The sequence below is a fragment of the Mycobacterium sp. FW102-FHT13B02 genome (assembly GCF_058790275.1).
Genome location: NZ_JBYTCM010000002.1, coordinates 56738 through 112258, shown reverse-complemented (window position 1 = coordinate 112258; position 55521 = coordinate 56738). Strand labels below are relative to the sequence as shown.

Genomic DNA, 55521 nt, shown 5'->3' with positions numbered 1-55521 from the left:
CCAGAACCGGTGCCGTCTCGCCGATGATGCGGGCGATCGAGAGCAACACGCCGGTGATGATGCCGGGCAGGGCCGTCGGCACCACGATACGAGAGATGGTCTTCCACTTCGGAATTCCCAAGGCGTAGCTGGCTTCACGTAGATCGTTGGGCACCAGTTTGAGCATCTCTTCGGTGGATCGGACCACCACTGGCAGCATCAACAGCACCAGGGCCAAGGAGACGGCGAACGCGCTCTGGGTGAAGCCCAGCGTGGTGATCCACAAGCTGAAGATGAACAGTGCGGCCACGATCGAGGGCACGCCGGCGAGCACATCCACCATGAAGGTCGCGGTGCGGGCCAGCCGGCCACCGCCATACTCGACGAGGAAGACCGCGGCCATCACCCCGAGCGGGATCGCCAGTACCGCAGCGATACTCGCTTGCACGACAGTGCCGTACAGCGCGTGGTACACACCACCGGCGAACTCTTCGGGAAGCACGCCCTGCAGCGACCGGGTCCACCAGGTGGAGCTGATGATCGCGCGCCAGCCGCGTTCGATGACGATATAGAGGACCCAGGCCAGCGGAATCAGCGCGATCCCGAACGCGGTGACCACCAGCGTCGTGGCCACCGAGTTCTTGATGCGCCGGCTCAGCGCCGTCGGGTGGAACGTGGGGCTCTTGATCGGCTCGTCCAGTGTGACGACATTCATCTCAGTTGATCCTCGATCCGGCGATGGCGCGTGCCGTCGCATTGACCGCGAAGGTCAGCGCGAACAGGACGAAGCCTGCGGCAATGTAGGCGCCGGTGGGCAGCGGGGAGCTGAATTCGGCTGCGGCCGAGGCGATTTTGGACGCAAAGGTGTATCCGCCGTCGAACAGCGACCAGTGGCCCGCCTTGGCTGCCGAGCGAAGGATGATCAGTACCGCGACGGTTTCACCGAGCGCACGCCCCAGGCCCAGCATGGCCGCGGCGATCGCTCCGCTACGACCGAACGGCAGCACGGTCATGCGCACCACTTCCCACTTGGTCGCGCCGAGCGCTTGAGCGGCTTCGATGTGCGGAATCGGCGTCTGGCGGAACACTTCCCGGCTGACCGAGGTGATGATCGGCAGGATCATCACCGCCAGAACGATGCCGGCGGTGAAGATCGTGCCGCCACCGACCAGCGACACGTTGCCCTCTTTGAAGAGAAACAACCAGCCCAGGTTCCGGTTGAGGAACTCAGCCACCGGCGAGATCTGCGGCGCCAGCACAAAGATGCCCCACAAACCGAAGACAATCGAAGGGACCGCGGCCAGCAGGTCCACCGCGATGCCGAACGTCCGTGACAGCCGGGCTGGGGCGTATTGCGTCAGAAACAGAGCGATACCGATGGCCACCGGCACCGCCAACGTGAGCGCAAACCCGGCGCTGAGCACGGTGACCATGAACAGGTCGGCGATACCGAACGCGAGGTGGTCGCCGTCGGAGGTGAGGAACCGGCTGCTCGTGAAGAAATTGTCGTGGTTGGCCATGAGGGATGGCACGGCCTGCACAAGCAGGAACACCGCAATCAGCGCGATGGCGATGACGATCGTGGCCCCCGCGGCGACCGCGATCGCCTTGAAAATCCGGTCGCCGAGCGCGCCGTTGCTGGTCCGTATCGGGGTGGCCGTCGGAGGGGACGAAGTCGGATCAGACATCCTTGGATTGTCCCCCTGTGCGGGTGCCGCCGTCGACGACGGCACCCGCGGGGTTCCCGAAACATCGGGTTGTAACGCCATGAGAACTCAAATCAGGAGATCGCGTTGACGGCGGTCGTCAACTTCGACTGGAACTCGGCCGGGATCGGGATGTATCCGTTGCTGTCCAGTCCCTTCTGGCCACCGGTGATGGTGGACTGCAGGAACGCCTTGACGGCCTTACCCGTGTCGGCGTCGGCGTACTTCGAGCACACGATCTCGTAGGTGGCCAACACGATCGGGTAGGAACCGGCCTGCGTCGGCTTGTAGAACGTGGCGGTGTCGAGCACCAGGTCGTTGCCCTGGCCCTTCACCTTGGCGCCGGCGATGGTCTTACCCACGGTGTCGTTGGTGATGTCGACCGCGTCCGGGCCCGCCGAGGTGATGATCTTGGCGCTGTTCAGGCCCTGGGTCTTGGCGAAGGACCACTCGTTGTACGTGATCGAGCCGGGCGTGTTCTTGATGGCCGCGGAGGTGCCCTCGTTGCCCTTGGCTCCTTCACCGACGCCGCCGGCGAACGACTTGCCGGCGCCCTTGCCCCAGGCGCCGTCGGAGGCCGCATCCAGGTACTTCTGGAAGTTGTCGGTGGTGCCCGACTCGTCGCTGCGGAAGACCACGTGGATCGGGTCTGCGGGCAGGTTCACGCCGTTGTTCAGGGCGGCGATGGCCGGGTCGTTCCAGGTCTTGATCGCGCCGTTGAAGATCTTGGCGGCGGTCGGGCCGTCGAGGGCCAGCGAAGTCACGCCGGGCACGTTGTAGGTGACGGCGATCGGGCCGAATACGACCGGCAGGTTCCAGGCGTCCGAGCCGCAGCGCGCCTTGGCCTTGTCGTACTCACCCTTCTTGGCGTTCAGCGGGGAGTCCGAACCACCGAAATCGGTCTGATTGCCGACGAATTCGCTGACGCCGGCACCCGAACCGTTGGAGGTGTAGTTCAGGGTGTAGCCCGAGCAGGCCTGCTCGTAAGCGTTGACGAACCGCGTCATGGCGTTGGCCTGTGCGGACGAACCGCTGGCCTTGAGCGACTTCTTGCCACCGCACGCGATGTTGGACGAACCGCCGTTGGCGCTCGAGCCGCCCGACGACGAGTTGTTGTCGCTGCCACAGGCCGACAGCGCCAGGGCGCCGGCGGCCACCAAGCTCACGGAGACACCAAATCGGTTGAGCTTCACAGAACTCCCTCACAGAGTCAGAGTGGCGACCGCATCGTTTGCGCCACCACGGTCAAAGAGCACGGAAGCAACGTTCCGTCGGCCGGATCAGTCACCGCCCGGGACCAGAACCTAAGCGCACACCGTGAACGTCCGGCCCCGCCACTATGAACGGAAGATGAACCATCCTGGGAACGCCACTCGTCTCGGTATTGCACCCATCGCGACGAAACGAGCTAATCGAAAAGCGTTCGAGCCCTTGCCCGCTCCCCGAAAGCGAGCGGAGGCCGTCAGGCCTGTAGGTACGCGACGTCGGCGTTGTACAGCTCGAACCCGAGACGTCGGTATGTCTTCACCGCCGCGGTGTTGTCTGCCTCGACATACAGCAGTACGGTCCCGTCGGATCCCAGCCGCTCGGCCAGGTAGTGCAGACCGGCCAGTGTCAGCAACGCACCGAGCCCGCGGCCCTGGGCGTCGGGCCCCACCCCCACGACGTACACCTCGCCGATGCCGGAGGCGTCAGAAGACTCAGTGTCCGGAGTCCGATGAACTTTCGTCCAGTGGAAGCCGAGGAGGTGGTCCTCGGCCGCGTCCGCAGCAGCGTCATACGCCAAGAAGAGCCCCGCCGGGTCGAACCACGACTCACCCCGGCGCTCGTCCACTTCCGCGTGCGTCCAGCCACTCTGCTCGGGGTGCCAATGGAACGCGGCGTTGTTGACGCGCAGCAGCTCGGCGTCGACCTCGGGCCCTGGATAGGTGGTCAACCGCACACCGGGCGCTGCGGGCAGCGGCGGCAGCGCGGACAGCGAACGGCGCATCTGCCACAGCTCGCGCACCGCGGTCAGGCCCAGCGCCGCAGCAGTGGCACGAGCGCCGTCGAGGTTGCCGTGTGCCCAGATTCGGGTGGCCGGGCCGCCGGTGGCCAAGCCGGTGCGGATCAGTTCGCTGCCGATCCCGCGGCGCCGCGCCGGGGCGGCGACGACCGCCTCGGCCATGTCCGGCGCGAGGTTCAGATATCCGACCAACTCACCAGCGTCATGGGCCAGCAGATGCCGGGTGCGCTCCAGGGACAACTCCCGGAGCACCTGGTCCCCCACCGGGGCCACCCCGTCGGCGGCGGTCGTCGCCGACACGAGTGCGCGGATGGCCGTCTGATCGGCGGCGCTCAGCGCGGTGTGCCAGGTCAGGTCCGTCACTGGGCGGATTGGGTCTGGCGAGCGCCGTTCTCGGCGTCACCGGAGTCGCCGTCGACCTCGTCATCGACATCGTCGACCGACTCGGCGGCACCGTTGGTGCGGCCACGCGCCGGCCGGACGGCCTTGTAACCGACGTTGCGGACGGTGCCGATCAGCGATTCGTAGTCGGGGCCCAACTTGGCGCGCAGGCGCCGGACGTGCACGTCGACGGTCCGGGTGCCGCCGAAGAAGTCGTAGCCCCACACTTCCTGGAGCAGCTGAGCCCGGGTGAACACCCGGCCGGCATGCTGTGCCAGGTACTTCAGCAGCTCGAATTCCTTGTAGGTCAGATCAAGTGGCTTGCCACGCAGCCTGGCTGTGTAGGTGCCCTCGTCGATGACGAGTTCACCCAGCGTGATCTTCCCGGCGCTCTGCTGGTCGGCTACGCCGTTGCGGCGTCCCACCAGCAGTCGCAGCCGGGCGTCGATCTCGGCCGGCCCGGTGCCGGGCAGCAGGATTTCGTCGATACCCCATTCGACGTTGACGGCCACCAGGCCGCCTTCGTTGACCACCGCCACGACCGGCACGGACGCGCCGGTGCTGCCCAGTAGACGACAGAGTCCGCGGGCGGCCGCGAGATCGGTGCGCGCGTCGACGATCGCCACATCGGCGTTGCCGGCTTCCAGCAACGACGACACCTCAGTGGGTGCCGGCCGCACGCTGTGCGGCAGCAGCGCCAGCGCCGGGAGCACAGACTCCGGGTGCGGGTCGACGGTCAGTAGCAGAAGATCCAACGGGTCCTCCAGTGCGTCCGGAGCCGCACCGGACACGCCCCCGGCGACGGCGCTGTCGCGGTTCGGTCCAATTCAACTCCGGAGAATCATGGCTGACACGTGGCCGTAACCGGCCAACGATCAACTAACGATAGCTTGCCACCTGCGATTTAGCGGCGTGGAACGGCCTGCCTCGGCACTGCGCGGCGGGGCGTACGCCAGAATGTCCGGATGCGTAAGGTGCTGACACGGCTGCTGATCCCCGCAGCCGTACTGATCCTCGTGGTCATCGGCACCGATTTCGGGTTCGCGATCTTCGCCGAATACCGGATGGCCCGCAGCGTCCGCACGGCCGCCCACCTGCACTTCGATCCGTGGGTCGCGATCCTGGGATTCCCGTTCGGCACCCAGGCCGCGCGTGGCCGCTATCAGCAGGTCGAGGTCAAGGCCGCGGGCGTGGCGCACCCCGTCGTGGGGAAGGCCTCGCTCGAAGCCACGCTGTACGACATGGTCGCATCGCCCAAGTCCTGGCTGATCGGCCCCGACGCCAAGCTCACGTCGGCCAGGCTGGAGAGCCGCATCATCATCGACTCCACCCACGTGGGCCGCTTCATGAACATCAAGGACCTGCTCGTCGAGGCCCCGCCGAACGAGAGCGACAATGCGGCCGGCGGCACCACCGAATCCGGCATCTCCGACAATCACGGTCTCGTGTTCACCGGGACCCCGACCGCCGCCGGCCTCGACAAGCGCGTCAGCGTCTCGGTGGACCTGTCCATCACCGGCGCCGACCACACCGATCTGGTGTTCGCCGCCACCGAGGTGCTGACCGGTCCGGGCACCGCCGAAGAGCCGGTGCCCGACGACAAGAAGGCCGCGGTGTTTCGCGCCTTCTCCACCACGATGCCGGGCATGAAGCTGCCGTTCGGGCTGGCCCCGACCAGCGAAGGCGCCCGTGGCTCCGACGTCATCATCGAAGGCATCGCCTCGGGAGTAACCGTGCCGCTGGATGGGTTCAGACAGTCATGAACTCCACAGTTCTGGTACTGACGGTCCTTGTCGCCGCCCTCGGGATCGCGTACATCATCGGCCGGCTGCTGACCCTGCGCGCCGGCTTGATGAAGGAAGTCCCGCCGGCCGAGCCGGCCGGCGAAGCCGACAACTCCGATCTCGGTCTGTCCGCCACCGGCCCGACCGTCGTGCATTTCAGCGCCACGTGGTGCGGACCGTGCGCGGCCGTGCGACGCGTGGTCGACCAGGTATGTGACGACCTCGGCGTCGCGCATGTCGAACTCGACCTGGACGCCAATCCCGTTGCGGCCCGACGACTGTCGGTGCTGTCGTTGCCGACGACGTTCATCTTCGACGCTTCCGGGCAGCAGCGGTACCGCACCGCGGGCGTCCCGAAATCCGCTGATCTGCGCGAGGCCCTGCTACCGCTGTTGGCTTGAGACCCCGGATGTTGGGTAAGCTGTCTGCCGTGCTATCCCCCCGCGAGCTCCTGCTCACCAAGCGCCGCGCAGTAGATCTGTGCCGCGTTGCGGGTTGTTGCTGTTGTTGTTGTAGCTGCTGAGTAGCCGCGCCGCCTTTTCGTGCTGCGCTCCGAGCAGTTTTCCGCGGCGGGCCGCGAATCAGACTCTGCGGTCGCCTCCCCGTTACCAACAACAGGAGCTTTCCCATGCCAGACAATTCCATCGAAACCCCGCAGGTCGACGTGCGCGGACCCCGCTTCGCGGCCTGGGTCACCACCGGCGTGCTGATCGCAGCGCTGCTGGCCTCGGCGACGAGCCCGCTCGTGGCCGCCGTGATTCTCGGCGTGCAGGCCGTGGTGTTCGCGATCGGTGCGGCCGGCGGACCGCGCAAGCACCCGTACGGCCGCATCTTCGCCACCTTCATCGCGCCGCGACTGGCGCCGGTGACCGAGAAGGAACCGGTCGCACCGCTGAAGTTCGCACAGCTCGTCGGGCTGCTGTTCGCGGTCGCCGGAACCGTCGGCTTCGCCGCGGGCGTCACCGCGCTGGGCCTCGGCGCAACGGCCTTCGCGCTGGTCGCCGCCTTCCTCAACGCCGCCTTCGGCATCTGCCTGGGCTGCCAGATCTATCCCCTGGTGTCGCGCCTGCGCCGCACGGGCATCCCCGCCACCACGTGACCTGCTAGAGCTCGAAAGCAACCGAAAGGAATTCGTACATGGCACGTTCCGACGTCCTGGTCTCGACCGAATGGGCCGAGAACAACCTCGACACCGCCGGCGTGGTGTTCGTCGAGGTCGACGAGAACACCAGCGCCTACGACGACGAAGGGCACATCCCCGGCGCCGTCAAGCTGGACTGGCGCGATGATCTGCAGGACTCGGTCAAGCGTGACTTCGTGGACCAGCAGCAGTTCTCGAAGCTGTTGTCCGACAAGGGCATCAGCAACGACGACACCGTCATCCTGTACGGCGGCAACAACAACTGGTTCGCGGCCTACGCCTACTGGTACTTCAAGCTGTACGGCCATAACGACGTCAAGCTGCTCGACGGCGGCCGCAAGCGCTGGGAGCTCGACGACCGCCCACTGGTCAAGGACGCCACGGTTCGGCCTGCTACGACATACGTGGCCCAGCCGATCGACAACAGCATCCGCGCGTTCCGCGACGAGGTGATCGCCGCGATCAACACCAAGAATCTGGTCGACGTGCGTTCGCCCGACGAGTTCTCCGGCAAGATTCTGGCTCCCGCGCACCTGCCGCAGGAGCAGAGCCAGCGCCCCGGCCACGTGCCCAGCGCCATCAACGTGCCGTGGAGCCGGGCCGCCAACGACGACGGCACCTTCAAGTCCGACGAGGAGCTGGCCAAGATTTACGCCGACGCCGGCCTCGACGGCGAGAAGGAGACCATCGCGTACTGCCGCATCGGTGAGCGCTCGTCGCACACCTGGTTCGTGCTGCAGGAATTGCTGGGTCACCGGAATGTAAAGAACTACGACGGCAGTTGGACCGAATACGGCTCCCTGGTGGGCGCCCCGATCGAGTTGGGAAATTGATATGTGCTCAGCACCCAAGCAAGGCCTGACGCTGCCGGCCAGCGTTGACCTGGAGAAGGAAACCGTCATCACCGGCCGCGTCGTCGACGGCGCGGGTCAGCCGGTCGGTGGCGCGTTCGTGCGGCTGCTGGACAGCACCGACGAATTCACCGCCGAGGTCGTGGCGTCGGCCACCGGTGACTTCCGGTTCTTCGCCGCCCCGGGCACCTGGACGCTGCGTGCGCTGTCCAAGGTCGGCAACGGCGACGCCGTGGTGGCGCCGACCGGTGCCGGCATCCATGAGGTCGACGTCAAGGTCGCCTAGTTTCATTCGGCCCCGAGCGGCCGTGTTTGTACCCCGGCACTCCGTGTCCGGACGTCCAGATGCGGCCGCTCGTCGCGTCTGAGGGACCGGTGCGGCGCACGTCACACCCGCGGCGCGAGTAATCTGTCTCTCCGTGGTTCTTTTCTTCGAGATCATGCTGGTCGCGGCCTCGCTGGCCATCACCTGGTTCGCGCTCTACGCGCTCTACCGGCTGATCACCGACGAGTCGTGACGTCCGCTCAGGACCCTCGGGGCCCCAGCGACGAGAGCGCTGAGCTCGGCCTGCTGGCCAGTTCCGGCGACCGCGCCATCGCGGCGGCCGCCGATCGCGCCAAGGCCACGGCCGCCCGCAACGTGCCCGGGTTCGACGACCTGCCATTGCCCGCGGATACCGCCAACCTGCGCGAAGGCGCACATTTCAACGACGCCTTGCTGGCCCTGCTGCCACTGGTCGGCGTCTGGCGCGGTGAGGGTGAAGGCCGTGACTCTGCCGGCGACTACCGGTTCGGACAACAGATCATCGTGTCGCACAACGGCGGCGACTACCTCAACTGGGACGCCCGCTCGTGGCGGCTCGACGAGAACGGCGACTACGCCGGTCCGGGGCTGCGTGAGACCGGCTACTGGCGGTTCGTGAACGACCCCGACGATCCCCACGGACAGGACGAGTCCCAGGCCATCGAGCTGTTGCTGGCGCATTCGGCCGGCTACGTCGAACTGTTCTACGGTTCCCCGCTGAACCAGGCTTCCTGGGAGCTGGCGACCGACGCCCTGGCCCGCAGCAAGTCCGGCGTCCTGGTCGGCGGCGCGAAGCGGCTGTACGGGATCATCGAGAACGGCGACCTGGCCTACGTCGAGGAGCGCGTCGACGCCGACGGCGGCCTGACCCCGCACCTCTCCGCCCGTCTGTCCCGCTTCGTCGGCTGACGGGTTCTTTTTTCCGTCCAGATGGACGAAAGGGCTGCGATACCCCTCGGATCGCGACCGTTTCGCCGCCTTCTGCTCCACGCACGCAAACGTGCGAGCCGCCCCAGACATGGGGCGGCCCCCGAGCCAAGGTTCCTGGTTGGACAGACCGGAAGGCTCGGGGGCCGGGTGACTGCGGGAATTCGCGAGTGCGCTCGGACGAATTACCCGGCGCTACTAGCGGGCAGCCACCTCACATGTCCACAAAGCAATCAATTTGTCGGACCACCTCCTTCCCTGTGTACGTGCGACCGTACTCCCAGCCCGGAGCCCCGACAACCGATTTTTCGCGGGCTCAGAACTGCCCGTCGATCAGCTCGGCCATCAACCTCTCGAAGGACGATGGCGCCAACGCCCGACCGTCCACGGTGTGCACCCGCGCCGCCAGGGTGATTGCCGACAATAGCCAAACCCCCTGCGCAGCAAGCAAATCCGAAACACTCACGGGGCGGTACGCACACTCGACACCTCGCGCCTCGGCGGCCGCGAACAGCGCGCGCTGGGTAGTCGACGGCAGGATCGACGACGCATCGGGCGTCACCAGAACCGGGTTGCCATCGGTTCCGGAGACCGCCAGGACGACAGCGGACCGCGGTCCTTCGAGCACCGCGCCGGCGGCATCGACGAACACGGCGTCGCCGGCGCCGGCCCGTTCGGCGTGACGCAGTGCGGCCACGTTCGCCGCGTACGACAGTGATTTGGCGGCGGCCAGGGGCCAGTGCGGGCGCACCAGCGTCACGACCGCGACGCCGTCCCGCCGGGCGGCGGCGACGCGCTCCGGTACCGCCGAGACCATCGCGAAGGCCACGACGCCGTCGACCCCGCGGCCGAGCACGAGCCGCAGCACGGCCTCGCCCTCAGACCACCGGGCGACCGCCGCCGCTGCCGCTGCCCGCCATCGGTCGGAATCGGGGCATGGCAGCCCGGTCAGTGCAGCCGAACCCGCCAAGCGCGTCAGGTGCGCATCGAGCAGGACCACCACACCGTCCCGCACCAACGCGGTCTCGAAGACGCCGTCGCCCCGGCAGAACACGGGATCGTCGGCGCGAATCGACGCCTGGCAGCCGTCGACGGCGACGACGGCTGGCGGCGGGGCAGTCATGGGCAGAAGGCTAGCCGGGAGGCGAACTAGGCTTGAAGTATGAGCGCTGTTCCTGCCCCCGAATCCGGACCCGACGCCGGCGCTGTCTGGCACTACGGCGACCCGCTCGGGGAGCAGCGGAGCGCAGCCGTCGAAGCCATCGTTGTGGACCGCGGTCACCGCGCCACCATCCAGCTCACGGGCGATGACCGCCAGAGCTGGCTGCACACCATCTCCAGCCAGCACGTCAGCTCGCTGCCGGACGGGTCCGTCGCAGCGAACCTCAGCCTGGACGGGCAGGGCCGCGTCGAGGACCACTGGCTGCAGACCGAACTCGGCGGCGTCACCACGCTGGACACCGAGTCGTGGCGCGGTCAGCCGCTCACCGACTTCCTGCGCAAGATGGTGTTCTGGTCCAAGGTCGAGGTGAACCCCGCCGATCTCGCGGTGCTGTCGTTGCTCGGCCCTGCCGTCAACCAGCTGGGTCTCCCGATCCCGGACAGCGAATGGGCCGCGGCCCTGCTGCCCGAAGGCGGTTTCGTGCGCCGTGTCGGCCCGCAGGAGGTCGATCTGGTGGTTCCCCGTGCCGATGTGCCGATGTGGCGCCGGCGGCTGAGCGACGCCGGCGTCCGGCCCGCCGGGCTCTGGGCCTACGAAGCCCTTCGGGTGGCGGGACTGCGGCCGCGCCTCGGCGTCGACACCGACGAACGGACCATCCCGCATGAGGTCGGCTGGATCGGCGGCCCGGGCGTCGGCGCCGTGCATCTGGACAAGGGCTGCTACCGCGGCCAGGAGACCGTCGCGCGCGTCCACAATCTGGGCAAGCCGCCCCGCATGTTGGCCCTGCTGCATCTGGACGGCGGTGACGACCGTCCCGCGACGGGTGATTCGCTGCTGGCCGGCGGCCGCGCGATCGGCCGTGTCGGTACTGTCGCCGAGCACGTGGATCTGGGCCCCATCGCGCTGGCGCTCATCAAGCGCGGCGTGCCCGCGGACACCGAGCTGACGACCGGTGGCGAATCCCAGGTGCCCGCCGTGATCGACGCCGACTCGCTGCCGGAGGCCGACAGGTCCGCAGGTGCGGGCCGGGCCGCGGTGGACCGGCTGCGCGGGGGCGCCCGGTAGGCCTACCGGCGAGGTCCGGCCCCGATTCGCCCTCGGGACGCCCGGGTGAGGGTGGCCTGCCAGCATGAGACCGTCGGGCACGGTAAGCTAACGGCAGGACAATAAACACACTCAGATCGGAGCCGCCTGCACATCGGGCCGCTCCGTTATTGCGCGAGGGGGTCCCTTATGGGCCGCGGCCGGGCAAAGGCAAAGCAGACCAAGGTTGCTCGAGATCTCAAGTACAGCTCACCGCAGACCGATTTCACTCGGTTACAGCGAGAGCTCTCGAACGACTCCGTTGGTTACAGCACCAGTGCCATCGATAACGACCTGGACGACGACGACTCGGACGACGAGCCCGCCGGCCACTGGGCCGTACCCGAAGACGACTGGCGTCACTAAAGCCCAAAGGTGGCCCTGATACCCAACCGGTATCGCAGGCCACCGGCCCAGCCCTCGCGCGACCTCAAGGTCAGAAGCGCGGGTGCTGGCCCACCAACTCGGCGCGAACGCTGCTCTTGCCACCCTTGTTGACGGTGCCCAGAGTCCAGCAGTCCAAGTGCCGGGCCGTCAGAATCGCCAACGCGCGGTCGGTGTCCTCCGGCGCGACGACGGCGACCATGCCGACACCCATGTTGAACGTCTTCTCCATTTCGGCACGCTCCACACGGCCGCGCTGCGCGATCATCTGGAACACCGGTGCCGGCGTCCAGGTACCGCGGTCCATCTCGGCGGTCAGGCCGTGCGGGATGACGCGTTCGAGGTTCCCGGCCAGTCCCCCGCCGGTGACGTGGCAGAAGGTGCGCACCTGGGTCTCCGCGGCCAGCGCCAGGCAGTCCTTGGCGTAGATCCGGGTCGGTTCCAGCAGCTCTTCACCGAGCGTGCGGCCGAATTCCTCGACGTGCCCGGACAGGCTCATGCGGTCGATCTCGAGCAGCACCTTGCGGGCCAGCGAGTAGCCGTTGGAGTGCAGGCCGGTGGCGGCCATGGCGATGATCACATCGCCGGGACGGACGTTCTCGGGGCCCAGCAGATCGTCGGCTTCGACGACGCCGACGCCGGTGGCGGAGATGTCGTAGTGGTCGGGTTCCATCAGTCCCGGGTGCTCGGCGGTCTCACCGCCCAGCAGCGCACAGCCGGCCTGCACACAGCCTTCGGCGATGCCGGAGACGATCTCGGCCACCCGCTCGGGCACGGTGCGGCCCACGGCGATGTAGTCCTGCAGGAACAGAGGTTCAGCGCCGCACACCACGAGGTCATCGACAACCATCGCGACAAGGTCGATGCCGACGGTGTCGTGCTTGTCCATGGCCTGCGCCACGGCGAGTTTGGTGCCCACACCGTCGGTCGACGAGGCCAGCAGTGGCTCGCGGTATCCGGCTTTCAGGCCGAACAGCCCGGCAAAACCTCCGAGGCCGCCCCGGACCTCGGGGCGGGTGGCCTTCTTCGCGTAGGGCTTGAACAATTCGACGGCGCGATCGCCTGCCTCGATGTCAACCCCCGCCGAAGCGTACGAGGCGCCAACCGATTCAGCTCGCTCATCCTGGCTAGTCATCGGGCCCAAGGCTACCGGGCGCACCCTGACGGACGCACCTCGCGCCTGTTGACGGCCGTCAGGTCAGGGGCGACGCAGGGCTGAGGCGTTGTCGTTGTCGGCGGTCAGCGGCACGCCGGTGCGGGCCGCGGACGCCAGCATGTGCTCCACGACGTTCTTGCCGAGGGCAGCCTCGCCGGGCAGTTCGATCGGGTAGTCACCGTCGAAGCAGGCCGCGCACAGCCGGGTCGCGGGCTGCTCGGTGGCGGCGATCATGCCCTGCCGGCTGATGTAGCCCAGGGAGTCGGCGCCGATGGCGTGCCGGACCGCCTCCAGCATCTCGTCTTCGCTCGCCTCGGTGCTCTTGGCGTTGGCGATCAACTCGGCCGGGGTGGCGAAGTCGATGCCGTAGAAGCAGGGCCACTTCACCGGCGGCGACGCGATGCGCACGTGCACCTCGACGGCGCCGGCCTCGCGCAGCATGCGGACCAGGGCGCGCTGGGTGTTGCCGCGGACGATCGAGTCGTCGACGACGATCAGCCGCTTGCCGCGGATGACTTCCTTCAGCGGGTTGAGCTTGAGCCGGATACCGAGCTGGCGGATGGTCTGCGACGGCTGGATGAAGGTGCGCCCGACGTAGGCGTTCTTCATCAGGCCCTGCCCGAACGGGATGCCAGAGCCCTGCGCGTAGCCGACGGCGGCGGGCACACCCGATTCGGGTACCCCGATGACCAGGTCGGCGTCGACGGGCTTCTCCTGCGCCAGCCGGCGGCCGATGTCGACGCGGGCGGCATGGACCGAGCGGCCGGCGATGGTGCTGTCGGGACGGGCCAGGTAGACGTACTCGAAGACGCAGCTCTTCGGGGTGGGGTTGGCGAACCGGGTGGAGCGCACTCCGTCGGCGTCGATGGCCAGCAGCTCACCGGGCTCGATGTCGCGGACGAACGAGGCGCCGACGATGTCCAGCGCGGCGGTCTCCGAAGCGACGACCCAACCGCGGTCCAGCCGGCCGAGGGACAGCGGTCGCACGCCATGCGGGTCGCGCGCGGCGTACAGGGTGTTCTCGTCCATGAAAGTCAGACAGAACGCGCCACGAACCTGCGGCAGCAGTTCCAGAGCGGATTGTTCCAAGGTCGAGTCGGCGGCGCCGTGCGCGAGCAGGGCGCCCAGGATGTCCGAGTCAGTGGTGGCGGCCACGTGGCCACGTGCGTTGATCAGGCCGGCTTCGCGGGCCCGGGCTGCCAGTTCGGCGGTGTTGACCAGGTTGCCGTTGTGGCCCAGCGCGACGCCGGTACCGGCGGCGGTGTTGCGGAACACCGGCTGCGCGTTCTCCCACGTGGTCGAGCCGGTGGTGGAGTAGCGGCAGTGGCCGACGGCGACGTGGCCGTGCATGGCGGCCAGGGTCTGCTCATCGAACACCTGGCTTACCAGGCCGAGATCCTTGAACACCAGAATCTGGGAGCCGTCGGCGACGGCGATGCCCGCCGCTTCCTGCCCTCTGTGTTGCAGCGCATAGAGGCCGTAGTAGGTGAGCTTTGCCACATCCTCACCAGGGGCCCAGACCCCGAATACGCCGCATTCCTCGCGTGGTTCGTTCTCGGTCTGATCGGTCACGATAGGGCTGCTCCCGGGGAGGCGGTTGGTGACAAGGACGAGTCTACGGTCCAGCGGGGCGCGAAACGGAATCGATTGGCGTGTCCGGCACCGCGTTGCGCGCTCCGGCGGGCACGGCGCGCCGGTCTCCGACCCCGTCCCAACGGGGCGGCGCGGCGGCCCAAGCGGCTCGGGATGACCACCGGCCCACCGCGATCCAGCTGTTTAACTGGTCTTCATGGGGAGTCAACTTTCAGCGCAGTCCGGCACAGGCGTCGCCGATTCCGTCGCCGAAACTCGGCCGCGGCCCTGGTCCACCGTGACGAAGATCGCATTCAGATTCTGCTTTCTGTACTTCGGCCTGTTCTGTCTGTTGTTCGCTCAGATCACCTTCGCGTTCTTCGGGATCCTCGGCGAGTGGCTGCCCAAGCTGGCGGTGATGTGGCAGATGGCCGTGCTGGGCCCGGCAGTCCAATGGGTCGGCCGCGAGGTCTTCGGCGTCGAGGCGGTGCTGCACCAGGATTCCGGCAGCGGCGATCAGACGGCCGTCTGGGTACTGGTGTTCTGTCTCTTGGCCATCTCCGTCGTGGGGACCGCGGTGTGGACGCTGGTGGACCGGCGGCGGCCCGACTACGCCCGGCTGTCGGCGTGGTTCCTGACGTTCCTGCGGTTGTGCGTCGCGGGACAGATGCTCTTCTACGGGTTCGCCAAGCTCGTGCCCACGCAGATGCCGGCGCCGCCGCCGAGTGCCCTGCTGCGGTCTTACGGCGACTTCAGCCCGGCCTCGGTGCTGTGGCTGCAGGTGGGCAGCTCCCAGCCCTATGAGATGACGCTCGGTGCCGTCGAAGTGCTGGCCGGCTTGTTGATGTTCCTGCCGCGTACCGCGACTCTGGGGACGCTGCTCGGTCTGGCCAGCATGGCTCAGGTGTTCCTGTTGAACATGACCTTCGATGTGCCGGTCAAGATCTTGTCCGGGCACCTGCTGTTGATGAGCCTGGTGCTGCTCGCCCCGCAGCTGCGCCGGCTGACGGACCTGTTCGTCCTGCAACGCCCGTCGGAGCCGGTCAGTCAACCGGCACTGCTGCGCTCCGAGCGGGCCAATCGGCGAGCCGCCACCGTGCAGGCCGCGCTGGGACTGTGGATCGTCATCGGCTGCGTCTGGAGCAGCTGGCAGGCGTGGCACACCTACGGAGGCGGCAGTGCCAAGCCCGAGCTGTACGGGATCTGGGCGGTCCGGGAGTTCAGTGTGGACGGCAAGCCACTGCCACCGCTGACCACCGGCCAGACCCGTTGGCAACGCGTGGTTTTCGAGAAACAGGGCGCGCTGACCTACCAGCGAATGAACGGCGAGTTGGTGGACGCACCGGCGACCATCAGCTCCGACACCATCAGAGCGACCGAGCCCGGCGGCGCGACGCTGGCCGAGTTGAGGGTGTCGCACCCGTCGGCCCAGGAGTTGCGGCTGACCGGCACACTGCAGGGCCGCCCCGTGCAGATCACGCTCGATCAGGTGGACCTCAACCAATTCACCCTGCGCAACAGGGGCTTTCACTGGGTGCAGGAGTACCCGTTCTTCAAGTGAGCGCTACAGGTCGACCAGTGGCAGCCACGGGCCGATCTCGCGGGCCCGCGACCCCGACAGCTCGACAGCGCCTGCGGCGGCGTCGAGCGACACCAGCCCAGCAGCCAGCCGCAGCCAGGTGCGCGGGTCGGTCTCGACGACGTTGGGCGGGTTGCCACGGGTGTGACTGAGGCCCGAAATACATTGCACCGCAACGAAAGGTGGCACCCGCACCTCGACGCTGGCGCCGGGGGCGACGGCCGCGAGGGTGCGCGCCGTCAGCCGGACGGCGTCGGCGATCGCGGCGCGCGGCGGCGTTTCGGTCTGCTCGTCGCGCAGCCAGTCGGCGACCAGCAACACCGCCGCCCGCGTCGCCGCCGGGTCGGGCGCCTTACGCGTCACCATCTCAGCGATTTGTGCACGATTTTCCGCGGCCGGCGCGGGTCTTCGTGCACAAATCACTCATGGGAGAACAGGGCGGGCAGCACAGATTCGGAAGTTCGGCGGAGCTCTTCCAGCGTGACGCTGAACTGACCCTGCACCTCGACCGACTCGCTGCCCGGGTCCACCACACCGATGCGGACAGCCGGCAGCTCGCGGGCCTCACACATGGCCATGAAGCGGCTCTCCTCGGTGCGCGGCACCGCGACCAGCACGCGGCCGGCCGACTCGGAGAACAGTTGCACGAACGGGTCCGAATCCTCAGGCAGCAGGACCCGGCAACCGGTTTCGCCGGCCAGGGCGGCCTCGACGACAGCCTGGATCAGCCCACCTTCGGACAGGTCGTGGGCAGCCGAGATCAGGCCGTCGCGCGAACCGGCGGTCAGCACCTCGGACAGCAGCTGCTCACGGGCCAGGTCGACCTTGGGCGGCACACCGCCGAGGTGGTCTGCGGTGACCTGCGCCCAGACGGAGCCGTCGAACTCGTCGTGGGTGTCGCCCAGCAGGATCAGGGTCTCGCCCGGCTCCAGGCCGATACCGGTCGGAATGCGGCGGTGCACATCGTCGATGACGCCGAGCACGCCCACCACCGGGGTCGGCAGGATCGCGGTCGAACCGGTCTGGTTGTAGAAGCTGACGTTGCCGCCGGTGACCGGAATGCCAAGCGCCGCACAGCCATCCGCGAGGCCGCGCACGGCCTGCGAGAACTGCCACATGACGCCCGGGTCCTCCGGCGAGCCGAAGTTCAGGCAGTTGGTGACGGCGACCGGAGTCGCGCCGGTGACGGCGACGTTGCGGTAGGCCTCGGCGAGCGCCAGCTGCGCGCCGGTGTACGGGTCCAGCTGGGTGTAGCGGCCCGACGCGTCGGTCGACACCGCGATGCCGCGGCCGGTGGCCTCGTCGATGCGCAGTACGCCACCGTCGGCATGCTCGGCGAGGACGGTGTTGCCGCGGACGTACCGGTCGTACTGCTCGGTGATGAACGCCCGGCTGCACAGGTGCGGGCTGCCGAGCAGCTGCAGCAGGGTGGCGCGCAGCTCGTCGCCGGTCTTCGGCCGGGGCAGGTTGGCCGAGGTGTCGGCGATCAGCGCGTCCTGGGTGTCGGGACGCTGGACGGGCCGGTTGTACACCGGGCCCTCGTGGGCGACGGTGCGCGGCGGCACGTCGACGACGGTCTCGCCGTGCCAGCTGATCTTCAGCCGGTCGCCGTCGGTGACCTCACCGATGACGGTCGCCAGCACGTCCCACTTGCGGCAGACGGCCATGAACGCGTCGACGTTCTCCGGTGTCACGACCGCGCACATCCGCTCCTGCGACTCGCTGGAGAGCACCTCGGCGGGCGTCATACCGGTCGCGCGCAGTGGCACCTTGTCCAGGTCGATGTGCATGCCGCCGTCGCCAGCTGACGCCAATTCCGAAGTGGCACAAGACAATCCAGCACCGCCAAGGTCCTGGATACCGACCACGAGGTGCGCCGCGTACAGCTCGAGGCAGCACTCGATGAGCACCTTCTCGGTGAACGGGTCACCCACCTGAACACTCGGCAGCTTCTTGCGGCCGGCGCCCGACTCGTCACCGGAGAAGGTGTCCGAGGCCAGCACCGAGACGCCGCCGATGCCGTCCAGACCGGTGCGCGCACCGAACAGGATGATCTTGTTGCCGGTACCGGATGCGAAGGCCAGGTGCAGGTCCTCGACGCGCAGAGCGCCGACGCACAGGGCGTTGACCAGCGGGTTGCCGGCGTAGGAGGGGTCGAAGATGGTCTCGCCGCCGATGTTCGGCAGGCCGAGCGAGTTGCCGTAGCCACCGACACCGCGGACCACACCGTCGAGTACCCGGCGGGTGTCGGGCGCGTCGGCCGCGCCGAAGCGCAGCTGGTCCATGACCGCGACCGGGCGGGCGCCCATGGCCATGATGTCGCGCACGATGCCGCCGACACCCGTGGCCGCGCCCTGGTAGGGCTCGACGTACGACGGGTGGTTGTGCGATTCGACTTTGAAGGTGACGGCCCAGCCGTCACCGATGTCGACGACGCCGGCGTTCTCGCCGATGCCGGCCAGCATGCCGGCGCGCATCTCGTCGGTAGTGGTCTCGCCGAAGTAGCGCAGATGCACCTTCGAGGACTTGTAGGAGCAGTGCTCGCTCCACATCACCGAGTACATGGCGAGCTCGGCATCGGTCGGCCGACGGCCGAGGATCTCGCGGATGCGCTGGTACTCGTCATCCTTGAGACCGAGCTCGCGATACGGCTGCGGCTGATCAGGCGTGGTAGTCGCGTTATTGACGGTATCGACCGAGGACGTCACGACAGAGAGTCTATCGTTGCCGAACTCGCCGGCCCGCCACGGCGAATGCGGGCTACTCGGTCCCGCTGATGAGTACCTTGAGCAGCGCGGGACGCCGCAGAATGAGGGCCGCCCAGATCAGCAGGCCGAAGGCCACCGCGAAGACCACCGGGAACCACGCCTCCTGGTGCATGTCGATGGTCACCGCGCCGCCGAGATAGGCCGTCAGCCCGACCGCGCCCAGCACTGCGGTGCGGGGCACCACCCACGCGATGACGCAGGCCAGCAGCACCCACCCGATGACGTAGGTCTGGTACGGCGGAAAGCCGATCACCTCGGTCGCCGTGCGAGCGAACTGCGCGCCGAGAATCTTCGGGATGGCATCGGCCAGCAGGAACAACACGAGCACCGCGCTCAGCGCCAGGCCGATCTTCTCCGGTTTGGTGCGGCCGGCGATTGCGGCCTTGGTGTTCGATGCGCCTTTTGTGTCAGCCATGGTGAACTCCGTTCTCGATCGATGTTTCAACACCGGGTAGACCGACATGAACGCGGACAGTCATCGCGGCCGCGTTCACAGCCGGTGGCTAAGTAGCACCAACGTAGGCCTTATCCAGCGGATTTAGCGTGGCCAGATGAGACTTCACCTCGGCGTCAACCGGGGCGCGCTCGCGATGATCGCCGTGATCGCAGCCCTCGTGTGTATCTGTGCCGGCGCGATCGTCGTCGCAGCCAAGGCGTGGCACGCCGCGTCTGAGCCCTATGTGTCGACCGGTGTCGAACTGGTCGAGCAGCAGGCGGGTCAGTAAGCCGTCAGGCCGCGCCGGCGACACAGAACGCATTGCCCTCGGGGTCGGCCAGCACCACCCAGCGGGCCACCTCGCCGAAGGCATGCCGTTCGGTCTCGGTCGCGCCCGCGGCCTTGAGCCGCTCGAGCTCCGGTTCGATGTCGCCTTCCAGATGGAAGTCGAGGTGCAGCCGGTTCTTGCCGGGCGTCGGATCGTCGACCTGCTGGAAGCCCAGGTTCGGGCCCTCGGCCAGGTTGACGACGTAGAACTCCCCCGGCATCAGCGTGTGCACCTTGCCCCCGAACTGCGCGGCCCACCAGTCGGCCAGCGCCTGCGCGTCGGCGCAGTCGAATGTGACCATCTCCACTTTGAGTGCCATGGTCAAACTCTAGGCGGGTGCCAAGAACGCCTGCAGCGCCGCGGCATAGGCCGGTACGTCGAGCGCGCCCATCACCTCGCGAGCCGAGTGCATCGCCAGCTGGGCGGCGCCGACGTCAACCGTCGGGATACCGGTGCGCGCGGCCGTCATCGGGCCGATCGTGGAGCCGCACGGCAGGTCGGCGCGGTGTTCGTAGCGCTGCAGCGGCACCCCGGCCTGGGCGCAGGCCAGTGCGAATGCAGCGGCGGTCCGACCGTCGGTGGCGTACCGCAGGTTGGGCTGGACCTTGAGCACCGGGCCGCCGTTGACCTCGATGAGGTGGCCCGGCTCGTGCCGCTCCGGGTAGTTCGGGTGCGTGGCATGCGCCATGTCGCCGGAGGCCACCATCGACCCGGCCAGCCGGCGCAGCAGGTCTTCCCGCGTTCCGCCGGCGACCAGGACGATGCGCTCCAGCACAGTCGGCAGCAGGTCGGACTGCGCACCGTGGTCGGACGTCGACCCGACTTCTTCGTGGTCGAACAGGGCGAGCACCGGAATGTGCTGCGCGGGGTCGGCGGCCAGGAAAGCCTCCAGCCCGGCGTAGCAGGTGCCCTGATTGTCGAGTCGCGGCGCGCTGATGAGCGCGCTGTCGACGCCGATCAGCCGGGACGGCGTCAGGTCGTGGGTCATCAGATCGGCGCCCAGGACGTCGGCGCCGTCCACGCTCGCGTGCTCGGCGACGTAGCCGATGAAGTCGCGGGTTCCGGTTCCGACACCCCACACCGCGTTGACGTGCCGCTGCGGGTCGAGACTGACGCCCTTGCGGTCGTCGGACAGGTGGATGGCCAACTGCGGCACCCGCAAGATCGGGTCGTCGATCCGGACCAGGATGTCCGCCACGGCATTGCCGCGCCGCACCGACAGCCGGCCGCTGATGCCGAGGTCGCGGTCCAGCCAGGAGTTCAGCCAGGCGCCGCCATACGGCTGCAGAGCCACCACTTGCCAACCGCTGACGAACCGGTCCGGGTGCTGCTTGACCCGCAGGTTGGGGCTGTCGGTGTGACCCCCGACGATGCGGAACGGCAGCGGTTGACTGGCGGTCTTCCAGGCGACCAGCGAGCCGGCCCGCACGGTGAAGTAGTTGCCTGTAGTGGCGGGCCAGGCCTCGGTCTCGGCCAGTTCGGTGAACCCGGCGGCGGTCAGCCGTGCGGCCACCGTCGCGCACACGTGGAACGGCGAGGGCGACGCGTCGATGAATCCGCAGAGGCCCGCGGCAGTAGCTCCGGTCATGAGGCCATCATCACCCGGAAATCCGGAGCCGTTGCCGCTAGGGTCGGGTTCGTGTGTCCCGCACGGCCTCAGCCCGTACTCACCACGTTGACGTCCGCCGCGATCTTTCTCATCGCCACCATCGATGAGGGCGCCGAGACCGAAGTGCACGAAGCGCTCTCCGGGCTGTCCGGACTCGTTCGGGCAGTCGGATTCCGCACGCCCGCAAGCCGTCTGAGTCTGGTGGCCGGGATCGGCTCGGAGGCCTGGGATCGCTTGTTCAGCGGTCCGCGTCCGGCCGGTCTCCACCGGTTTCCCGAATTGCACGGCACGCGGCACCACGCGCCCTCGACTCCGGGCGACCTGCTGTTCCACATCCGGGCCAACGCCATGGACGTGTGCTTCGAGCTGGCGAGCCAGATCCTGAAATCGCTCGACGGCGCGGTGACGGTGGTCGACGAGGTCCACGGCTTCAAATTCTTCGAGAATCGCGACCTGCTGGGTTTCGTCGACGGCACCGAGAACCCGGATGGTCCCGATGCCGTGGTCGCGGCGCAGATCGGTGACGAGGATCCCGAATTCGCCGGTGGCAGTTACGTTCACGTGCAGAAGTATCTGCACGATATGGCGTCGTGGGAGTCGCTCAGCGTCACCGAGCAGGAACGGGTGATCGGCCGTAGCAAGCTCGAGGACATCGAGATGGCCGACGACGTCAAGCCGCCCAACTCGCACGTGGCACTCAATGTGATCGAAGACGCCGACGGCAACCAGCTGCAGATCGTCCGGGCCAACATGCCGTTTGGCCGCGTCGGCTCAGGCGAATTCGGCACGTACTACATCGCCTACTCGGCTGACCCCAGCGTCACCGAGCGCATGTTGCGAAACATGTTCATCGGTGATCCGCCGGGCAACACCGACCGCATCCTGGATTTCTCCACCGCGGTCACCGGCGTGTTGTTCTTCACTCCCACGGTGGATTTCCTGGACGCCCCGCCGCCCCTGCCAGCCGCCTCACCGGCCGAACCCGAACCCGAACCCGAACCCGAACCCAAGTCCACCGGCATCCTGTCCATCGGCAGCCTGAAAGGTAACCCGCAATGAACAACCTGTACCGCGAGCTGGCTCCCATCACCTCGGCCGCATGGGCGCAGATCGAGGAGGAAGCGGCCCGAACCTTCAAGCGGCACATCGCCGGTCGCCGGGTGGTCGATGTGAGCGAGCCCGGTGGACCGACGACGGCGGCGGTCAGCACGGGACACCTCGTCGACGTCACGTCGCCGGGTGACGGTGTGCAGGCGCACCTTCGGGAAGCCCGCCCGCTGGTCCGCCTTCGGGTGCCGTTCACGGTGTCGCGTTCCGCCATCGATGACGTCGAACGCGGCGCGCAGGACTCCGACTGGGACCCGGTCAAGGACGCCGCCAAGAAGCTCGCGTTCTCCGAGGACAGGGCGATCTTCGAGGGCTACCCCGCCGCCCAGATCGAGGGCATCCGGGCCGCCGGCTCCAACCCCGCGCTGGCGCTGCCGAGCGATCCGCGCGGCTACCCGGACGTGATCTCTCAGGCCCTGTCGGAGCTGCGACTGGCCGGCGTGGACGGGCCGTATTCGGTGCTGTTGTCGGCAGACGCCTACACCAAGGTCAGTGAGACCACCGAGCACGGCTACCCGTTGCTCGAGCACCTCAATCGACTGGTCGACGGCGACATCATCTGGGCGCCCGCGATCGATGGCGCGTTCGTATTATCCACGCGCGGAGGCGATTTCGATCTGCAGCTGGGCACCGACGTGACCATCGGCTACCTGTCCCACGATGCCGAGACGGTGCAGCTGTACCTGCAGGAGACGCTGACGTTCCTCTGCTACACCGCCGAGGCGGCGGTCGCGTTGGGCGCGTGAGGCCCTAGGGACTCGCACTCGGGACCTATGGCCCTGCCTGTGACCATCCCTCCGTCAGTAGCGTTCCGGCCATGTCCACCGATGCGCCGGTAATCTCGACTCTCTCCGAGACCGAATGCTGGAATCTGATGGGAACCGTCGAGTTGGGACGACTCGTCACGTGCGTTGACGGCTGGCCGGAGATCTTTCCGGTGAACTTCGCCGTACAGCACAGAACCGTGCTGTTCCGCACCGCCGAAGGCACCAAATTGGTCAGCTCGGCGATCAACAAGCACGTGTTGTTCGAAGTTGACGGTAACACCGCCGACGATGGCTGGAGTGTCATCCTCAGGGGAACGGCGCGCACCCCACACACCGATGACGACCTGGAGGAAGCCCGGCGGGCATGGCTATTCCCTTGGACGGCAACGCCGAAGCCGCATTTTGTCCGCATTCACCCGCTGCGGATTACCGGGCGCCGATTCGTTTTCGGCCCCGAGCCCACGAATGATCCGAACGTCGAATGAGGTTCTGCGCCTCCCGCTCGAAGCATGGGTGGGCGTGGCTACCGCCACGACCCGTCCCGTGAGGGAAATGGATGCGACAGATGGCCAAGCATTGGTTGGTGATGGAGGGCGACGGACCGCCGGCACGGTTCGGCACCCGCGTGGCCGGTGCCGGCCGGCATCTGCCCGCCACACATTTCACGACCAACGAATTGATGGCGCGCACGCGGCACCACACGCACATCGATTTGGAGCGATTGACCGGTATTCGTGAACGCCGCGTCTCGGTGGGAGATGAAGACTCCCAGACACTTGCGACCTCGGCCGCCCTCGACTGTCTGGGCCGGGCGCACCAAAGTGCCGCGGAGCTGGATGTGGTGATCAGCTGCAGCATCACGAAATTTCGTGGCGGCTTGACTCAGTGGGCGGAGCCGACGATGAGCAGCGTCGTCGCGCACGCCATCGGGGCAAAGCGGGCCATGACGTTCGACCTGTCCAACGCGTGCGCCGGAATGCTCACCGGCGTAACGGTTCTCAACAATTGGATTCGACAAGGAGCCGTCCGGCGCGGGTTGGTGGTAAGCGGCGAATACATCTCGCAACTCGGCCAGAACGCGGCGCGCCATATTCGCAGCATCATGAGCAACGAACTCGCCTGCCTGACATTGGGAGATGCCGGGGCTGCGCTGCTCCTCGAACGTGCCCCAGCCGGGTCGCCTGGGATCAGCCTCGCCGGCTTCACCACCGTTGCCGACTACAGCCGGCTGTGCCTGGGGTATCCGAAGGGCAGCGATCCTGGAGCTCGAATGTTCACCAAGTCTCGTGAGATCCAGCGGGCCGCCATCTCTGACACCCCGCTGTTGTTGCACGAAGCCCTCGACGCGGCCGGCATCTCGATCCACGACATCGATCACGTGATCACTCATCAGACCTCGGCGCGCGCGATACGCAAGGGCATGGCTGCAGTTACGGCCTCGTTCGGTGACAGTCCCCGGCACGACGCCGTGATCACCGTTGATCGCTACGGAAACACCGCGTCGACCACGCACACCGTGGCCCTCGTGGAAGAACTCGAAGCCGGGCGAATCCGCCCCGGCGAGACCATCGCCCTGATCGCGCTGGCATCAGGTCTGGAGATCGGCGTCGTTCTCCTCACCGTGGACGAGGAGCTGGTGAACCACTTTGGGCACAGTCATTGACCGTCTCGCCGTCACCAGCGGCGGGTGGCGCAACCGGCACAGCGCTTTACGACTCGCCGTCGCCGCGGCAAGAACCTGTCTGGAAAAGGCCGGAACCGACCCCGCCGATGTGGACCTTCTGGTCAATACGGGCATCTACCGCGACCGGAATCTGGCGGAGCCCGCGCTCGCGGCGCTGATTCAGGAGGATGTCGGGGCCAACGCCGAGGACCCACACGCCGACGCCCACGGCACGTTCTCGTTCGACATAGCCAACGGGACCTGCGGCGTCCTCACCGCCCTGCAGATCGTCGACGGCTTCCTGCGGTCACGCACCATCGACCGTGCCCTGGTCGTCGCGAGTGACGCCAACCCGGGCCACGGTATGAGCCAAGGCTTTCCGTTCTCCCCTGCCGGGGCGGCACTGCTCTGCGGCTGGACCGGCGACGACTACGGACTCGGGCGCGTGCACTGGATCAACCTCCCCGACGATGGCGAGACCTTGAGTGCCACAATCGGACTCGAAGATAGACGTAATGTGCTTCGAGTCAGGCAGTCCGCCACCATGGACGAGCGGTTCGCCACCGCTGGAAGTGAGGTGGCCCGAAGCTGCCTCCGGGAGGCATCGCTCGAACTCGGGGACGTCGACATGATCGTCGCCGCTCCGGCCCGGCAGGAATACCGCGCCGCACTGGCAACCCACCTCGGGGTGCCGGTAGGCCGGGTCACCGTCGCAGACGACGAGAGAATGCACACCGCCTCGCTTGCCGCCGCATTCCATTCTGCGGCCGAAGAACTCCCACCCGGTGCCCGCATTCTGCTCATTGCCGTCGGCGCGGGGGTGACCGCAGGGGCGGCTCTGTACCGAGTGGCGCCCGAAGCGGCTTCGCGCGCGTCGCGTCGTTGAGCACCGAGAACTGTCTCGCCCGGCGCAGCGGCGCAGAAGTTTCATTCGTCCTGGCTGGTTGACGCCGCGTCGTGTTGGCTGCGACGTCGCGAGTCGGCATGCGCAGCCAGCACTCGCACGCCATCCTCGATGCCGCGGGCCAGCTTGTCGACGTCGGGGGCGCTGTCGTAGTCGGCGGTAATCCCGAAAACGAAACTCTCTGCGTAGCTGAGCATCGCTATGCCGGTGCGTAGACGAAGTGCGATCGGCGGGATCGGCAGGATCTCCAGCACCTCCCGGCCCATCACGTGCTGCCGCTTTCGGGGTCCCGGTACGTTCGTCGCCAACGCGGTCACCGCGCTCTGCGGCAATCGCGTCAATAGCCGCATCACCCCGGCCGACAAGGCAAACGGCAAGGCCCGCGCCGCCGAGAGCACCGCGCTGCCGCCTTCCCGCTGCCCGCTCCCTTTGGCTTTCGTGAGCCGGCGGTGCACAATTTCCAGCTGCTTGATCGGGTCGGGCTCATCGACCGGCAAGAGCGGCAGCATCGCCGACACCCGGTTGTCGGTCAGGTCGAAGTCGTTCGCTCCGCGCATCGACACGGGCACGAGAGTTCGCAGGGCCTGGTGTCCCGGCGTTTCTCCGCGGTCGGTCAACATCGCCCGGTAGCTGTTGGTGATCGCGGCCAGCGCAACGTCGTTGAGCGTCACATCGAAAGCCCGGCACACCTCACGCATGGCGCCGAGGTCCACCTTGGCCGCACTGTAACGACGCATTGTTGCGACGGGTCCATTCAGCGATGACTCCCCCGCGGTGGTGAGCACACTGACCGTCAGCTCTGCGGCGCCGACCAAGGCGTGCTCGGCGGCACCGGCTACAGCCAGGGTTGCACGCCAGGTGTCACCTATCCAGTTCAGTGGATTCGCGCTCGGCCGCAACAGACCCAGGATGGGTCTCCCGGACTCCTTGGCGGCGCGCGTGCTGGTAGCGAAAGTCTCGCGGGCGCCGTCATCGCTGAGCTTTGTCAGAATCTGCGTCGTCGCGATACCGTCGGCAATACAGTGGTGGATCTTCACCAGCACCGCCCACCGACCGTCGGTGAGCCCTTCGATGACCCAGCACTCCCAGAGCGGGCGCTCACGGTCGAGCCGTCGCTCCATGATGCCGGCGATCATCCGGAACAGCTCGGCGTCATCACCAGGGTGCGGCAGCGCGATCCGATGGAGGTGATGCGCAATGTCGAAGTGGGGGTCCTCCACCCATTCCGGTGGGCCCAGATCAAAGGCGTGAGTGTGCAGTTTCTGTGTGCACCGTGGAATGTGTTGCACCCGTTCGGCAAACGCTGAAACAAGCTCACCGTAGTCAGGGGGCGGCCCTTCAACAATCGAGATACCACCGACCGCGAGACTGACATGCGGATCGGAATCCTCGGCCTGCAGAAAAGTGGCGTCAAGGATGGTCAAGTGATCCATTCGGTGACTATGTACTCGCGGCGCTCGTCACGACAGGGCCGCAAGTCTTCGACCTTCGGGCACCACGTCCTTCGGCTGACGGTGCCCCGGAAGGATCTCGGTCGACGGCCGTCGGAATGCCACCCATTCGAGTGACTTTCGCCCCTGGCTCGCGGCGATCTGCTGTGGCACGTTGACATTCTGGCGCAAAGTGCGGCAGCAAACACTTGGGTGCTCGAGTGGCGATCCGTTACGGCACGACGTGCAACTGGGGATGACATTGGCCGGCAACGACTCTGGTCGCATCCGACGTTGCGTAGCGCGGCAGGAGAGGAACAGATCCATGGGAGAACTCCAATGACCATTGATGAGGGTTCCACAACCGCTGCCGCAGCGACCATGGCTTCGATGTTTCTCGACCGGGTTGAGATGTCGTGCGACAAGGAGGCCTTCCGTTATCTTGTTGGCGGCGAATGGGTCTCGACGACTTGGCGGGAGACCGCCGACCGCGTCGAAGCACTGGCCGCCGGTCTGCTGGCGCTGGGCATCGAACCCGAGCAGCGAGTCGGTCTCGCGTCGAGTACGCGATACGAGTGGATAGTGGCCGATTTGGCGATCATGTGTGCCGGCGCCGCCACCACCACCGTGTATGCCAACACCAACGCCGGCGACACCGCCTACATCCTGTCCGACTCGCAGTGCCGCATCGTGTTCGCCGAGGACACCGCGCAACTGGCGAAACTGACCGAACGCCGCGCCGAATTGCCCGACCTCACCAAGGTGGTGCTGTTCGACGGCACCAGCGACAGCGACTGGGTGGTCACCCTGGCCGACCTGGCTGAGTTGGGCGACAAGTTCCTGCTCGACCACCCTTCGGCGGTGTGGAAACGAACCGCCGAAATCGCCCCCGAGCGGTTGGCGACGCTGATCTATACCTCGGGAACCACCGGACGGCCGAAAGGGGTTCGGCTGTCGCACGCGGCCTGGGCCTATGTGGGGATGGCGGTCGCCGAGCTGAAGATCCTCGACGAGGATGACCTCCAGTTGCTGTGGTTGCCGATGGCCCACGCGTTCGGCAAGGTCCTGCTCACCGCGCAGCTGGCATGCGGGTTCGCCACCGCGATCGACGGACGGGTCGACAAGATCGTCGACAACCTCGCGGTGGTCAAACCGACGTTCATGGGCGCGGCACCTCGGGTGTTCGAAAAGGCACACGCCCGCATCGTCACCACCGCGCAAGCCAAGGGCGGGCTCCGGTCCTGGCTCTTCACGGCCGCCTTCTCCGCAGCGCTCGAACTGGACCGCCGGCGGCGCGCGGGCGGGTCCACAGCGCTGCCCAAGGTGTTGCTCTGCAAGCTGTTCGACCATCTGGTGTTCAGCAAGGTGCGGGCGGCGTTCGGTGGACGCATCCGGTTCTTCATCTCCGGCGCGGCACCGCTGAACCGCGACATCGGCGAGTGGTTCCACGCCGCGGGTCTGTTGATCCTGGAAGGCTACGGCCTGACCGAGACCGCGGCCGGAACGTGTATCAACCGGCCTGACCACTACAAGCTGGGTACCGTAGGGCTGCCCTTCGACGGTACGTCGCTACGAATCGGCGACGACCGTGGCGAAATCCAGATCCACGGCCCGGCCGTGATGGATGGCTATCACAACCTGCCCGACAAAACGGCGGAAGCATTCACCGACGATGGCTGGTTGCGCACCGGAGACGTGGGCACGATCGATGCCGACGGATTCCTGAGCGTCACCGGCAGGATCAAAGAGATCTTCAAGACCTCAGGGGGCAAATATGTCGCCCCCACGGCGATCGAGACGAAGTTCATGGCGACGTGTCCGTATGCCAGTCAGTTCATGGTGTTCGGAGAGGGCCATAACTACTGCGTGGCATTGATCGCCCTTGACGCCGACATGATGTCCGGGTGGGCGGCTGAGAACGGTCTCGAAGGCGCGACGTACCAGGAACTGGTCGAGGCACCCGCGGTGCGGGACTTGATCGCCGGGTATGTCGACGCGCTCAACGCCGACCTCAACCGTTGGGAAACCGTCAAGAAGTGGGCGCTGCTGGACCACGATCTGTCCGTCGAGGGCGGTGAGCTGACACCGTCACTGAAGGTGAAGCGCGCCGTTGTGGCCGACCAGAATCAAAGCATCCTCGATGGCTTTTACAGCTGATCGACCGCCTGTAAGCGTCGGCGACTACGCCGTCAGGACCGCGTCTAGCGCCGAGAAGAAGATTCCGAGTCCGTCGTCCGACGGGCCGGTGAGAGCTTCGGTGGCGTGCTCGGGGTGCGGCATCAGTCCGACGACGCGGCCGTCGGCCGAGCTGATCCCGGCGATCGAGCGCATCGAGCCGTTCATGTTGTCGCGGTAGCGGAAGACCACGCGGCCTTCGCCTTCGAGCTCGTCGAGCACGTTCTCCGGCGCGACGTACCGGCCTTCGCCCGACTTGAGCGGGATCAGGATGTCGGCTCCGTTCTCGTAGCGGCTGCTCCACGCGGTCGACGTCGCGGTCACCTCGAGCCACACGTCGCGGCAGATGAAGTGCAGGCCCTCGTTGCGGGTGAGTGCGCCCGGCAGCAGTCCGGCCTCGCACAGCACCTGGAAGCCGTTGCAGATACCGAGGACGGGCATGCCCTTGCCGGCCGCTTCCACGACCGACGTCATGACGGGCGCGAACTTGGCGATGGCACCGCAGCGCAGGTAGTCACCGTAGGAGAAGCCACCGGGAACGATGACGGCGTCGACGCCCTTGAGGTCCGGATCGGCGTGCCAGAGGCTGACGGCCTCGCCGCCGACGGCCCGGACCGCACGCGCCGCATCGACGTCGTCGAGCGTGCCGGGGAAGGTGATGACACCAACCCTTGCATTTCCCGTCGCTGCGCTCGCCCAGTCCGTCGTCATGCGTTCTCCCGGCGCACCGAGAAGTCCTCGATGACGGTGTTGGCCAAGAGCGTCTCGGCGACGTGCTCCAGCGTCTCGTCGGACACGCTGTCGTCGACCTCGAGCTCGAAACGCTTGCCCTGCCGAACGTCGGATACTCCGGTGATCCCGAGGCGCCCCAGCGCTCCGACGATCGCCTGGCCTTGCGGGTCCAGGATCTCGGCCTTGGGCATCACGTGCACAACGACGCGGGCCACGCGCGCTCCTTTGTTCGGGTCGGATTGCTCGACCAGGCGAGCGCAGCGACGGGAATATGCAGAGTCACTCTACCGGCGCCCCTGTTCGCCGCGATGCCCGCACAATGGGGTGCATGGAGCTGACGCACTTCGGACATTCCTGCCTGCTGGCCCGATTCACCGACGGCGACGCGGACGCGACGGTCCTGTTCGACCCCGGCAACTTCTCGCACGGGTTCGAGGGCATCACCGGACTGGACGCCATCCTGATCACCCATCAGCACCCCGACCACGCCGACCCGGCGCGCCTCCCGGCCCTGGTCGAAGCAAACCCGCAGGCCAAGCTGTATGCCGACCCGATGACCGCGGCGCAGCTGGGCGGCTCGTGGCAGGCGGTACACGTGGGCGACACCCTGTCCATCGGGCACCTCACAGTGCGCGGAGCCGGCGGTAAGCACGCCGTGATCCACCCGGACATCCCGATCATCGACAACATCTCGTACCTGGTCGGTGATGCTGGTCACGCCGCCCGGCTGATGCACCCCGGCGACGCGTTGTTCGTGCCGGACGAACCGGTCGAGGTGCTGGCCGCGCCGGCCGCCGCGCCGTGGATGAAGATCGCCGAGGCCGTCGACTTCCTGCGTGCCGTCGCGCCCCAGCATGCGGTGCCGATCCATCAGGGCGTCGTCGCCGAGCAGGCGAAGGGCATCTACTACGGCCGCCTCGACGAGATGACGTCCACCGATTTCCGGGTCCTGACACCCGAGCAGGAGACGCGGTTCTGAGCACCCGACGCTTCCTGGTGTGGTGGGCCGTGGTGGGGTTCACCGCGGCGATCGCGCTCGGCCTGGCGGTCAGGTCGGGGGATTCTGCCCTGGATCGCTGGTTCGTGGTGACGTCGAACGACCTCCTCGGCCCGCGCCCGTACTGGATGCTGCTGCTGAATCGGGTGCGGGTGCTGGTGCCGCTCTACCTGCTGGCGATAGGCATCCCGCTGTGGCGGCGCGAGCTCCGGCTGGCCACCGTCACCGCGCTGTGCCCCGTCATCTCGATCATCGGCGCGAAGGTGCTCAAGGTGCTGTTCGGCCGGCCCTGGTACGGCGAGAATCTGGCGTATCCCAGCGGCCACACCACGGTGGCGATCACCGTCGCGGCCATGCTGGTGCTCGCGATCGGGATTCACCCGTGGAGTGTCACTCTCGCCGTGATCGGTGCCACCATCCCGTCTATCGGCATGGCCAGCAACGGCTTCCATTACTTCACCGACATCATCGGCGGCGCGCTGTATGCGACCTCGATGGTGTGCCTGGCCATCTTGGCGGCTGGGCCACAGGCGTTGCACCATTCACGAACCAGGGGCGCCTCGCACTGGGGAAGTGGAAGTGGCCGGCGGTAAGCCTCAGCCGACGGCGGCCGCCGCGGCGCGTCCGGCGGCCCGGCCCGAGAAGATGCAGCCACCCAGGAAGGTGCCTTCCAGCGCCCGGTAGCCGTGCACCCCGCCGCCACCGAAACCAGCTGCCTCGCCGGCGGCGTACAGTCCGTCGAGCACTCCGCCCTCCGGCGTGAGCACCCGGGAGTCCAGGTCGGTGTGCAAGCCGCCCAATGACTTTCGGGTCAGGATGTGCAGCTTGACGGCGATCATCGGACCGGCCTTGGGATCGGTCAGCCGATGGGGGCCGGCGATGCGGGCCAGCCGGTCCGGCAGGTAGGAACGCGCGGCGCGGTACGCGACGGTCTGGCCGTCGCTGCTGAGCTTTCGGGTCATCTCGTTGTCGCGGGCAGTGACCTCGGCTTCGACGGTCGCGTAGTCCAACGGCACGACGTCGGGCACGTTGTTCATGGCGGTCACCAAGTCGCGCAATGTGTTCGCCGACACGAAGTCCACGCCCTTGTCCACGAACGCACGTACCGGAGCGGGCCCGCCATTTCGGCTGCGCGCCAGCACTTCCCGCAGATGCTTGCCGGTGAGGTCGGGATTCTGCTCCTGGCCGGACAGCCCGAACTCTTTGGCGATGATGCTCTGGTCGAGCACGAACCATGTGTAGTCGTAGCCGGTTTGGCAGATGTACTCCAGCGTGCCGAGGGTGTCGTAGCCGGGGTACAACGCGTCGGGCAACTTCTTGCCCGTGGCGTCCAGCCATAGTGACGACGGGCCCGGCAGGATGCGAATGCCGTGCAGCGGCCACACCGGGTCGTAGTTGGTGATGCCTTCGGTGTAGTGCCACATCCGGTCGTTGTTGATGACGCTGGCACCGGCGGCTTCGCTGATGCCGAGCATGCGGCCGTCGACGTGCGCAGGCACGCCGGACAGCAGCTGCCCGGGAACCCGGCCCATGCGCTTGGGCCAGTTCTGCCGCACCAGATCATGGTTGCCGCCGATACCGCCGCTGGCGACGATCACCGCCTGCGCCCGGAATTCGAACTCCCCCACGGTGTTACGCGACGACGCCGCGCCGCGGGCAGTGACCGACGGTTCCAGCACCGCGCCGCGCACACCGCTGACGGCACCGCCGCTCCCACCATTGACGGCACCGCCGTCGACGATGAGCTCGTCGACCCGATGCCGGTGGGCGAACTTCACTCTGGGATGGCCGACGACGCGTCGGGCGAACACATCGACCAAGGCCGGGCCGGTGCCCCAGGTGATGTGGAAGCGGGGTACCGAGTTGCCCGGCCCTTTGCCATCCCAGCCGCCGCGTTCGGCCCAGCCGACCAACGCGAACGTCTGCAGGCCACGTTCTCGCAGCCAGCTGCGCTTCTCACCGGCGGCGAAGTCGACGTAGGCCCGCGCCCACTGCTCGGGCCAGTGGTCTTCGTCGCGGTCGAATCCTGCGGTGCGCAGCCAATCCTGCAGCGCCCGCTCGTAGCTGTCGCGGATACCGACGCGGCGCTGTTCGGCGCTGTCGACGAAGAACAGTCCCCCGAACGACCAGAACGCCTGGCCACCGATGTTGGCCTCGTTCTCCTGGTCGACGATCAGCACCGACCGACCGCGCTCCAGCAGTTCAGCGGCGGCGACCAATCCGGCGAGCCCCGCCCCCACGACGATGACGTCAGCATCCATGGCGCCACGCTAGCGCCCCGGGCGTTACGCCGCGTCGGTTAGGGCCGGGCTCGGCGTCCACTCGTAGGCCGCCGGGACACAACCGTGCATGAGCGACAGATCGACGGCGTCGAGCATGGCCTGCCGCGGCCCGGTCCGGCGCAGCTGGCCGGCGGCCACCGCCAGCCGGACGGTGCCCCCGCGGCGCGCCGTCCGCTCGGCAGCCAGTACCAGGGTCCGACACCACCAGGGTTCGGTGAGAAAGCCTTCCCCGATACCGAGAACCCGGGCCCGCAGCGTTGTCGACCGCACCAGATCGGTGATCCCGCTGTCCCCGGCCAGCATCCGGAAACCGTTGCGCGGCAATGCCGTCACCGTGCCCTGTGACGCCGTCCAGCCAGGGGCGGCGAACAGCCGGGTGCGCAGGCCGAGGTGTTCGAGCACTCGGTCGGCGCCCATCAGCCGCAGATTGGCCTCGTGAGCGGGCAGGGCGGCGAATTCGCCCCGACGCTTCTTGCTGGCCGCTTCGTCGAATCCGTGCAGGACCACGGCGGCTCCGTCGGCGCGGCGCGCGGTCAGCCAGTCGACCGTGGCGGCGTCGCGGTCCAGGCGGTAACCACCCTTGAGCCGCGGGGCCACCAGCAGCGACGCGGGAATCCGGCGCGCGTCGAGCTCGGAGCAGAAGTCGGCGACATCGCCCAGCGTGCGGTCCCGGATGCCCGAGATCGAGACGATCAATTGGCCAGCCATGCAAGCAGTGTGACAACTTGAGGTGTCCCATTGGTTGCCGTGACATTGGTGCCACCTGAACACTTCCACTTCCCGCGAGCGTGCGTGTCTGCGCGTGACACGCCGCCACGGGCGTGCAGAAACGTCGCGCTCGTCGGCCCGGCTCGCGGGAGGTGGGGTTGCGGGAATTGGCGCTAGCCGGAGAAGAGGATTCGGGCAAGGCGCTCGGCAGTGTCGACGGGATCGTCGCCGGTGACGGCGCCGTTGAGCGTCAGCAGCGCGAAGCCGTGCACCAGGGACCAGGCAGCCAGGGCCGCGCCCTCGGGGTCGCGCTGAGCGTTGGGATCGGCCAGGGTCGCGACGCCACGCGTGAGCTCGGCCGCAGCCTCGGCTTCGGCGGCGCGCAGGGCCGGGTCGGTCGCGTCGTAGAGCATCTTGTCGAACATCACCGCGTAGTAACCGGGCTGGTCGAGGGCGAACTGCACATAAGCCCTTGCGGCATGGGCGAATTCAGGCTTGGCATCATCGAGCGCTGCGGCCAGCAGCGTGAAGCCCTCGGTCGCCAGTGCGGTGAACAACCCACGCCGGTCCGTGAAGTGATGCGCGGGTGCCGCGTGCGACACCCCGGCGGCGCGGGCCAGTTCGCGCAGCGAGATACCGTCGGCACCGCGTTCGGCAACCAGTACCGCCGCCTGCGCCAGGATGACGGACTTCAGGTCGCCGTGGTGGTAGCTGTGCCTGGCCATGTCCGCATCCTATCTTGACAGTGACAAGTTCCAGGTTATCCTTCAATCTAGGCGTTGACCAGATTACGGAGGCGCAGCTCATGGCCGTTCTTCTCGCTCTCGTGCTGGGCAGTTTGGCCGCGCGGACAGCCGGCTGGCTCGGGGTCGGCTATGTCGACAGCTGGCCCGGTGCCATCGCGGTCGGTCTGGCCCTGATGTTCACGATGACCGGCATCGCCCACTTCACCCCGGGCATGCGGCGCGACATGATCGCGATCGTCCCACCGCGGCTGCCGTCACCGGAACGGCTGGTCGCCGTCACCGGCGTACTCGAACTGCTCGGCGCGGTCGGGCTGCTGTTTCCACCCACGCGCGTCGCGGCCGCCATTTGCCTGTTCCTGCTGATGCTCGCCATGTTCCCGGCCAACATCTACGCCTCGCAGATGCCCGACACCCCGCCGTCGATGACGGCGAATTTATGTGTGCGCTCCGTCCAGGAGGTCGTCTACCTGGCCGCCGCCGTATTTGTCGCGGTCCGCGGTGGCTAACACCCAGGCGTACTGGAAGGCCGCTTCCTTCCAGCGTTCGTAGCGCCCACTGGTGCCACCGTGCCCGGCGGCCATCTCGGTCTTGAGCAGCACAGGACGGTCGTCGGTCTTGGTGACGCGCAGGGCCGCAACCCATTTCGCCGGCTCGACGTAGTACACCCGGGTATCGTTCAGCGACGTCATCGCCAGGATGCTGGGGTAGTCCTGGGCCGTCACGTTCTCGTACGGCGTGTAGGACTTCATGTAGTCGTAGACGTCCTTGTCCGCCAACGGATTACCCCACTCGTCCCATTCGGTGACGGTGAGCGGCAGCGACGGATCGAGGATGGTGGTCAGCGCGTCGACGAACGGCACCTGCGCCAGAATGCCCGCGAACAGCTGAGGCGCCATATTGGCCACCGCACCCATCAGCAGACCGCCGGCACTGCCGCCGAGGGCCACCAGGTTCTCCGGCCGGGTGACCCCGGTGGCGATCAGATGCTCTGCGGCACTGATGAAATCAGTGAAGGTGTTCTTCTTCGCCAGCAGCTTGCCGTGCTCGTACCAGCCTCGCCCCAGCTCACCACCGCCACGCACATGGGCGATGACGAACACCACACCGCGATCCAGCAACGACAGCCGGGCGATGGAGAAGCGCGGATCCTCGCAGGACTCGTAGGCACCGTAGCCGTACAGCAGCGCCGGCGCGGGATTCGGCGCGCCGGCCCGCTGGATGATCGACAGCGGCACCTTCGTACCGTCGGCAGCGACGGCCCAGTCGCGGCGCTCGAGGTAGTCCTCCGGCCGGTAGTCCCCGAGAACCGGCTGCTCGCGCAACAGAATTCGTTCGCCGGTGGCCAGAACCAGGTCGTAGATCCGCACCGGGATGACGAACGATGTCGCCCCCAACCGCAGCCGCGGTGACCACCAGTTCGGGTTACCCGACAGACCGACCGACATCAACTCCGATTCGAAGGCGATCTCCTGTGGTTCGCCGTAGTTGCCGTCGGCCCCCAAGGGCCACAACTGGATTCGCGGCAATGCCTCGCGCCGGTAGCTGACCACCAGTTGGTCCGCGAACGCATCGACACCGTCGAGGCGGACGTCGTCGCGGTGCTCGATCAGCGTGCGGGTGTGTTCCAGGCCGGCCAGCGGAGCGTCGGACACCGGCGCCTCCACCAGGGTGAAGTTCTCAGCGCCATCGTTGTGCAAGATCAGGAACCGGTCTTCGCCGCCGATCACCGCGTGCTCGACCGAATACTCCACAGAGTCCTTGCGCGGCAACACCACAGTGAACTCGGCTTTGGAGTCGCCGGCGTCGGCGTAGCGCACCTCGGAGGTGACGGCACTGCCCGCGGCGATGAAGACGTACTTGTCACTGCGCGTGCGCCCGACGCCGACCCAGAACCGCTCGTCCGATTCGTGGTGCACCTTCTCACCGGGCAGCCCGGAGCCCAATCGGTGCCGCCACACCGTGTCCGGCCGCCAGGCCTCGTCGACGGTGACGTAGTAGAGCGTGCGGTTGTCGGCCGCCCAGGTACCGCCGGCGCCGATGCCGGTGATCCGGTCATCGTACAACTCGCCCGTGCGTAAGTCCTTGAACTTCAACGTGTATCGCTCATCGCCGACGGTGTCGACCGAGTACGCGAGGATGTTGGCGTCGACGCTGACGGTGGCCGCGCCGAGCGAGAAGAAATCATGGCCTTCGGCCTCGACGTTCTCGTCCAGCAGCACCTGCTCGCCGGGGACCTCGGTGTGCTCGTCGAGTTGCGGCGGCGTCCAGTCGTCGGGATCGCTGATGGGGCACCGGCAGTGCACGCTGTACTGCTTGCCCTCGAAACTACGGGCGTAGTACCACCAGTCGCCGCGCCGGGTCGGTACCGAGAGGTCGGTCTCCTTGGTGCGGGCCTTGATCTCGTCGAAGATCTTCTGCCGCAACGGTTCCAGCGGCTCGGTGATCTCCTCGGTGTAATCGTTCTCCGCATTCAGCAGCGCGATCACGTCGGGATCGTTCTTGTCCCGCATCCACTCGTACGGGTCGATGAACACGTCGCCGTGGTGCTCGCGGCGGTGCTCAATCTTCTTGGCGACAGGAGGCGTACCCATGCTCATGCACCGACCCATTCGGCGAAGCGACGTCCCGAAATCCGTTCGTACGCTTCGATGTACCGGGCCCGGGTGGCCTCGACGATATCGTCGGGCAACGCCGGTGGCGGGGTGTCGCCGGCGCGGTCCCAGCCGGAGTCCGGGCCGGTCAGCCAGTTCCGGACGAACTGCTTGTCGAAGCTGGGCTGTACCAAGCCCTCGGTATAGCCCTCCACCGGCCAGTACCGCGACGAGTCCGGTGTCAGCACCTCGTCGGCCAGCACCAGCCCGCCGTCGGCGTCAACCCCGAACTCGAACTTGGTGTCCGCCAAGATGATTCCCTTGGTCAGCGCGTGCGCGGCGGCCGCGCTGTAGACCTTCAGGGTCTCGTCGCGCAGCTGCGCGGCCCGCTCGGTACCGACCAGCTTCTCGACGGCCTCGAACGCGATGTTCTCGTCGTGCGCACCGATCTCGGCCTTGGTCGCCGGCGTGAAGAGCGGCTCGGCGAAGCGGCTGGCCTCGGTCAGCCCGGCAGGCAATTCGATGCCGCACACCTGGCCCGTCTTGCGATAGTCGATCAGCCCCGAACCGGTCAGGTACCCACGCGCCACACATTCGACCGGCATCATCTCGAGGCTTCGCACCACCAGGGCCCGGCCCAGCACCTCGGCGGGGATGCGCTCGTCGTCGGCGGGGCCGGCGAGGTGGTTGACAGTGCCCAGCTGCTCGGCCAGGTAGTCGAAGAAGAAGACGCTCATGGCGGTGAGCACGCGGCCCTTGTCCGGGATCTCGCTGTCCAGGACATAGTCGAAAGCCGAGATCCGGTCCGACGCGACGAACAGCAGGTGGTCGTCGTCGATGCGATACAGATCGCGAACCTTGCCGCTGGTCAGATGCCGGTAGTCGGACAAAGCTGGGCGCATCGGACCACCCTATCTGTTGGGATGGGAGGCATGAGTTCGCGCTACGTGCCCTACGCCCGGACGCCGGGCCGACTGCTCGGCCAGCTGACCAGCGACATCGTCGCGTTGGTGTGGTTCGCCATCTGGATCTCGGTCGGCGTCGCAGTCCACAGCGCTATCGCCACCATCGCCGACGTCGGACGTCAGGTGCACGACGGCGCCGACGGTGTCGCCAACAGCCTGGGCTCGGCCGGCCACAACGCCGACGGGATTCCCCTGATCGGGAAGGCCTTCGGAGGCCCGCTGCGGTCGGCCAGCAGCGCGGCGGTCGACATCGCGGGCGCCGGTAACAGCCTCAACAGCACCGCAGGCTGGCTGGCCTGGGTACTCGCGCTGGCGGTCGCGCTGCCGCCGATCCTCGCCGTGGCGATGCCCTGGCTGGTGCTGCGGATCCGGTTCTTCCGGCGCAAGTGGACGGCGGTGACGTTGGCGTCGACCGACGCCGGCGAACAACTCCTGGCACTGCGGGCGCTGGCCAACCGGCCGTTGGCCAAGCTCACGGAGGTTTCCGACGACCCGGTGACGGCCTGGCGCACCCACGACACCATCGCAATCCGCAAGCTCGCGGCGCTGGAGTTGCGATCTGCGGGGCTGCGTCCGGCCCGGCCCACGTCGTCCTGACAGCCGGCGCCGATCGTTCGGGCGTTTGCGCTTGCATTGCCGCTGAGTCGTTGCTTCACTTGGAAACCGTCGGCAATATATTTCAGGACTTCTCTGGCTGATCGCTCCAGCAGCGCGGGCGTCGCCAGACCGTGAATTCCTGCGCTATTGATCGCTGCACTACTGATCGCTCCGCAGTCCTGTATCCATCAATTTCGGCGCCCGACCCGTCCAACTGAAATCTGGCAACGAACACCGTTGTAGTGCTCGTGAACCGCGCAGGCATCACACGCGTGTATCGAGCATCCGTACCAGCGTCCGGGCTGTCGCTGTCGCCGGCCGAACAGTGCGCACGATCCGCAGCCCGGCCGTCGCCAGGAGAGGAAGCCATGGCAGAACAACTCAAACCGCATTTTGCGGATGTCCAAGCGCACTACGACCTCTCGGATGATTTCTTCCGGCTGTTCCTGGATCCCAGCCAGACGTATAGCTGTGCATATTTCGAGCGTGACGACATGACGCTGGAACAAGCACAGATGGCGAAGATCGACCTGGCGCTGGGCAAGCTGGGCCTGACGCCGGGGATGACAGTGCTCGATATCGGCTGCGGCTGGGGCGCCACCATGCGGCGCGCGATCGAGAAGTACGACGTGGACGTCGTCGGGCTGACGCTGTCCAAGAACCAGGCCACGCACGTAGAGCACCTGCTGGGCGGGTTGGAGACGACACGCTCGCGCCGCGTGCTGCTGGAGGGTTGGGAGCAGTTCCGCGAACCTGTCGACCGGATCGTGTCCATCGGCGCGTTCGAACACTTCGGCCACGATCGCTATCCGGCGTTCTTCCAGATGGCCTACGACGCCCTTCCGGCCGACGGCGTCATGCTGCTGCACACCATCTGCGGCTTCGACCCGCGGAACGCCAAAGAACTTGGCATACCGCTGACTTTCGAGTTGGCCCGGTTCATCAAGTTCATCACGACCGAGATCTTTCCGGGCGGACGACTGCCGACAACCGAGATGGTGCAACAGCGTGCCGGCGAAGCCGGGTTCACCGTGACCCGGGTGCAATCACTGCAGCCCCACTACGCACGAACGCTGGACCTGTGGGCCGAAGCACTGCAAGCGCACCGCGACGAGGCCATAGCGATGCAATCCGTGGAGGTCTACGACCGGTACATGAAGTATTTGACCGGCTGCGCAAAGGGTTTCCGGCTCGGCCAGGTCGACATCAACCAGTTCACGCTCGAAAAGTCGTGATTTGTGCCCGATTCGGGTCGCTGACCGCACCGAATCGTGCACAAATCACGACAACGAGACCATCAGGTGCCGAAGCCCGGTGTGGCGGTTGCTCCGCGTCCATTCCGGTGGCTCGACAACCTGGATGTCCGGGAACCGGGTCAGCAGTTCCTCGAACAGCACCCGCAGCTCCAGCCGGGCCAGGTTGGCGCCCAGACAGTAGTGCAGACCCTGCCCGAAGCCCAAGTGCGGGTTGGGTTTCCGGGTCACGTCGAAGGTCATGGGATCGGTGAACACCCGCTCGTCGCGGTTGGCCGACCCTTCCCAGACGACCACCTTCTGCCCCGCCTCGATGGTGCATCCACCCAGCTCAACAGTGCGCGTGGCGGTGCGACGCTTCGACGGTGACGGCGACGTCCAGCGCACCATCTCCTCGATCGCCGAGGGCAGCAGCGACAGGTCCGAGCGCAGCAACGCCAGCTGAGATGGGTTCTCGCACAATGCCAACAGGCCGCCGGCGACCGAATTACGGGTCGTTTCGGCGCCGGCGCTGAACAGCAGGTTGAAGAACAGGTAGACCTCGAGGTCGGACACACCGTCGGCGTTGGCGACCACCGACAGCATGTCGTCAGTGGGCTCCGCCCGCTTCGCGGCGATCAGCTCCATGCCGAAGTTGTACATCCGGGATCCGGCTTCCTCCACGGACAACCGGGTGATGGCAGCCGTGCGCGAGCCGCCGAAGTCGAAGCTCGGCTCGATGGCCTCGAACAGCCAATGCCGTTGCGACTCAGGGATACCCATCAGGATGCAGATCATCTGCATCGGCAGCTCGGCGGCGATGTCGACCAGGAAATCAAAAGGCTGTGACGGCACAACCGCGTCCAGCAGCGCCTGGCTGCGCACCCGGAGGTCGTCCTCGACCCGCGCGATCATCCGCGGCGTCAGCCCCGACGACACCAGCCGCCGGATTTCCGCGTGCCGCGGGTCGTCCATCATGTTGAGCACCTGGCCGGCGATGGACAGGTCCTGGATCAGCGTCCCGCCGAACGGCCGGGATCCGCCTGTCACCGACGAGTACGTCACTGGATCACGCAGCACCGCAAGGGTTTCCGCATGGGTGGCGACCGACCAGAAACCCTCGCCGTCCGGGGTGTTCTCGGTCGGCTCATGCCAGTACACCGGAGCTTCGACGCGGTGCCGCGTGAACAGCTCGTGCGGGAAGCCCGACGCGAAGTTGTCGAGGTCGGTCAGGTCGACCCCGGCCAAGCTCCCCGCCAGGGTCACAGGATGGCGCCCGAGGTGTACTGGGCCGCCTCCGGGTACTGCGCGACCAACCGGTCCACCGCAGCCACGACCGCGTCGACCTGATCGCCGGCGGCACCGCTGAAAGCCTGCTTGTCGGCCAGCGCCGCGTCGAGCTCGACACGGTCCAGCGGAAGGCGCGGATCGCCGGCCAGCCGGTCCAGAAGGTCTGGCTCCAGACCCTTTTCGCGCATCGCCAGCGCCACGGCGACGGCGTGTTCCTTGATGACCTCGTGCGCGGTCTCGCGGCCGACGCCGGCACGCACCGCGGCCATCAGGATGCGGGTGGTCGCCAGGAACGGCAGGTAGCGGTCCAGCTCCCGCTGGATCACTGCCGGGTAGGCGCCGAACTCGTCGAGCACCGTCAGGAACGTCTCGGTCTGGCCGTCGATCGCGAAGAACGCGTCCGGCAGCGCGACCCGGCGCACCACCGAACAGAAGACGTCGCCTTCATTCCATTGCGCCCCAGCGAGTTCCGCGGCCATGGAGCCGTAGCCGCGCAGGACGACCTGCAGGCCGTTGACGCGTTCACACGACCGGGTGTTCATCTTGTGGGGCATGGCCGACGAGCCGACCTGCCCCGGCGCGAAGCCCTCGGTGGCCAGTTCGTGGCCGGCCATCAGCCGGATGGTGTGCGCGAACGACGACGGTCCGGCGCCCAGCTGCACCAGCGCGGACAGCACGTCGTGGTCCAGCGACCGTGGGTAAACCTGGCCGACGGAGGTGAAAACCTCGGTGAAGCCCAAGAATTCGGCAACTCGGCGCTCCAGGTCGGCCAGCCGCGAGCCGTCGCCACCGAACAGGTCCAGCATGTCCTGCGCTGTCCCCATCGGACCCTTGATGCCACGCAGCGGGTACCGGTCGATCAGCTCGCGGAGCCGGGTCAGCGCGATCAGCGTCTCTTCGGCAGCCGAGGCGAACCGCTTGCCCAGCGTGGTGGCCTGCGCCGCCACGTTGTGCGACCGGCCGGCCATCACCAGGTCGCGGTACAGCGCGGCGCGTTCGGCGAGCCGCGCCACCACGGCGACGCCGTGCGCGAACACCAGTTCCAGCGACTGCCGGATCTGCAGTTGCTCGACGTTCTCGGTGAGGTCGCGGCTCGTCATGCCCTTGTGGACGTGCTCGTGGCCGGCGAGCGCGTTGAACTCTTCGATGCGCGCCTTGACGTCGTGCCGGGTCACGCGCTCGCGCGCGGCGATGGACGCCAGGTCCACCTGCTCCAGCACGCGCTCGTAGTCGGCCAGCACCCCGTCGGGCACCGACACACCCAGCTCGGACTGCGCGCGCAGCACGGCCAGCCAGAGCCGGCGTTCGGCGACGATCTTGTTCTCCGGCGACCAGATGGCCACCATCTCGTCGCTGGCGTAACGATTGGCCAGCACGTTGGGGATGCTCACGGAGCTACAGCCTACTAAGCCCGCTTATAGGGCGACCCGGCGTTCTTGGTCGAAGGGGGCCAAGACGTCGATGACGTCCACGAGGGTGGCCCGGGCCGTCGCCCGGGGGCCGTCACCATCGCTCACCATCGAGGCCACCACTGCCCCGTCCACCGCGCAGACCAGGGCCGTCAGCAGTTCGGCCCGCACCGAGCGCCCGGACCGCTCCACCACCTCGATGACAGCGTCGGACCGCTGCTTGAGGATGCGTCGCTGCACGTCGCGCAGCCCGGGCTGGCGGGCACAGGCGATGTACCGCTCGTAGCGGGAGATCAGCTGGTCAGATGCCCGGTTACCGTCGCCGACCAGCAGATCGACCAGCAGATCCGCCGTCGCGTCCGCCCCGCGGCGGCGCCGCGACAGCGTCGCGACCCGAAGGCGCAGCTGCTGCGATTCGGATTCTCCGACGTGCTCGACGGCCTTTTCGATGAGGTCGTCGAGGGACGAGAAGTAGTACGTGGTGGAGGCCAGCGGCAGCCCGGCCCGCTGCGCCACCGCGCGGTGCCGGACGGCGTCGAACCCGCCCTCACACAGCAGCTCGGCGGCGGCGCTGACCAGCGCATACCGCCGTCTTTCCCCCTTTGGGGTCACTGCTGTCATCACCCTGTAAATGCTGCCAGGAATGGTCTCGCGGCGATCACGATTTCACGTAATCCATTAGGCAATGCTCAGAAATGCCGATGGCATGATGGCGGCCATGGCAGAGCTGACCCGACGTGCCGTCCTCCGTCTCGGAGCCGGCGCCGCTGCAGGGGCCGCCGGCGCGTTCGCGTTGGGGTCGACGTTCAACCGCCCGATGGTCACCACAACGCCGGTGACCATGACGAGCGTCGGATCGCCTCTCGCGCCACCGCCGCTGGCCCCGCAGGCACAGGAACCCGCACCCACCTACGTGGCCGGTTCGTTCGTCTCACAGGCCCGCGGCGGTATCTCCACCAACTGGGCCATCGCCCGCCCGCCCGGCCAGACGGCGCCGCTGCGCCCCGTGATCGCGCTGCACGGGAAGGGCAGCGACGCCGCGACGGTCATGGCCGGCGGCGTCGAACAGGGGCTCGCGCAGGCCGTAGCCGCGGGCCTGCCGCCGTTCGCGGTGGTCGCCGTCGACGGCGGTGGCGGCTACTGGCACAAGCGGGCATCCGGTGAGGATTCAGGCGCGATGGTGCTCGACGAGCTGATCCCGATGCTGTCCTCACAGGGCCTCGACACTTCGCGCGTGGGTTTCCTCGGCTGGTCGATGGGCGGGTACGGCGCGCTGCTGCTCGGCGGCCGGCTCGGGGCGGCCCGGACGGCGGCGATCTGCGCCGTCAGCCCCGCGCTGTGGACGTCGTCGGGCGCGACGGCTCCGGGCGCCTTCGACGGCGCAGCCGACTACGCGGCCAATTCAGTGTGGGGTCTGCCCGGGCTGGCCGGCATCCCGATCCGGATCGACTGCGGCGACAGCGACCCGTTCTACTCGGCCACCAAGCAGTTCATCGCCCAGCTGCCGAACGGCGCCGCCGGCGGGTTCTCCCCCGGCGGGCACGACGGGTCGTTCTGGAGTTCGCAGCTGCCGGCCGAGATCTCGTGGCTGGCACCCCTGCTCGTCCAGTGATTGCGCAAATCCCGGTTAGAGCGAGATGCGGCCTTCGGCGGCGGCGAGGCCGATGTCGGTCCGGAAGTGGCTGCCCGGCAACCGAATCGACTCGATGATTCGGTAGGCCTCGGCCCGCGCGGCGGCCAGGTCCGCGCCGGTGCCGACCACCGACAGCACGCGGCCGCCGGAGGAGACGACGCTGCCGTCGTCGCGGCGGGTGGTGCCCGCATGCAGCACGCCGGCGGTCTCCGATCCGGTGATCACATCCCCGACGCGGGGGCGGCCCGGGTAGTTCTCGGCGGCCACCACGACCGTCACCGCCGAGCCGTCTTTCCACTGCAGCGCACCGAACGTACCCAGCGTGCCGGTCGCGGCGGCGTTCAGCAGCGCGCCCAGCGGGGTCTCCAGCAGCGCCAGCACGGCCTGCGTCTCGGGATCACCGAAGCGGCAGTTGAATTCGACGACAGCCGGCCCCTTCGAGGTGATGGCCAGGCCGGCGTACAGCAGCCCGGAGAACGCGCTGTCACGCCGAACCAGTTCGGCGGCAACGGGTTTGACGACCTCGTTGACGATCTGGTCGACAACCGCGGCGGGCAGCCACGGCAGTGGCGTGTAGGCGCCCATGCCGCCGGTGTTGGGGCCGCTGTCGTTGTCGCCGACGCGCTTGAAGTCCTGGGCGGGCAGTAACGGCACCACGGTCTCGCCGTCGACGACGCAGAACAGCGACACCTCAGGTCCGTCGAGGAAAGACTCGAGCAGCACCGGGTGGCCGGACTCGAGCAGTTCGGCGGCGTGCGCGCGAGCGGCATCCCGGTCGGCCGAGACGACGACGCCCTTGCCTGCGGCCAGACCGTCATCCTTGACGACCCATGCCTGCTGGCCGGCGGGCGGTCCGAAGCGGTCCAGTGCGGCGTCGAGGTGTGCGGGGTTGTCGACGATCTCGCTGGTCGCGGTGCGAACCCCGGCGGCGGCCATGACGTCTTTGGCGAACGCCTTCGAGCCTTCGATGCGCGCGGCGTCCTTACTCGGTCCGAAGCAGGCGATGCCGGCCGCGCGCAGGGCGTCGGCCACGCCGAGCACCAGCGGCACCTCGGGGCCGATCACGACGAGGTCGGCGGCCAGCTTCTTGGCCAGCGCCACGACCTCGTCGGCGGCAGTGATGTCGACGTCGTGCTGCTCAGCGACGGCGGAGGTACCGGCATTGCCGGGAGCGACGGCCAGGTAGTCCACCTGGGGGTCGCGGCTCAGGGCGAGCAGCAGGGCATGTTCACGGGCACCAGAGCCGATCACGAGGACGCGCACAGCCACACCCTAATCTCCAGGCGGGCCCGTCCTAAACTGGACGGGCCCGACGCACGCGAGGAGGTCTGCACCGGTGGAACCGCTGGATGCCTTCCTGCTGATGTGGGAACGGGCTCGCGCTACTTTCGGTGAAGGCGTTCCGCATGACCGCACCGAGTTCGACAAGAGTGCCGAGCTGCGCGGGTTGCAGGACCAGGTCAAGGCGGCAGGTCCGGGATCGCACTGGAGCGGCGCGGCGGCCGACCGCTACGCCGAGGCCAACGACAGGCACGCCCAGGCCCTCGGCCGGATGGCTGACCTCGACAAACGCCTGGGCGACGAGCTCGAGCGGTCGGCGGACGTGGTCAACGGCGGGCGCCGCGAACTCGACGCGCTCAAGCACTGGGTGACCGACCTCGCCGACGAAGCCAAGAAGACCCCGACTGCCGCCGCCGACCACGCGCTGTGGGCCGCGATCGGCAAGGCCAGCGGCGACGTCGCCGACATCATCGCGCGCTCCCACACCGACCTGTCGGGGGTCGCCGGACGGATTCAGAGTCTCGACAGCGAGTTCGACGACTTCTGAGCGGCGCTAGACCACCGTCAACGGCAGGGACTTGCGATCCTCGAAGACCCACGCCGCTCCGCTGCTCACCTTGCACACCGAGACCTCGCCGAGTTCCTTTGCCGGGGTGTCGGTTTCGATGAACCGCACGGTCCAGTCGCTCGCGTCGCCGGAGACTTCTGCGCGCAGCAGCGGGTTGACGGCCGTTGCGATGGCCTGCAGCGGTAGATCGGATTCCGGGGAGATCAGCGCGATCCAGGCGCCGTCCTCGTGCGCGGGTGACGGGTGCACATGCGCCTCTTCGCCCGAAACATCAACGGACACATACGCGGCCGGGTTGAGAAGCGGATGCAGCTCCAGCACCCGCAGCGCGCCGGCAGCGTCGTTCGACAATCCCAGCACCTGCTGGATGCGGCCGGCCGCGACCCCGGAGATACCGATCAGCGACTTCGTCCGGATCGACCGTTCCTTCTCTACATCGCCGTTGCAGCGCGCCCGGACGGCCAGTGCGAACGACAACACCAGCAGGTGCATCTGCAGACACACCTCATCGGCGATACGCACCAGCGCCGAGTGCGAGAAGGCCCAGAAGTCGACGTCGCTCACCAGCGGGCCGGAGTAGTCGGCCAGCCCCTCGTCCGCGGGATCGATGTCGTCGAGCTCGCACCGGTACGCATTGGTCGCGCCGATGATGTCGAGCTGCGGGATGAATCCGACCTCGGGATACGACTCATCGATGATGACGGTCCAGGCGCAGGCCGGCGTCCGGTCCGCCGGCACCCGCGGCGGCCGGTGGATGGGCCGCACCTGGCAGCGCCGGTTGGTGGCCAGCGCCGTCGCGTCGAACGTCGGGTCCTCGATGTCGTGGCACATGCCGCGCACGTAGTCGGGGCCCATGGGCTCGACGTCCATGAGCGCGCCGCAGTGGTCCAGGTGGAACTCGCCGTGCCAGCGGTCGTGCACGGTGTACCGGAAATCCATGAACTGCGGCGGCGCACCGATGTCGAGCTGCAGCCCCTTGAAGATCGTGATGACGTCCACGCCTTCGTATTTCAGCGCCTTCTGCATCCGCTTGGTGTAGAGCGGGCTGGACCCGGCCCACTCCTCGATGGCGACCTGCAGCATCTCTTCACGACCGAATTCGACGATGCACCAGGCCATTCCGGCGCGGTCGATGAGCTGGCCGATCAACAGCAGCTCCGGCACCAGGGCCGCGAGCTGCGCCCGCGACAGCGACGCGTACCTACTTGTCATCGAGCTCGCTCCCGGTGGTCATCTTGACCGCGGCGTTGACGTTCGCCTTGCGGTCCTCGGCGAGCCCCTTCTCGGCTGCTTTGCGCCGCCGGGCCACCACCTTGGACACGGCGCCGTTGAACGCCGAACCGAGCGGGAAGCCGAGGTACTGCGTGAGGAAGATGCCGATGTCCTTGAGCTCGGCCTCGGTGAACTCGTCGTTGAGCAAGGCGGCGTTGATCTGAATCTCGGCCAGATCTTGCGAGCCGACGGCCGTGACGCACGTGAACGTCATCAGCCGCTTTTCCCGCATGCTCAATCCGGGCTTGCTCCAGATGGTGCCGAACAGGTGGTCCACGGTGAGGTCGAAGTACGGGTCACCCTCGATGTTGGGCATCTCCCAGCCGTAGACCTCGTTCATCTTCGCCAGGCCTTTGGCGCGCAACTCGTCCATCATGACTCCTTCGAATGCGGTACGCCGAGGCCCTCGGCGAGGTTGGCCAATGCCAGCTCGGCAAGCGGAAGCTCGACTCCCACAGCAGAACCCAATCCGAGGGCCAGCGTGAGGTCCTTCTCCGCCAGCCCCCGGGTGTGGACGAACATGTTGTAGAGAAAGTGGTCGGGGGCCAGCGGCTTGGTGTCGTCGCGCGCCATGATCGCACCGGGGCCGCCGGACTGCGCATCGCTGTGCCGCACGACACGGCCCAGCTTCTGCAGGTCGATGCCGGAGGCCTCGGCCAGCTTCTGCGCCTCGCACGCGGCGGCAAAACCGATGAAGGTCAGCATGTTCCGGGCCAGCTTCATCTTGGTGCCCGCGCCCGGTTCGCCGGCGCGCACCACCAACGACGCCCACTGTTTGAAGACGGGCTTCACCTTGTCGTAGGCCTCGTCGTCGGCCCCGACCATGACGGCCAGTTCGCCCTTGCTCGCGGCCCCGGCACCACCGCTCACCGGTGCGTCGACGATGTGAATCCCCTTGGGCCGCAGTTGCTCGGCCAGCTCGACCGCCGTCGTCGGCTCGATCGTGGAGTGGATCGCGATCACCGTGCCGGGCTCGGCGTGTTGGGCCAACTGTGCCACGACGTCCCGGACCTGCTCGTCGTTGAGCACGGTCACGCTGATCACGTCAGCCTTGGCCACCTCCGCGACGCTGTCGGCCACCGTGGCGCCCAGTTCCGCGAACGGCGCCATGGCCTCGGCACGCATGTCGAAAACGATGAGCCCGCCCGGCCATTCGGCCAAGCGCTTGGCCATCGGCGCGCCCTGATTGCCGAGACCGATATACCCCAGTGTCACGTCAGAACTCATGACCGGATGATCTGTCCGCCGTCGACATTGAAGATCTGCCCGGTGATCCAGCTGGCCTCGTCGGACAGCAGGAACAGGCACATGCCGGCGAGGTCTTCCGGGGTGCCCATCCGCGCCAGCGGCAGGGTCTGCACAATCTGCTTCACGATGGCCTGCGGGGTGGTGGTGCGGTTGGCCTCGGTGTCGATGGGTCCCGGCGCGATCGCGTTGATGCGGATGTTGCGCCACCCCAGCTCACGGGAGAGTTGCTGCGTCAGGCCGTTGATCCCGACCTTCGCCAAACCGTAGAAATTGGCGTAAACCCATGCTGCCGTGGAGGACTGGTTGACGATCGACCCGCCGCCGCGCTTCTCCATGTGCGGAAAAACCGCGCGGGTACACACCAGCGCACCGTCGAGGTTGACGCTCATGAACTTGCGGTAGTAGTCCCAGTCCACGGTCAGCAGGCCGTCGAGTTTCATGCCACCGAAGATCGCGGCGTTGTTCACCAGGTAGTCGATGCCGCCGAACTCGGCCACGGCTTGCGCCGCCATGTCATTGGCCGAATCGATGTCGGAGACGTCGACGCGTACGGCCAGGGCCTTGCCGCCTTCGGCCTTGATGCCGGCGGCAACCTTCTCCGCGCCTTCGACATTGATGTCGGCGATGACCACGGCGGCGCCTTCGCGGGCCAGTGCCTCGGCGTAGACCTGACCGATGCCGCCGCCGGCCCCGGTCACGATGCCGACCTTGTTCTCGAACCTGCCCATGATGTCCTCTCGTCTAATTCTTGTGAGCCAAAGGTTTTGGTGTGCCGGCGGCTAGGTGGCCAGCGTGGCGATGCACTTGGTCTCCAGGTACTCCTCGAACCCGGCGACGCCCATCTCCCGGCCGTTGCCGGACTGCTTGTAGCCGCCGAACGGCGCGTCGGCGGAGTACCAGACGCCACCGTTGACGTTGACGGTGCCGACGCGCAGCCGGGCTGCCACGCCCGCCGCACGCTGCGGGTCGGCCGAGAACACCGTGCCGGACAGGCCGTACGGCGAGTCGTTGGCGATGCGGACGGCGTCGTCGTCGCCGTCGTGGGCGATGACGGTGAGCACCGGCCCGAAGATCTCCTCGCGGGCGACGCGCGCCGAATTATCCAGTCCGGCAATGACGGTCGGTTCGATGAAGAATCCGGTGTCACGGTCCGCAGGACGGCCGCCACCGCAGGCGAACGTGCCACCCTCCTCGATCGCGAGGTCGAGGTAGCTCTGCACCCGGTCGCGCTGGCGCGCCGAGATCACGGGGCCACAGACGGTCCGCGGGCTGGACGGATCGCCGGGCTTGATGCCGCCCATCGTCCCGGCCGCAGCCGCGACCGCCTCGTCGTAGCGGGCCCGCGGCACCACCAGTCGCGTCGTGATCGCGCAACCCTGGCCGGCGTGCATCGATGCCGTGAACGCGGCCATCGCACAGGCGCCCGCCACGTCGGCGTCGTCCAGTACCAGGAACGCCGACTTCCCACCGAGTTCCAGGAACACCTTCTTGATGGTGGCCGCGGCGTCGGTCATCACGGCGCGGCCGGTGACGGTCGACCCGGTGAACGAAACCATGTCCACGTCAGGGTGTTTCGACAACATGGCACCGACGCCGTGGTCACGGGACGTGACGATGTTGACGACACCCGCCGGGAAGTCCGTGTGCTCGGTGATCAGTTGGCCCAGCACCGCAGCGGCCCACGGGGTGTCCGGTGCGGGCTTGAGGATCAGGGTGTTGCCCGCCGCCAGTGCCGGCCCGACCTTGGCCAGATTGATCTGGTGCGGGAAGTTCCACGGCGTGATCGCGCCGACGACGCCGACGGCCTCGCGCGCAATGGTCCGGTTGGTCGGAATCCCCTGCGGGGTGGCGTGTCCCAGATCGGTGGTCCACTGGTAGCTCTCCGCGGTGTCGGCAGCGAAGCTCAGGTCTTCGATCGGCCCGTCCAAGTGTGCTCCGGCGGTGAGCATCCGGGGTGCACCGACCTCCGAGATGGTCAGCTCACGCAGTTCGTCGGCATGGTCACGCATGGCCTGCTGCAGCTGCCGCAGGCAGCGCACCCGCAGTTCGACATTGGTGGACCAGTCGGTCTCGTCGAAGGCGCGCCGCGCGCCGTCGATGGCGTCGGCCATGTCCCCCACCGTGGCATCGGCAGCCACGCCGAGGACTTCCTCGGTCGCGGGATTGACGGTCGGGAACGTACCGCGCGACCCCGGTACCAATTTTCCGTCGATGAGAAGGCGGCTTTCGCGATCACCCAACAAGGCCATCTGCACTCCTGCCCACTGGACGAAGTCCAGCAATGTGATTTTGATTGGACAGCTGTCCGACAATGTTCAGTCGAACCATAACCTCACCGGCCGCGGAGTAGCAAGGGTCCCGCGAGACCGGCGCTGCTGATATCGGCGTAAATGCCGATTTAACTGGTTATTTAGGCCACCACCTTGCTTCCTTAACGCGCCATCGGCTAACTTGGACATGTGTCCAGCGATGCAGTGGCCGCAGTCACAGATACGGGCCAAGAAGCGGACGACCAGCCGCGTAACCGCCGCCAGGAGGAGACCTTCCAGAAGGTTCTCGCCGCCGGCCGCGAGATGCTCCGGGAGTCGTCCTATGCCGACCTGACGGTGCGCGCCGTTGCCGCGCGCGCCAAGGTGGCACCGGCGACCGCCTACACCTACTTCTCGTCCAAGAACCACCTCATCGCCGAGGTGTACCTGGACATGGTTCGACAGGTGCCGTACTTCACCGACGTCAACCAGTCGATGGCCAGCCGCGTCGAACAGGCACTGCGCAGCCTTGCACTGGTCGTGGCCGACGAGCCCGGCGTCGCAGCCGCCTGCACAACAGCCCTGTTGTCCGGCGACGACGAAACCGTCCGCAAGGTGCGTGACCGCATCGGTGGTGAGATCCATCGTCGCATCCGCTCGGCCGTCGGTCCCGATGCCGATCCCCGACTGCTGTCGGCCCTGGAGATGACGTACTTCGGCGCGCTCGTCAACGCCGGCAGCGGCGTCTACACCTACCACCAGATCGCTGACCGACTGTCGTATGTCGTCGGACTTATCTTGGGAGACAACGCATGACAGCCAACACATCCCCGTCGCTTCGCTCGCCCCGGCAAGTGGAGCTGCTGATCGATCCGTACAGCTACGACTTCCACGAGGATCCGTATCCGTACTACCGGCGGCTGCGGGACGAAGCGCCGATCTACCGGAACGACAAGCTCAACTTCTGGGCGCTGTCCCGGCACGAGGATGTGCTGCGAGGTTTCCGCAACAGCACGGCCCTGTCGAACAAGCACGGCGTCTCACTGGATCCGATCTCACGTAACGACGAAGCCCACCGCGTGATGTCCTTTCTGGCCCTTGATGATCCGGCGCACCTGCGGCTGCGCACCCTGGTGTCCAAGGGCTTCACGCCGCGGCGCATCCGCGAGCTGGAGGGCCGGGTCACCGAGATCGCCGTCCAGCATCTCGACGAGGCGTTGCAGCAGGACAGCTTTGACTACGTCGACGACTTCGCGGGCAAGCTGCCCATGGACGTCATCAGTGAGCTGATGGGCGTTCCCGACGTGGACCGGGTTCGCATCCGTGCCCTGGCCGACGGTGTGATGCACCGCGAAGAAGGGACGGCCGACGTCCCGGCGTCCGCCATTGCCGCATCGGGTGAGCTGCTGATGTATTACGCCGACATGGTCAAGCAGCGCCGCAAGAGTCTGTCCGACGATCTCACCTCGGCGCTGGTGGAGGCCGAGATCGACGGCGACAAGCTCACCGATGACGAGATCATGGCCTTCCTGTTCCTGATGGTCATCGCCGGTAACGAGACCACCACGAAACTGCTTGCCAATGCGGCGTATTGGGGATACAAGAACCCCGACCAGCTGGCCCCCGTCTTCGACGACCACGAGCTGATCTCGCCGTGGATCGAGGAGACGCTGCGCTACGACACCTCCAGCCAGCTGCTGGCCCGGGCCGTCGTCGAAGATCTCGAGTTCTACGGCACCACCGTCCCGGCCGGTGAGGTGCTGGTGCTGCTGGCCGGTTCGGCCAACCGCGACGAGCGGGTGTTCGACCAGCCCGACGAATACCGCATCGGCCGCGACATCGGTTCGAAGCTCGTGAGTTTCGGCAGTGGCGCCCACTTCTGCCTGGGCGCCCACCTGGCTCGAATGGAAGCCCGGGTCGCCCTCACCGAATTGTTCAAGCGTATCCGCAGCTACGAGGTCGACGAGGACAACTCCGTCCGCGTCCACTCGAGCAGCGTCCGCGGATTCGCGCATCTCCCGATTGCGGTGTCCCACCGCTGAAGCCCATGGCGGTAGCCCACCGCTGAAACCCCAACCAGATTGAGGCACGCTGAATGGCCCGTTTTGAACCACACCCCGCCCGCAGGCCCGCCATCGTGGCCGGCGCCTCCTCGGGCATCGGAGCCGCGACGGCGACCGCACTCGCCGCCCACGGCTTCCCGGTCGCCCTCGGCGCCCGCCGGGTGGAGAAGTGCCAGGAACTCGTCGACCAGATCAAAGCCGAAGGCGGAGAGGCGATTGCGCTGCCGCTCGACGTCACCGACACCGCGTCGGTCGAGAACTTCGTCGCCAAGGCCGCCGCGGTACTCGGCGACATCGAGGTCCTGGTCACGGGCGCCGGCGACACGAACTTCGGCCGGCTGCACGAGATGAGCACCGACGAGTTCGCCCAGCAGCTGCAGATTCACCTGGTCGGCGCCAACCGGATGGCCCGCGCCGTCCTCGATGGCATGGTGGAACGCCGGCGCGGCGACCTGATCTTCGTCGGGTCCGACGTCGCGCTGCGCCAGCGCCCGCACATGGGCGCCTACGGCGCCGCGAAGGCGGGTCTGGTCGCGATGGTGACCAACTTGCAGATGGAGCTCGAAGGCACCGGCGTGCGCGCCTCGGTGGTGCACCCCGGCCCGACCATGACGTCGATGGGCTGGAGCCTGCCGGCCGAGAAAATCGGTCCGGCCCTTGAAGATTGGGCCAAGTGGGGCCAGGCCCGGCACAGTTACTTCCTGCGCGCGGCCGACCTGGCCCGCGCCATCACCTTCGTCGCCGAGACCCCGCGCGGCGGATTCATCGCCAACATGGAACTTCAGCCCGAAGCACCGCTGGCCGAAGCCAAGGAACGCCAATCGCTCGCTCTCGGCGAAGAAGGGATGCCCGCGGACGCGAGGAGCAAAGAGGAGACCCGTCAATGACCATTACCAAAGAGGTACAACGGGTTTCCGGTGGCGCCGAGGAGCATGGCCACCTGGAGGAATTCCGCACCGATCCGATCGGACTGATGCAACGCGTCCGCGACGAGTGTGGCGATGTCGGCTGGTTCCAGCTCGCGGACAAGCAGGTGGTGCTGCTGACCGGGGCCGAAGCCAACGAGTTCTTCTTCCGCTCCAGTGACAGCGAACTCAACCAGGCCGAGGCCTATCCGTTCATGACCCCGATCTTCGGTGAGGGCGTGGTGTTCGATGCCGACCCCGAGCGTCGCGCCGAGATGCTGCACAACACCGCGCTCCGCGGCGAGCAGATGAAGGGTCATGCCGCCACCATCGAGCGCGAAGTCCGGCGGATGACCGAAAACTGGGGCGACTCCGGCGAAATCGACCTGCTGGAGTTCTTCTCCGAGCTCACCATCTATACCTCGACGGCCTGCCTGATCGGCCCCAAGTTCCGCAACCAGCTCGACTCGCGGTTCGCGAACTACTACCACCTACTCGAGCGCGGCACCGATCCACTGTGCTACGTCGACCCCTACCTGCCCATCGAGAGCTTCCGCATCCGCGACGAGGCCCGGGCCAACCTGGTGGACCTGGTGCAGGAGGTCATGAACGGCCGAATTGCCAATCCGCCCACCGACAAGAGCGACCGCGACCTGCTCGACGTCCTCGTCTCGATCAAGGACGAAGAGGGCAACCACCGCTTCAGCGCCAACGAAGTCACCGGCATGTTCATCTCGCTGATGTTCGCCGGGCACCACACCAGTTCGGGTACGTCGTCGTGGACGCTCATCGAACTGCTGCGCCACCCGGACTTCTACGCCCAGGTCCAGCAGGAGCTCGACGACCTCTACGCCGACGGCCAGGAGGTGAGTTTCCATGCGCTGCGCCAGATTCCGAATCTCGACAACGCGCTCAAGGAGACCCTGCGCCTGCACCCGCCGCTGATCATCCTGATGCGCGTGGCGCAGGACGAGTTCGAGGTCGCCGGGCACCCCATCCACAAGGGCCAGATGGTGGCCGCCTCCCCGGCGATCTCCAACCGGATTCCCGAGGATTTCCCGGACCCCGACGCCTTCAACCCCAACCGCTACGAGAAGCCGCGCCAGGAAGACCTCCTCAACCGGTGGACCTGGATTCCGTTCGGCGCCGGCAAGCACCGCTGCGTGGGAGCGGCCTTCGCGCAGATGCAGATCAAGGCGATCTTCTCGGTTCTCCTTCGCGAGTATGAGTTCGAGATGGCCCAGTCGCCGGAGAGTTATCAGAACGACCACTCGAAGATGGTCGTCCAACTGGCGCGGCCCGCCACCGTCCGCTACCGGAAGCGCGCCTGACATGGGCAGCTATCGCGTTGAAGTCGACCGCGACCTATGCCAGGGCCACGCCATGTGTGCCCTGGAAGCCCCGGACTACTTCAACGTCCCCAAGCGCGGCACCGTCGAGATTCTCGACGAGACGCCGCCCGACGAAGCGCGCGACGAGATCGAGCGCGCCGTCGCCGAGTGCCCTACCCAAGCCCTGTTCATTCGCGAAACCAGCTGAAAACAAAGGACAA

The 55521-nt window shown here is 67.2% G+C and carries 59 protein-coding genes (1 of these 59 running past the window's edge); 29 read left to right on the top strand and 30 right to left on the bottom strand.

The genetic code is table 11. The features are described 5' to 3' along the window. From pstA to AC3WTE_RS03360, 5 genes are all read right to left on the bottom strand, one after another. Positions 1-694: the 5' portion of a phosphate ABC transporter permease PstA gene (pstA, locus tag AC3WTE_RS03380; protein WP_492435662.1), read on the bottom strand. Its footprint begins 209 nt before the window's first position; 694 of the gene's 903 nt are visible here — the first part of the coding sequence; its start codon is at positions 692-694; the stop codon falls past the left edge of the window. 1 nt (position 695) lies between these two features. After that, on the bottom strand, positions 696-1667 hold the full coding sequence (gene pstC / locus AC3WTE_RS03375) for a phosphate ABC transporter permease subunit PstC (protein ID WP_492435661.1): 972 nt from the start codon (positions 1665-1667) through the stop codon (positions 696-698). Between the two features lie 92 nt (positions 1668-1759). Beyond that, on the bottom strand, positions 1760-2878 hold the full coding sequence (pstS, locus tag AC3WTE_RS03370; protein WP_492435659.1) for a phosphate ABC transporter substrate-binding protein PstS: 1119 nt from the start codon (positions 2876-2878) through the stop codon (positions 1760-1762). A gap of 269 nt (positions 2879-3147) precedes the next feature. After that, complete coding sequence (gene mshD, locus AC3WTE_RS03365) at positions 3148-4053, bottom strand: mycothiol synthase (protein ID WP_492435657.1); 906 nt, start codon at positions 4051-4053, stop codon at positions 3148-3150. Further along, on the bottom strand, positions 4050-4826 hold the full coding sequence (locus AC3WTE_RS03360) for a winged helix-turn-helix transcriptional regulator (protein WP_492435656.1): 777 nt from the start codon (positions 4824-4826) through the stop codon (positions 4050-4052). The genes mshD and AC3WTE_RS03360 overlap by 4 nt, the downstream gene beginning before the upstream one ends. A gap of 210 nt (positions 4827-5036) precedes the next feature. Here AC3WTE_RS03360 and lmeA point away from each other — a divergent pair, with 210 nt between their 5' ends. From lmeA to AC3WTE_RS03325, 7 genes are all read left to right on the top strand, one after another. Beyond that, positions 5037-5834 (top strand): mannan chain length control protein LmeA, encoded by a 798-nt coding sequence (lmeA, locus tag AC3WTE_RS03355; RefSeq protein ID WP_492435654.1) that lies wholly within the window; start codon positions 5037-5039, stop codon positions 5832-5834. Next, a complete protein-coding gene (locus tag AC3WTE_RS03350; protein WP_492435652.1) occupies positions 5831-6256 on the top strand; it encodes a thioredoxin family protein in 426 nt (141 codons plus the stop codon). The genes lmeA and AC3WTE_RS03350 overlap by 4 nt, the downstream gene beginning before the upstream one ends. Before the next feature lie 8 nt (positions 6257-6264). Next, positions 6265-6378 (top strand): Ms5788A family Cys-rich leader peptide, encoded by a 114-nt coding sequence (locus AC3WTE_RS03345; RefSeq protein ID WP_492435650.1) that lies wholly within the window; start codon positions 6265-6267, stop codon positions 6376-6378. A 105-nt stretch (positions 6379-6483) separates the two neighbouring features. Beyond that, entirely contained in the window at positions 6484-6954 is a 471-nt protein-coding gene (locus tag AC3WTE_RS03340) for a DUF4395 domain-containing protein (protein WP_492435648.1), read from the top strand. 38 nt (positions 6955-6992) lie between these two features. Then, a complete protein-coding gene (locus tag AC3WTE_RS03335; protein WP_492435646.1) occupies positions 6993-7829 on the top strand; it encodes a sulfurtransferase in 837 nt (278 codons plus the stop codon). 1 nt (position 7830) lies between these two features. Then, positions 7831-8133: a DUF1416 domain-containing protein gene (locus AC3WTE_RS03330; protein WP_133762383.1), complete on the top strand. Its 303-nt coding sequence runs from the start codon at positions 7831-7833 to the stop codon at positions 8131-8133. Between the two features lie 282 nt (positions 8134-8415). After that, complete coding sequence (locus AC3WTE_RS03325; RefSeq protein ID WP_492436267.1) at positions 8416-9060, top strand: heme-binding beta-barrel domain-containing protein; 645 nt, start codon at positions 8416-8418, stop codon at positions 9058-9060. Between the two features lie 334 nt (positions 9061-9394). Here AC3WTE_RS03325 and AC3WTE_RS03320 read toward each other — a convergent pair whose 3' ends face one another. Then, positions 9395-10201 carry an aminodeoxychorismate lyase gene (locus tag AC3WTE_RS03320; protein WP_492435644.1) on the bottom strand — a complete coding sequence of 269 codons (807 nt, stop codon included), beginning with the start codon at positions 10199-10201 and terminating at the stop codon, positions 9395-9397. Between the two features lie 39 nt (positions 10202-10240). On the opposite strand from AC3WTE_RS03320, the gene ygfZ reads away from it, so the two are divergent. Both ygfZ and AC3WTE_RS03310 read left to right on the top strand, forming a co-directional pair. Next, positions 10241-11305 (top strand): CAF17-like 4Fe-4S cluster assembly/insertion protein YgfZ, encoded by a 1065-nt coding sequence (gene ygfZ / locus AC3WTE_RS03315; RefSeq protein ID WP_492435642.1) that lies wholly within the window; start codon positions 10241-10243, stop codon positions 11303-11305. Between the two features lie 168 nt (positions 11306-11473). Further along, a complete protein-coding gene (locus tag AC3WTE_RS03310) occupies positions 11474-11689 on the top strand; it encodes a DUF3073 domain-containing protein (RefSeq protein ID WP_492435641.1) in 216 nt (71 codons plus the stop codon). A gap of 70 nt (positions 11690-11759) precedes the next feature. Here AC3WTE_RS03310 and purM read toward each other — a convergent pair whose 3' ends face one another. Next, entirely contained in the window at positions 11760-12842 is a 1083-nt protein-coding gene (gene purM / locus AC3WTE_RS03305) for a phosphoribosylformylglycinamidine cyclo-ligase (protein WP_492435639.1), read from the bottom strand. A gap of 63 nt (positions 12843-12905) precedes the next feature. Continuing rightward, on the bottom strand, positions 12906-14435 hold the full coding sequence (purF, locus tag AC3WTE_RS03300) for an amidophosphoribosyltransferase (protein ID WP_492435637.1): 1530 nt from the start codon (positions 14433-14435) through the stop codon (positions 12906-12908). Between the two features lie 208 nt (positions 14436-14643). Between purF and AC3WTE_RS03295 the strand changes: the two genes are divergently transcribed. Next, positions 14644-15996, top strand: a complete 1353-nt coding sequence (locus AC3WTE_RS03295) for a DoxX family protein (RefSeq protein WP_492436266.1) — start codon at positions 14644-14646, stop codon at positions 15994-15996. Positions 15997-15999: 3 nt separating this feature from the next. On the opposite strand, the gene AC3WTE_RS03290 is transcribed toward AC3WTE_RS03295, so the two are convergent. Genes AC3WTE_RS03290 through AC3WTE_RS03280 form a run of 3 tightly spaced genes read right to left on the bottom strand, consistent with a single transcriptional unit; the run spans position 16000 to position 19197 of the window. Beyond that, positions 16000-16380, bottom strand: coding sequence for a sterol carrier family protein (locus AC3WTE_RS03290; RefSeq protein ID WP_492435636.1), 381 nt, complete (start codon positions 16378-16380; stop codon positions 16000-16002). 53 nt (positions 16381-16433) lie between these two features. Next, positions 16434-18722, bottom strand: a complete 2289-nt coding sequence (gene purL, locus AC3WTE_RS03285) for a phosphoribosylformylglycinamidine synthase subunit PurL (protein ID WP_492435634.1) — start codon at positions 18720-18722, stop codon at positions 16434-16436. A 52-nt stretch (positions 18723-18774) separates the two neighbouring features. After that, the gene (locus AC3WTE_RS03280) at positions 18775-19197 is read right to left on the bottom strand and encodes a DoxX family protein (protein ID WP_492435632.1); all 423 of its coding nucleotides are present in this window, start codon (positions 19195-19197) and stop codon (positions 18775-18777) included. 136 nt (positions 19198-19333) lie between these two features. On the opposite strand from AC3WTE_RS03280, the gene AC3WTE_RS03275 reads away from it, so the two are divergent. Continuing rightward, the gene (locus AC3WTE_RS03275; protein WP_492435630.1) at positions 19334-19507 is read left to right on the top strand and encodes a hypothetical protein; all 174 of its coding nucleotides are present in this window, start codon (positions 19334-19336) and stop codon (positions 19505-19507) included. A 4-nt stretch (positions 19508-19511) separates the two neighbouring features. On the opposite strand, the gene AC3WTE_RS03270 is transcribed toward AC3WTE_RS03275, so the two are convergent. Both AC3WTE_RS03270 and AC3WTE_RS03265 read right to left on the bottom strand, forming a co-directional pair. Next, positions 19512-19865: a VOC family protein gene (locus AC3WTE_RS03270; protein ID WP_492435629.1), complete on the bottom strand. Its 354-nt coding sequence runs from the start codon at positions 19863-19865 to the stop codon at positions 19512-19514. Positions 19866-19874: 9 nt separating this feature from the next. Next, positions 19875-21134, bottom strand: a complete 1260-nt coding sequence (locus AC3WTE_RS03265; protein WP_492435627.1) for a M18 family aminopeptidase — start codon at positions 21132-21134, stop codon at positions 19875-19877. A 51-nt stretch (positions 21135-21185) separates the two neighbouring features. Here AC3WTE_RS03265 and AC3WTE_RS03260 point away from each other — a divergent pair, with 51 nt between their 5' ends. The 5 genes from AC3WTE_RS03260 to AC3WTE_RS03240 all read left to right on the top strand — a co-directional run bounded on the left by AC3WTE_RS03260 (position 21186) and on the right by AC3WTE_RS03240 (position 25578). Next, positions 21186-22214 carry a Dyp-type peroxidase gene (locus AC3WTE_RS03260; protein WP_492435626.1) on the top strand — a complete coding sequence of 343 codons (1029 nt, stop codon included), beginning with the start codon at positions 21186-21188 and terminating at the stop codon, positions 22212-22214. Then, the gene (locus tag AC3WTE_RS03255; RefSeq protein ID WP_492435624.1) at positions 22211-23008 is read left to right on the top strand and encodes a family 1 encapsulin nanocompartment shell protein; all 798 of its coding nucleotides are present in this window, start codon (positions 22211-22213) and stop codon (positions 23006-23008) included. Before AC3WTE_RS03260 ends, AC3WTE_RS03255 begins: the two co-directional genes overlap by 4 nt. 71 nt (positions 23009-23079) lie before the next feature. Next, complete coding sequence (locus AC3WTE_RS03250) at positions 23080-23514, top strand: pyridoxamine 5'-phosphate oxidase family protein (protein ID WP_492435622.1); 435 nt, start codon at positions 23080-23082, stop codon at positions 23512-23514. Between the two features lie 80 nt (positions 23515-23594). Further along, positions 23595-24692 (top strand): 3-oxoacyl-ACP synthase III family protein, encoded by a 1098-nt coding sequence (locus AC3WTE_RS03245; protein ID WP_492435621.1) that lies wholly within the window; start codon positions 23595-23597, stop codon positions 24690-24692. Next, a complete protein-coding gene (locus AC3WTE_RS03240) occupies positions 24676-25578 on the top strand; it encodes a 3-oxoacyl-[acyl-carrier-protein] synthase III C-terminal domain-containing protein (RefSeq protein ID WP_492435620.1) in 903 nt (300 codons plus the stop codon). Before AC3WTE_RS03245 ends, AC3WTE_RS03240 begins: the two co-directional genes overlap by 17 nt. 41 nt (positions 25579-25619) lie before the next feature. Here AC3WTE_RS03240 and AC3WTE_RS03235 read toward each other — a convergent pair whose 3' ends face one another. Continuing rightward, a complete protein-coding gene (locus AC3WTE_RS03235; RefSeq protein WP_492435618.1) occupies positions 25620-27029 on the bottom strand; it encodes a WS/DGAT/MGAT family O-acyltransferase in 1410 nt (469 codons plus the stop codon). A gap of 336 nt (positions 27030-27365) precedes the next feature. Between AC3WTE_RS03235 and AC3WTE_RS03230 the strand changes: the two genes are divergently transcribed. Continuing rightward, positions 27366-29183, top strand: coding sequence for an AMP-dependent synthetase/ligase (locus AC3WTE_RS03230; RefSeq protein WP_492435617.1), 1818 nt, complete (start codon positions 27366-27368; stop codon positions 29181-29183). A gap of 24 nt (positions 29184-29207) precedes the next feature. Here the strand turns inward: AC3WTE_RS03230 and purQ are convergent, their stop codons facing one another. Both purQ and purS read right to left on the bottom strand, forming a co-directional pair. Beyond that, a complete protein-coding gene (gene purQ, locus AC3WTE_RS03225) occupies positions 29208-29912 on the bottom strand; it encodes a phosphoribosylformylglycinamidine synthase subunit PurQ (protein WP_492435615.1) in 705 nt (234 codons plus the stop codon). Further along, positions 29909-30148 carry a phosphoribosylformylglycinamidine synthase subunit PurS gene (gene purS, locus AC3WTE_RS03220; RefSeq protein WP_492435613.1) on the bottom strand — a complete coding sequence of 80 codons (240 nt, stop codon included), beginning with the start codon at positions 30146-30148 and terminating at the stop codon, positions 29909-29911. Before purS ends, purQ begins: the two co-directional genes overlap by 4 nt. 113 nt (positions 30149-30261) lie before the next feature. Here purS and AC3WTE_RS03215 point away from each other — a divergent pair, with 113 nt between their 5' ends. Together AC3WTE_RS03215 and AC3WTE_RS03210 are read left to right on the top strand one after the other, a co-directional pair. Beyond that, a complete protein-coding gene (locus AC3WTE_RS03215; RefSeq protein ID WP_492435611.1) occupies positions 30262-30912 on the top strand; it encodes an MBL fold metallo-hydrolase in 651 nt (216 codons plus the stop codon). 32 nt (positions 30913-30944) lie between these two features. After that, complete coding sequence (locus AC3WTE_RS03210) at positions 30945-31523, top strand: phosphatase PAP2 family protein (RefSeq protein ID WP_492435609.1); 579 nt, start codon at positions 30945-30947, stop codon at positions 31521-31523. A 3-nt stretch (positions 31524-31526) separates the two neighbouring features. Here the strand turns inward: AC3WTE_RS03210 and AC3WTE_RS03205 are convergent, their stop codons facing one another. The 3 genes from AC3WTE_RS03205 to AC3WTE_RS03195 all read right to left on the bottom strand — a co-directional run bounded on the left by AC3WTE_RS03205 (position 31527) and on the right by AC3WTE_RS03195 (position 34645). Beyond that, positions 31527-33191, bottom strand: a complete 1665-nt coding sequence (locus AC3WTE_RS03205) for an FAD-binding dehydrogenase (RefSeq protein ID WP_492435608.1) — start codon at positions 33189-33191, stop codon at positions 31527-31529. A gap of 24 nt (positions 33192-33215) precedes the next feature. Beyond that, a complete protein-coding gene (locus AC3WTE_RS03200; RefSeq protein ID WP_492435606.1) occupies positions 33216-33920 on the bottom strand; it encodes a DUF2334 domain-containing protein in 705 nt (234 codons plus the stop codon). Between the two features lie 173 nt (positions 33921-34093). Further along, positions 34094-34645, bottom strand: a complete 552-nt coding sequence (locus tag AC3WTE_RS03195; protein ID WP_492435604.1) for a TetR/AcrR family transcriptional regulator — start codon at positions 34643-34645, stop codon at positions 34094-34096. A gap of 80 nt (positions 34646-34725) precedes the next feature. On the opposite strand from AC3WTE_RS03195, the gene AC3WTE_RS03190 reads away from it, so the two are divergent. Then, entirely contained in the window at positions 34726-35172 is a 447-nt protein-coding gene (locus AC3WTE_RS03190; RefSeq protein WP_492435603.1) for a DoxX family protein, read from the top strand. Here the strand turns inward: AC3WTE_RS03190 and AC3WTE_RS03185 are convergent. Together AC3WTE_RS03185 and AC3WTE_RS03180 are read right to left on the bottom strand one after the other, a co-directional pair. Further along, positions 35101-37257 carry a S9 family peptidase gene (locus AC3WTE_RS03185; RefSeq protein WP_492435601.1) on the bottom strand — a complete coding sequence of 719 codons (2157 nt, stop codon included), beginning with the start codon at positions 37255-37257 and terminating at the stop codon, positions 35101-35103. The two genes, AC3WTE_RS03190 and AC3WTE_RS03185, sit on opposite strands and share 72 nt — an antisense overlap. Before the next feature lie 2 nt (positions 37258-37259). Beyond that, positions 37260-38159 (bottom strand): phosphoribosylaminoimidazolesuccinocarboxamide synthase, encoded by a 900-nt coding sequence (locus AC3WTE_RS03180; protein ID WP_492435599.1) that lies wholly within the window; start codon positions 38157-38159, stop codon positions 37260-37262. Positions 38160-38189: 30 nt separating this feature from the next. Between AC3WTE_RS03180 and AC3WTE_RS03175 the strand changes: the two genes are divergently transcribed. Together AC3WTE_RS03175 and AC3WTE_RS03170 are read left to right on the top strand one after the other, a co-directional pair. Continuing rightward, positions 38190-38819 (top strand): hypothetical protein, encoded by a 630-nt coding sequence (locus AC3WTE_RS03175; RefSeq protein WP_492435597.1) that lies wholly within the window; start codon positions 38190-38192, stop codon positions 38817-38819. Positions 38820-39187: 368 nt separating this feature from the next. After that, complete coding sequence (locus tag AC3WTE_RS03170; protein WP_492435595.1) at positions 39188-40054, top strand: cyclopropane mycolic acid synthase family methyltransferase; 867 nt, start codon at positions 39188-39190, stop codon at positions 40052-40054. A gap of 45 nt (positions 40055-40099) precedes the next feature. Here the strand turns inward: AC3WTE_RS03170 and AC3WTE_RS03165 are convergent, their stop codons facing one another. Genes AC3WTE_RS03165 through AC3WTE_RS03155 form a run of 3 tightly spaced genes read right to left on the bottom strand, consistent with a single transcriptional unit; the run spans position 40100 to position 43371 of the window. Beyond that, on the bottom strand, positions 40100-41317 hold the full coding sequence (locus tag AC3WTE_RS03165; RefSeq protein ID WP_492435593.1) for a cytochrome P450: 1218 nt from the start codon (positions 41315-41317) through the stop codon (positions 40100-40102). Continuing rightward, entirely contained in the window at positions 41314-42732 is a 1419-nt protein-coding gene (gene purB, locus AC3WTE_RS03160) for an adenylosuccinate lyase (protein ID WP_492435592.1), read from the bottom strand. The genes AC3WTE_RS03165 and purB overlap by 4 nt, the downstream gene beginning before the upstream one ends. A gap of 24 nt (positions 42733-42756) precedes the next feature. Further along, on the bottom strand, positions 42757-43371 hold the full coding sequence (locus tag AC3WTE_RS03155; RefSeq protein WP_492436264.1) for a TetR/AcrR family transcriptional regulator: 615 nt from the start codon (positions 43369-43371) through the stop codon (positions 42757-42759). 85 nt (positions 43372-43456) lie between these two features. On the opposite strand from AC3WTE_RS03155, the gene AC3WTE_RS03150 reads away from it, so the two are divergent. Next, complete coding sequence (locus AC3WTE_RS03150; protein WP_492436262.1) at positions 43457-44362, top strand: alpha/beta hydrolase; 906 nt, start codon at positions 43457-43459, stop codon at positions 44360-44362. A gap of 15 nt (positions 44363-44377) precedes the next feature. Here the strand turns inward: AC3WTE_RS03150 and purD are convergent, their stop codons facing one another. Beyond that, entirely contained in the window at positions 44378-45646 is a 1269-nt protein-coding gene (gene purD / locus AC3WTE_RS03145) for a phosphoribosylamine--glycine ligase (protein WP_492435591.1), read from the bottom strand. A gap of 73 nt (positions 45647-45719) precedes the next feature. On the opposite strand from purD, the gene AC3WTE_RS03140 reads away from it, so the two are divergent. Beyond that, complete coding sequence (locus AC3WTE_RS03140) at positions 45720-46211, top strand: EspA/EspE family type VII secretion system effector (protein WP_492435590.1); 492 nt, start codon at positions 45720-45722, stop codon at positions 46209-46211. 6 nt (positions 46212-46217) lie between these two features. Here the strand turns inward: AC3WTE_RS03140 and AC3WTE_RS03135 are convergent, their stop codons facing one another. Genes AC3WTE_RS03135 through AC3WTE_RS03115 form a run of 5 tightly spaced genes read right to left on the bottom strand, consistent with a single transcriptional unit; the run spans position 46218 to position 51001 of the window. Next, a complete protein-coding gene (locus AC3WTE_RS03135) occupies positions 46218-47444 on the bottom strand; it encodes a hypothetical protein (protein WP_492435589.1) in 1227 nt (408 codons plus the stop codon). Beyond that, on the bottom strand, positions 47434-47877 hold the full coding sequence (locus tag AC3WTE_RS03130) for a carboxymuconolactone decarboxylase family protein (protein WP_492435588.1): 444 nt from the start codon (positions 47875-47877) through the stop codon (positions 47434-47436). The genes AC3WTE_RS03135 and AC3WTE_RS03130 overlap by 11 nt, the downstream gene beginning before the upstream one ends. Then, positions 47877-48731, bottom strand: coding sequence for an NAD(P)-dependent oxidoreductase (locus AC3WTE_RS03125; protein ID WP_492435586.1), 855 nt, complete (start codon positions 48729-48731; stop codon positions 47877-47879). Before AC3WTE_RS03125 ends, AC3WTE_RS03130 begins: the two co-directional genes overlap by 1 nt. After that, positions 48728-49480, bottom strand: coding sequence for an SDR family oxidoreductase (locus tag AC3WTE_RS03120; protein ID WP_492435584.1), 753 nt, complete (start codon positions 49478-49480; stop codon positions 48728-48730). The genes AC3WTE_RS03125 and AC3WTE_RS03120 overlap by 4 nt, the downstream gene beginning before the upstream one ends. 51 nt (positions 49481-49531) lie before the next feature. Continuing rightward, a complete protein-coding gene (locus AC3WTE_RS03115; protein WP_492435582.1) occupies positions 49532-51001 on the bottom strand; it encodes an aldehyde dehydrogenase in 1470 nt (489 codons plus the stop codon). A gap of 210 nt (positions 51002-51211) precedes the next feature. On the opposite strand from AC3WTE_RS03115, the gene AC3WTE_RS03110 reads away from it, so the two are divergent. Genes AC3WTE_RS03110 through AC3WTE_RS03090 form a run of 5 tightly spaced genes read left to right on the top strand, consistent with a single transcriptional unit; the run spans position 51212 to position 55508 of the window. Continuing rightward, positions 51212-51817 carry a TetR/AcrR family transcriptional regulator gene (locus AC3WTE_RS03110; protein ID WP_492435580.1) on the top strand — a complete coding sequence of 202 codons (606 nt, stop codon included), beginning with the start codon at positions 51212-51214 and terminating at the stop codon, positions 51815-51817. Continuing rightward, positions 51814-53043: a cytochrome P450 gene (locus AC3WTE_RS03105; protein ID WP_492435578.1), complete on the top strand. Its 1230-nt coding sequence runs from the start codon at positions 51814-51816 to the stop codon at positions 53041-53043. The genes AC3WTE_RS03110 and AC3WTE_RS03105 overlap by 4 nt, the downstream gene beginning before the upstream one ends. A 53-nt stretch (positions 53044-53096) precedes the next feature. Further along, positions 53097-53951: an SDR family oxidoreductase gene (locus tag AC3WTE_RS03100; protein ID WP_492435576.1), complete on the top strand. Its 855-nt coding sequence runs from the start codon at positions 53097-53099 to the stop codon at positions 53949-53951. Then, on the top strand, positions 53948-55300 hold the full coding sequence (locus AC3WTE_RS03095; protein ID WP_492435574.1) for a cytochrome P450: 1353 nt from the start codon (positions 53948-53950) through the stop codon (positions 55298-55300). Before AC3WTE_RS03100 ends, AC3WTE_RS03095 begins: the two co-directional genes overlap by 4 nt. 1 nt (position 55301) lies before the next feature. After that, positions 55302-55508 (top strand): ferredoxin, encoded by a 207-nt coding sequence (locus AC3WTE_RS03090; protein ID WP_492435573.1) that lies wholly within the window; start codon positions 55302-55304, stop codon positions 55506-55508. Positions 55509-55521 lie beyond the last annotated feature (13 nt).

Coding starts and splice junctions, on each gene's coding strand:
- AC3WTE_RS03350 (WP_492435652.1), top strand. CDS start 5,831: ATGAACTCCACAGTTCTGGTACTGACGGTCCTTGTCGCCGCCCTCGGG.
- AC3WTE_RS03175 (WP_492435597.1), top strand. CDS start 38,190: ATGAGTTCGCGCTACGTGCCCTACGCCCGGACGCCGGGCCGACTGCTC.
- AC3WTE_RS03280 (WP_492435632.1), bottom strand. CDS start 19,197: ATGGCTGACACAAAAGGCGCATCGAACACCAAGGCCGCAATCGCCGGC.
- AC3WTE_RS03195 (WP_492435604.1), bottom strand. CDS start 34,645: ATGGCCAGGCACAGCTACCACCACGGCGACCTGAAGTCCGTCATCCTG.
- AC3WTE_RS03200 (WP_492435606.1), bottom strand. CDS start 33,920: ATGGCTGGCCAATTGATCGTCTCGATCTCGGGCATCCGGGACCGCACG.
- AC3WTE_RS03180 (WP_492435599.1), bottom strand. CDS start 38,159: ATGCGCCCAGCTTTGTCCGACTACCGGCATCTGACCAGCGGCAAGGTT.
- AC3WTE_RS03125 (WP_492435586.1), bottom strand. CDS start 48,731: ATGAGTTCTGACGTGACACTGGGGTATATCGGTCTCGGCAATCAGGGC.
- AC3WTE_RS03340 (WP_492435648.1), top strand. CDS start 6,484: ATGCCAGACAATTCCATCGAAACCCCGCAGGTCGACGTGCGCGGACCC.
- AC3WTE_RS03105 (WP_492435578.1), top strand. CDS start 51,814: ATGACAGCCAACACATCCCCGTCGCTTCGCTCGCCCCGGCAAGTGGAG.
- AC3WTE_RS03345 (WP_492435650.1), top strand. CDS start 6,265: ATGTTGGGTAAGCTGTCTGCCGTGCTATCCCCCCGCGAGCTCCTGCTC.
- ygfZ (WP_492435642.1), top strand. CDS start 10,241: ATGAGCGCTGTTCCTGCCCCCGAATCCGGACCCGACGCCGGCGCTGTC.
- AC3WTE_RS03310 (WP_492435641.1), top strand. CDS start 11,474: ATGGGCCGCGGCCGGGCAAAGGCAAAGCAGACCAAGGTTGCTCGAGAT.
- AC3WTE_RS03095 (WP_492435574.1), top strand. CDS start 53,948: ATGACCATTACCAAAGAGGTACAACGGGTTTCCGGTGGCGCCGAGGAG.
- AC3WTE_RS03100 (WP_492435576.1), top strand. CDS start 53,097: ATGGCCCGTTTTGAACCACACCCCGCCCGCAGGCCCGCCATCGTGGCC.
- purQ (WP_492435615.1), bottom strand. CDS start 29,912: ATGACGACGGACTGGGCGAGCGCAGCGACGGGAAATGCAAGGGTTGGT.
- pstC (WP_492435661.1), bottom strand. CDS start 1,667: ATGTCTGATCCGACTTCGTCCCCTCCGACGGCCACCCCGATACGGACC.
- AC3WTE_RS03150 (WP_492436262.1), top strand. CDS start 43,457: ATGATGGCGGCCATGGCAGAGCTGACCCGACGTGCCGTCCTCCGTCTC.
- AC3WTE_RS03245 (WP_492435621.1), top strand. CDS start 23,595: ATGGCCAAGCATTGGTTGGTGATGGAGGGCGACGGACCGCCGGCACGG.
- AC3WTE_RS03090 (WP_492435573.1), top strand. CDS start 55,302: ATGGGCAGCTATCGCGTTGAAGTCGACCGCGACCTATGCCAGGGCCAC.
- lmeA (WP_492435654.1), top strand. CDS start 5,037: ATGCGTAAGGTGCTGACACGGCTGCTGATCCCCGCAGCCGTACTGATC.
- AC3WTE_RS03190 (WP_492435603.1), top strand. CDS start 34,726: ATGGCCGTTCTTCTCGCTCTCGTGCTGGGCAGTTTGGCCGCGCGGACA.
- AC3WTE_RS03155 (WP_492436264.1), bottom strand. CDS start 43,371: ATGACAGCAGTGACCCCAAAGGGGGAAAGACGGCGGTATGCGCTGGTC.
- AC3WTE_RS03130 (WP_492435588.1), bottom strand. CDS start 47,877: ATGGACGAGTTGCGCGCCAAAGGCCTGGCGAAGATGAACGAGGTCTAC.
- AC3WTE_RS03135 (WP_492435589.1), bottom strand. CDS start 47,444: ATGACAAGTAGGTACGCGTCGCTGTCGCGGGCGCAGCTCGCGGCCCTG.
- AC3WTE_RS03275 (WP_492435630.1), top strand. CDS start 19,334: ATGAGACTTCACCTCGGCGTCAACCGGGGCGCGCTCGCGATGATCGCC.
- AC3WTE_RS03250 (WP_492435622.1), top strand. CDS start 23,080: ATGTCCACCGATGCGCCGGTAATCTCGACTCTCTCCGAGACCGAATGC.
- AC3WTE_RS03170 (WP_492435595.1), top strand. CDS start 39,188: ATGGCAGAACAACTCAAACCGCATTTTGCGGATGTCCAAGCGCACTAC.
- AC3WTE_RS03215 (WP_492435611.1), top strand. CDS start 30,262: ATGGAGCTGACGCACTTCGGACATTCCTGCCTGCTGGCCCGATTCACC.
- AC3WTE_RS03120 (WP_492435584.1), bottom strand. CDS start 49,480: ATGGGCAGGTTCGAGAACAAGGTCGGCATCGTGACCGGGGCCGGCGGC.
- AC3WTE_RS03335 (WP_492435646.1), top strand. CDS start 6,993: ATGGCACGTTCCGACGTCCTGGTCTCGACCGAATGGGCCGAGAACAAC.
- AC3WTE_RS03185 (WP_492435601.1), bottom strand. CDS start 37,257: ATGGGTACGCCTCCTGTCGCCAAGAAGATTGAGCACCGCCGCGAGCAC.
- AC3WTE_RS03255 (WP_492435624.1), top strand. CDS start 22,211: ATGAACAACCTGTACCGCGAGCTGGCTCCCATCACCTCGGCCGCATGG.
- AC3WTE_RS03115 (WP_492435582.1), bottom strand. CDS start 51,001: ATGGCCTTGTTGGGTGATCGCGAAAGCCGCCTTCTCATCGACGGAAAA.
- AC3WTE_RS03320 (WP_492435644.1), bottom strand. CDS start 10,201: ATGACTGCCCCGCCGCCAGCCGTCGTCGCCGTCGACGGCTGCCAGGCG.
- AC3WTE_RS03230 (WP_492435617.1), top strand. CDS start 27,366: ATGACCATTGATGAGGGTTCCACAACCGCTGCCGCAGCGACCATGGCT.
- AC3WTE_RS03265 (WP_492435627.1), bottom strand. CDS start 21,134: ATGACCGGAGCTACTGCCGCGGGCCTCTGCGGATTCATCGACGCGTCG.
- AC3WTE_RS03235 (WP_492435618.1), bottom strand. CDS start 27,029: ATGGATCACTTGACCATCCTTGACGCCACTTTTCTGCAGGCCGAGGAT.
- purM (WP_492435639.1), bottom strand. CDS start 12,842: ATGACTAGCCAGGATGAGCGAGCTGAATCGGTTGGCGCCTCGTACGCT.
- AC3WTE_RS03330 (WP_133762383.1), top strand. CDS start 7,831: ATGTGCTCAGCACCCAAGCAAGGCCTGACGCTGCCGGCCAGCGTTGAC.
- AC3WTE_RS03270 (WP_492435629.1), bottom strand. CDS start 19,865: ATGGCACTCAAAGTGGAGATGGTCACATTCGACTGCGCCGACGCGCAG.
- AC3WTE_RS03205 (WP_492435608.1), bottom strand. CDS start 33,191: ATGGATGCTGACGTCATCGTCGTGGGGGCGGGGCTCGCCGGATTGGTC.
- AC3WTE_RS03290 (WP_492435636.1), bottom strand. CDS start 16,380: ATGGTGACGCGTAAGGCGCCCGACCCGGCGGCGACGCGGGCGGCGGTG.